At 34.9% G+C, this 57,671-nt stretch carries 51 protein-coding genes and 1 tRNA gene (1 of these 52 only partly in view); 39 read left to right on the top strand and 13 right to left on the bottom strand.

Annotated features, from left to right (window positions below; translation table 11 throughout):
- From JOD96_RS03150 to JOD96_RS03135, 4 genes are all read right to left on the bottom strand, one after another.
- Positions 1–477, bottom strand: the beginning of a protein-coding gene (locus JOD96_RS03150) for a sodium/sugar symporter (protein ID WP_209562815.1). 1,209 nt of this gene lie to the left of the window's left edge; 477 of the gene's 1,686 nt are visible here — the first part of the coding sequence; it begins with the start codon at positions 475–477; its stop codon lies beyond the left edge, outside the window.
- A 245-nt stretch (positions 478–722) separates the two neighbouring features.
- A complete protein-coding gene (locus JOD96_RS03145; RefSeq protein WP_209562814.1) occupies positions 723–1,784 on the bottom strand; it encodes a UDP-glucose--hexose-1-phosphate uridylyltransferase in 1,062 nt (353 codons plus the stop codon).
- Positions 1,785–1,800: 16 nt separating this feature from the next.
- Positions 1,801–2,961: a galactokinase gene (gene galK, locus JOD96_RS03140; RefSeq protein WP_209562813.1), complete on the bottom strand. Its 1,161-nt coding sequence runs from the start codon at positions 2,959–2,961 to the stop codon at positions 1,801–1,803.
- A gap of 35 nt (positions 2,962–2,996) precedes the next feature.
- Positions 2,997–4,052, bottom strand: a complete 1,056-nt coding sequence (locus JOD96_RS03135; RefSeq protein WP_209562812.1) for an aldose epimerase family protein — start codon at positions 4,050–4,052, stop codon at positions 2,997–2,999.
- Positions 4,053–4,153: 101 nt separating this feature from the next.
- Here JOD96_RS03135 and JOD96_RS03130 point away from each other — a divergent pair, with 101 nt between their 5' ends.
- Together JOD96_RS03130 and fsa are read left to right on the top strand one after the other, a co-directional pair.
- Positions 4,154–5,152, top strand: coding sequence for a GntR family transcriptional regulator (locus JOD96_RS03130; protein WP_209562811.1), 999 nt, complete (start codon positions 4,154–4,156; stop codon positions 5,150–5,152).
- A 284-nt stretch (positions 5,153–5,436) separates the two neighbouring features.
- Complete coding sequence (gene fsa, locus JOD96_RS03125; protein ID WP_209562810.1) at positions 5,437–6,093, top strand: fructose-6-phosphate aldolase; 657 nt, start codon at positions 5,437–5,439, stop codon at positions 6,091–6,093.
- Positions 6,094–6,168: 75 nt separating this feature from the next.
- Here the strand turns inward: fsa and JOD96_RS03120 are convergent, their stop codons facing one another.
- On the bottom strand, positions 6,169–6,858 hold the full coding sequence (locus tag JOD96_RS03120; protein ID WP_209562809.1) for an NUDIX hydrolase: 690 nt from the start codon (positions 6,856–6,858) through the stop codon (positions 6,169–6,171).
- A gap of 563 nt (positions 6,859–7,421) precedes the next feature.
- Here JOD96_RS03120 and JOD96_RS03115 point away from each other — a divergent pair.
- The 16 genes from JOD96_RS03115 to JOD96_RS03040 all read left to right on the top strand — a co-directional run bounded on the left by JOD96_RS03115 (position 7,422) and on the right by JOD96_RS03040 (position 29,190).
- Positions 7,422–10,478, top strand: coding sequence for a SusC/RagA family TonB-linked outer membrane protein (locus tag JOD96_RS03115; RefSeq protein ID WP_209562808.1), 3,057 nt, complete (start codon positions 7,422–7,424; stop codon positions 10,476–10,478).
- 29 nt (positions 10,479–10,507) lie between these two features.
- Positions 10,508–12,064 (top strand): RagB/SusD family nutrient uptake outer membrane protein, encoded by a 1,557-nt coding sequence (locus tag JOD96_RS03110; protein ID WP_209562807.1) that lies wholly within the window; start codon positions 10,508–10,510, stop codon positions 12,062–12,064.
- Positions 12,065–12,240: 176 nt separating this feature from the next.
- Positions 12,241–13,251, top strand: a complete 1,011-nt coding sequence (locus tag JOD96_RS03105) for an arabinan endo-1,5-alpha-L-arabinosidase (protein ID WP_209562806.1) — start codon at positions 12,241–12,243, stop codon at positions 13,249–13,251.
- A gap of 62 nt (positions 13,252–13,313) precedes the next feature.
- Positions 13,314–14,861 (top strand): alpha-N-arabinofuranosidase, encoded by a 1,548-nt coding sequence (locus JOD96_RS03100; RefSeq protein ID WP_209562805.1) that lies wholly within the window; start codon positions 13,314–13,316, stop codon positions 14,859–14,861.
- An 11-nt stretch (positions 14,862–14,872) separates the two neighbouring features.
- The gene (locus JOD96_RS03095) at positions 14,873–16,495 is read left to right on the top strand and encodes an arabinan endo-1,5-alpha-L-arabinosidase (protein WP_209562804.1); all 1,623 of its coding nucleotides are present in this window, start codon (positions 14,873–14,875) and stop codon (positions 16,493–16,495) included.
- A gap of 358 nt (positions 16,496–16,853) precedes the next feature.
- Positions 16,854–17,816 (top strand): glycoside hydrolase family 43 protein, encoded by a 963-nt coding sequence (locus JOD96_RS03090; RefSeq protein WP_209562803.1) that lies wholly within the window; start codon positions 16,854–16,856, stop codon positions 17,814–17,816.
- Positions 17,817–17,875: 59 nt separating this feature from the next.
- Positions 17,876–18,856 (top strand): arabinan endo-1,5-alpha-L-arabinosidase, encoded by a 981-nt coding sequence (locus tag JOD96_RS03085; RefSeq protein ID WP_209562802.1) that lies wholly within the window; start codon positions 17,876–17,878, stop codon positions 18,854–18,856.
- A gap of 215 nt (positions 18,857–19,071) precedes the next feature.
- Positions 19,072–21,057, top strand: coding sequence for an alpha-L-arabinofuranosidase C-terminal domain-containing protein (locus tag JOD96_RS03080; RefSeq protein WP_209562801.1), 1,986 nt, complete (start codon positions 19,072–19,074; stop codon positions 21,055–21,057).
- Positions 21,058–21,225: 168 nt separating this feature from the next.
- On the top strand, positions 21,226–22,917 hold the full coding sequence (locus JOD96_RS03075; protein ID WP_209562800.1) for a ribulokinase: 1,692 nt from the start codon (positions 21,226–21,228) through the stop codon (positions 22,915–22,917).
- Positions 22,901–23,602, top strand: a complete 702-nt coding sequence (locus JOD96_RS03070; RefSeq protein WP_209562799.1) for an L-ribulose-5-phosphate 4-epimerase — start codon at positions 22,901–22,903, stop codon at positions 23,600–23,602. Before JOD96_RS03075 ends, JOD96_RS03070 begins: the two co-directional genes overlap by 17 nt.
- Before the next feature lie 164 nt (positions 23,603–23,766).
- Positions 23,767–25,275, top strand: coding sequence for an L-arabinose isomerase (gene araA, locus JOD96_RS03065; protein WP_209562798.1), 1,509 nt, complete (start codon positions 23,767–23,769; stop codon positions 25,273–25,275).
- A 102-nt stretch (positions 25,276–25,377) separates the two neighbouring features.
- Entirely contained in the window at positions 25,378–26,562 is a 1,185-nt protein-coding gene (locus JOD96_RS03060) for an aldose epimerase family protein (protein WP_209562797.1), read from the top strand.
- A 319-nt stretch (positions 26,563–26,881) separates the two neighbouring features.
- Positions 26,882–27,376, top strand: coding sequence for an OsmC family protein (locus JOD96_RS03055; protein ID WP_209562796.1), 495 nt, complete (start codon positions 26,882–26,884; stop codon positions 27,374–27,376).
- A 118-nt stretch (positions 27,377–27,494) separates the two neighbouring features.
- Positions 27,495–27,902, top strand: coding sequence for a hypothetical protein (locus JOD96_RS03050; protein ID WP_209562795.1), 408 nt, complete (start codon positions 27,495–27,497; stop codon positions 27,900–27,902).
- 147 nt (positions 27,903–28,049) lie between these two features.
- The gene (locus tag JOD96_RS03045; protein ID WP_209562794.1) at positions 28,050–28,706 is read left to right on the top strand and encodes a DUF4468 domain-containing protein; all 657 of its coding nucleotides are present in this window, start codon (positions 28,050–28,052) and stop codon (positions 28,704–28,706) included.
- A gap of 97 nt (positions 28,707–28,803) precedes the next feature.
- Complete coding sequence (locus JOD96_RS03040) at positions 28,804–29,190, top strand: hypothetical protein (protein WP_209562793.1); 387 nt, start codon at positions 28,804–28,806, stop codon at positions 29,188–29,190.
- 130 nt (positions 29,191–29,320) lie between these two features.
- Here JOD96_RS03040 and JOD96_RS03035 read toward each other — a convergent pair.
- Positions 29,321–29,400 (bottom strand) — tRNA-Leu (locus tag JOD96_RS03035).
- 229 nt (positions 29,401–29,629) lie between these two features.
- Between JOD96_RS03035 and JOD96_RS03030 the strand changes: the two genes are divergently transcribed.
- The 4 genes from JOD96_RS03030 (at position 29,630) to JOD96_RS03015 (ending at position 32,954) form a co-directional block, all read left to right on the top strand.
- The gene (locus tag JOD96_RS03030) at positions 29,630–30,571 is read left to right on the top strand and encodes a ribose-phosphate pyrophosphokinase (protein WP_209562792.1); all 942 of its coding nucleotides are present in this window, start codon (positions 29,630–29,632) and stop codon (positions 30,569–30,571) included.
- A gap of 71 nt (positions 30,572–30,642) precedes the next feature.
- Positions 30,643–31,254 (top strand): 50S ribosomal protein L25/general stress protein Ctc, encoded by a 612-nt coding sequence (locus JOD96_RS03025; protein ID WP_209562791.1) that lies wholly within the window; start codon positions 30,643–30,645, stop codon positions 31,252–31,254.
- A 327-nt stretch (positions 31,255–31,581) separates the two neighbouring features.
- A complete protein-coding gene (gene pth / locus JOD96_RS03020) occupies positions 31,582–32,208 on the top strand; it encodes an aminoacyl-tRNA hydrolase (RefSeq protein ID WP_209562790.1) in 627 nt (208 codons plus the stop codon).
- A 137-nt stretch (positions 32,209–32,345) separates the two neighbouring features.
- Entirely contained in the window at positions 32,346–32,954 is a 609-nt protein-coding gene (locus tag JOD96_RS03015) for a superoxide dismutase (protein WP_209562789.1), read from the top strand.
- 448 nt (positions 32,955–33,402) lie between these two features.
- Here JOD96_RS03015 and JOD96_RS03010 read toward each other — a convergent pair whose 3' ends face one another.
- From JOD96_RS03010 to JOD96_RS02995, 4 genes are all read right to left on the bottom strand, one after another.
- On the bottom strand, positions 33,403–35,301 hold the full coding sequence (locus JOD96_RS03010) for an amidophosphoribosyltransferase (protein ID WP_209562788.1): 1,899 nt from the start codon (positions 35,299–35,301) through the stop codon (positions 33,403–33,405).
- 80 nt (positions 35,302–35,381) lie between these two features.
- Entirely contained in the window at positions 35,382–36,305 is a 924-nt protein-coding gene (locus tag JOD96_RS03005; RefSeq protein ID WP_209562787.1) for a PfkB family carbohydrate kinase, read from the bottom strand.
- A gap of 239 nt (positions 36,306–36,544) precedes the next feature.
- Positions 36,545–36,940, bottom strand: a complete 396-nt coding sequence (locus JOD96_RS03000) for a hypothetical protein (protein WP_209562786.1) — start codon at positions 36,938–36,940, stop codon at positions 36,545–36,547.
- Positions 36,924–37,511, bottom strand: a complete 588-nt coding sequence (locus tag JOD96_RS02995; RefSeq protein ID WP_209562785.1) for an RNA polymerase sigma factor — start codon at positions 37,509–37,511, stop codon at positions 36,924–36,926. Before JOD96_RS02995 ends, JOD96_RS03000 begins: the two co-directional genes overlap by 17 nt.
- 283 nt (positions 37,512–37,794) lie before the next feature.
- Between JOD96_RS02995 and JOD96_RS02990 the strand changes: the two genes are divergently transcribed.
- On the top strand, positions 37,795–38,142 hold the full coding sequence (locus JOD96_RS02990) for a DUF6249 domain-containing protein (RefSeq protein ID WP_209562784.1): 348 nt from the start codon (positions 37,795–37,797) through the stop codon (positions 38,140–38,142).
- A 62-nt stretch (positions 38,143–38,204) separates the two neighbouring features.
- Here JOD96_RS02990 and rnhA read toward each other — a convergent pair whose 3' ends face one another.
- Both rnhA and purN read right to left on the bottom strand, forming a co-directional pair.
- A complete protein-coding gene (gene rnhA, locus JOD96_RS02985) occupies positions 38,205–38,684 on the bottom strand; it encodes a ribonuclease HI (RefSeq protein WP_209562783.1) in 480 nt (159 codons plus the stop codon).
- Between the two features lie 53 nt (positions 38,685–38,737).
- The gene (gene purN, locus JOD96_RS02980; protein WP_209562782.1) at positions 38,738–39,316 is read right to left on the bottom strand and encodes a phosphoribosylglycinamide formyltransferase; all 579 of its coding nucleotides are present in this window, start codon (positions 39,314–39,316) and stop codon (positions 38,738–38,740) included.
- 175 nt (positions 39,317–39,491) lie between these two features.
- On the opposite strand from purN, the gene JOD96_RS02975 reads away from it, so the two are divergent.
- The 16 genes from JOD96_RS02975 (at position 39,492) to JOD96_RS02900 (ending at position 56,618) form a co-directional block, all read left to right on the top strand.
- Positions 39,492–39,728: an acyl carrier protein gene (locus tag JOD96_RS02975; protein ID WP_007137004.1), complete on the top strand. Its 237-nt coding sequence runs from the start codon at positions 39,492–39,494 to the stop codon at positions 39,726–39,728.
- A gap of 237 nt (positions 39,729–39,965) precedes the next feature.
- The gene (fabF, locus tag JOD96_RS02970) at positions 39,966–41,219 is read left to right on the top strand and encodes a beta-ketoacyl-ACP synthase II (protein ID WP_209562781.1); all 1,254 of its coding nucleotides are present in this window, start codon (positions 39,966–39,968) and stop codon (positions 41,217–41,219) included.
- An 8-nt stretch (positions 41,220–41,227) separates the two neighbouring features.
- Entirely contained in the window at positions 41,228–41,968 is a 741-nt protein-coding gene (gene rnc, locus JOD96_RS02965; protein WP_209562780.1) for a ribonuclease III, read from the top strand.
- Between the two features lie 125 nt (positions 41,969–42,093).
- The gene (locus JOD96_RS02960) at positions 42,094–42,582 is read left to right on the top strand and encodes an IPExxxVDY family protein (RefSeq protein WP_209562779.1); all 489 of its coding nucleotides are present in this window, start codon (positions 42,094–42,096) and stop codon (positions 42,580–42,582) included.
- 5 nt (positions 42,583–42,587) lie between these two features.
- Positions 42,588–44,021, top strand: coding sequence for a pyruvate kinase (gene pyk, locus JOD96_RS02955; RefSeq protein ID WP_209562778.1), 1,434 nt, complete (start codon positions 42,588–42,590; stop codon positions 44,019–44,021).
- A 431-nt stretch (positions 44,022–44,452) separates the two neighbouring features.
- Positions 44,453–46,135, top strand: a complete 1,683-nt coding sequence (locus JOD96_RS02950; protein ID WP_209562777.1) for an arylsulfatase — start codon at positions 44,453–44,455, stop codon at positions 46,133–46,135.
- 69 nt (positions 46,136–46,204) lie between these two features.
- Positions 46,205–47,215 carry an HAD family hydrolase gene (locus JOD96_RS02945; RefSeq protein WP_209562776.1) on the top strand — a complete coding sequence of 337 codons (1,011 nt, stop codon included), beginning with the start codon at positions 46,205–46,207 and terminating at the stop codon, positions 47,213–47,215.
- Between the two features lie 94 nt (positions 47,216–47,309).
- Positions 47,310–48,140 (top strand): hypothetical protein, encoded by an 831-nt coding sequence (locus tag JOD96_RS02940; protein WP_209562775.1) that lies wholly within the window; start codon positions 47,310–47,312, stop codon positions 48,138–48,140.
- A 229-nt stretch (positions 48,141–48,369) separates the two neighbouring features.
- Positions 48,370–48,951, top strand: a complete 582-nt coding sequence (locus JOD96_RS02935; protein ID WP_209562774.1) for a DUF4136 domain-containing protein — start codon at positions 48,370–48,372, stop codon at positions 48,949–48,951.
- Between the two features lie 104 nt (positions 48,952–49,055).
- A complete protein-coding gene (locus tag JOD96_RS02930) occupies positions 49,056–50,237 on the top strand; it encodes a helix-turn-helix domain-containing protein (RefSeq protein ID WP_209562773.1) in 1,182 nt (393 codons plus the stop codon).
- Positions 50,238–50,286: 49 nt separating this feature from the next.
- A complete protein-coding gene (locus JOD96_RS02925) occupies positions 50,287–51,255 on the top strand; it encodes a transporter (RefSeq protein WP_209562772.1) in 969 nt (322 codons plus the stop codon).
- Positions 51,256–51,296: 41 nt separating this feature from the next.
- Positions 51,297–52,457, top strand: a complete 1,161-nt coding sequence (locus tag JOD96_RS02920) for a BamA/TamA family outer membrane protein (RefSeq protein WP_209562771.1) — start codon at positions 51,297–51,299, stop codon at positions 52,455–52,457.
- 218 nt (positions 52,458–52,675) lie between these two features.
- Positions 52,676–53,872 carry an aminopeptidase C gene (locus JOD96_RS02915; RefSeq protein WP_209562770.1) on the top strand — a complete coding sequence of 399 codons (1,197 nt, stop codon included), beginning with the start codon at positions 52,676–52,678 and terminating at the stop codon, positions 53,870–53,872.
- A 290-nt stretch (positions 53,873–54,162) separates the two neighbouring features.
- Positions 54,163–54,354, top strand: coding sequence for a hypothetical protein (locus JOD96_RS02910; RefSeq protein ID WP_209562769.1), 192 nt, complete (start codon positions 54,163–54,165; stop codon positions 54,352–54,354).
- Positions 54,355–54,496: 142 nt separating this feature from the next.
- Positions 54,497–55,789, top strand: a complete 1,293-nt coding sequence (locus JOD96_RS02905) for an AAA family ATPase (protein ID WP_209562768.1) — start codon at positions 54,497–54,499, stop codon at positions 55,787–55,789.
- Positions 55,782–56,618 carry a DUF4435 domain-containing protein gene (locus JOD96_RS02900; RefSeq protein WP_209562767.1) on the top strand — a complete coding sequence of 279 codons (837 nt, stop codon included), beginning with the start codon at positions 55,782–55,784 and terminating at the stop codon, positions 56,616–56,618. Before JOD96_RS02905 ends, JOD96_RS02900 begins: the two co-directional genes overlap by 8 nt.
- 180 nt (positions 56,619–56,798) lie before the next feature.
- Here the strand turns inward: JOD96_RS02900 and JOD96_RS02895 are convergent, their stop codons facing one another.
- Positions 56,799–57,188 carry a helix-turn-helix domain-containing protein gene (locus JOD96_RS02895; protein ID WP_209562766.1) on the bottom strand — a complete coding sequence of 130 codons (390 nt, stop codon included), beginning with the start codon at positions 57,186–57,188 and terminating at the stop codon, positions 56,799–56,801.
- Between the last annotated feature and the right edge of the window lie 483 nt (positions 57,189–57,671).

Genomic DNA, 57,671 nt, shown 5'->3' with positions numbered 1-57,671 from the left:
ATATTCTCCTCCGGCAAGACCGTTAATAGCAACAGCTCCTAAATATAAGATGGAAGTTAAGTTTACAAATACATATAAAAACAACCAGAAAACGGCCATAATCAATGCAGTCGATTCGTTATAACGTGTTTTTAAGAATTGTGGCATGGTGTAAATCTTATTTTTAAGATATACGGGAATAAACCAAACGGCTACGATGATCAAAGCTACAGCAGCAAGCCACTCATAAGCAGCAACGGCGATTCCAAGAAAGAAACCTTCACCGCTCATTCCTATAAATTGTTCAGCTGAAATGTTTGAAGCAATTAATGAAGCTCCAATAGCCCACCACGTTAAGTTTCCTTCTGCCAAAAAGTAAGCTTTCGCATCGTGTTCGTCTTTTTTACGCTTACTGTAAACTGTGTAACCGTAGACGGAAACAACGATGAAATAAATAATAAAAACCGCATAATCTGCGAGAGCAAGGTTCTGGTTCATTGTTAGTCTTTTAAAAATTAGTAAAGGTGATTGTTTGTTTATTTTTAAGGTTTGTAATTTTTGAAAATCTCAAACTATTGTTTTTATTAATTAACTCGGTTTTAAATATGATATGTGTTTTTATTCTGTTATATTTTTGAGAAAAAAAACAACAGAATCCAAAAGTAAAATAAAAATCTAAATTGACACCATTTACAAATGTGTTTTTAACATTTATAAACGGATATTATGTTAAATTTGATTTTTTAGATCGCTTTGGCAGTACTTTTATAATGTACATCTGATAATTTTCTCAATATCTCAGCACTTTTTTCCGGTGTAATATCTCTTTGAGATTCTCCCAGCATTTCATATCCAACCATAAATTTCTTAACCGTTGCAGATCGTAATAAAGGCGGATAAAAATGCATATGGAAATGCCATTCAGGATGCAATAAGCCATCTGTAGGAGCCTGATGAATTCCTGACGAATACGGAAAAGAGGTGTTGAATAAATTATCGTATTTTGAGGTTAACTGTTTTAATATTTTGGCATAAGAGGTAACCTCTTCATGAGTTAAATCAGTAATTCTTCCGAAAGTTCTTTTGCTTATAATCATCGTTTCATAAGGCCAGATTGCCCAAAACGGAACCAGCGCTACAAAATGCTCGTTTTCGATTACTATACGTTCTCCGGATTTTAACTCTGCCTGAAGATAGTCTGCCAGTAATGTATTGTTGTTTTTGTCAAAATAGGCTTTTAGGCTGTTTTGTGTTTTTTCAACCTGCGTAGGCAATGATGATTGTGCCCAGATCTGACCGTGCGGGTGCGGGTTGCTGCATCCCATCACACTTCCTTTATTTTCAAAAATCTGAACGTGGTTGATATATTTGATGTTTCCTAGATCGGTGTATTCTTTTTGCCAGGTTTTGATGATGTTCTCAATTCCGTCAATACTCATTTCGGGTAGAGTAAGGTCATGCCTTGGAGAAAAACATACCACACGAGAAATTCCGCGTTCCGGCTGTGCCTTAAAAAAAGTATGTTTAATATCTTCCTCAAACATAATTTCGTCCTGCTTCATGGCAGCAAAATCATTTTCAAATACAAAACTGCTTTCGTATTTCGGATTGTTCATTCCGTTGGCGCGAACATTACCCGGACATAAATAACAAGTTTCGTCGTATTTTGGCAATTCTTCTGTAGAAATGATTTCGTTTTGTCCCTGCCAGGGACGTTTTGCACGATGAGGTGAAACCAAAACCCATTCGTTAATTAGCGGATTAAATCGTCTGTGAGGATCCTCGTTGATGTCAAAATTTTTCATTGTCGTTGTAGTGGTATTAAAATAGTGTTGTTCCGTTTGAGATTTTTACATCATAAAATTTTAATTCAATCCCAAATGTATCTAAATAAAGATTTGAAAACTTATTTTTTACCTCATTTTCATGACCTTTTTTTATTAAATTTATGGTACATCCACCAAAACCCCCACCCATTAAGCGGGAACCAATTATAGCGTCATCTGCTTTTGCAGTGTCTACTAGCATATCGAGTTCGGCACAGCTTACGGCATATTCCTGAGATAAACCATAATGAGTTTCAAAAAGCAATGCTCCCAAAAGCTCAATGTTTCCGCTGTCTAATGCTTCGCAGGCTTTTATGACACGGTTAATTTCTTTCACTACAAAATGCACTCTTTTAAACACAGTCGGATTCATTTTATCCTCAATGCTTACAAGCTGCTCCTCAGTACAATCCCTGAAACTTTTTATTTCAGGAAAATGATTTTTAATGATGGCCAATCCTTCTTCACATTCAATTCTTCTTGTATTATATTCTGACGTAAAAAGCGAATGTTTGACATTGCTGTCCATCAAAATCAAAGAATAATCTTTAAAATCGGCATTGTGATATTCAAACTCTAAGGTATTACAATCTAATTTTATTACTTTGTTCTCAAGGCCATGAACGCTTGAAAACTGATCCATAATTCCGCAATTGATACCAACCCAGTGTTCTGCTTTTTGGCCTAATAATGAAATGTCTACCTTTTCTATTTTCAGGTTAAAGAGTTCTTTTATTCCGAAAATCATTCCACACTCCAAAGCTGCCGAAGACGACAATCCGGAACCAACCGGAATATTGCTGCTAAAAACACAGTTGAAACCTTCAAAAGAAAAACCATTATCCTGCAATTGTTTGATAACACCAAGAATATAATTGGTCCAGACCACATCGCTTAGTTTTATTTGCTGCGTCAGATCAACTTCAAGCTCTTCGTTTAGATCAATGGCAATGACCTTGGATTTTTTGGTGTTGTTTTTTTCAAAAGCAAAACAAATTACTTTGTCAATTGCCGCCGGTAAAACATATCCGTCATTATAATCAATGTGTTCTCCAATTATGTTGATTCTTCCTGGAGAAAGTACAATTTTTTGAGGTGTGGAACCAAAAGATTTCTCAAAAAATGCCGTTGTGTTTTGTATTAGAATGTCATTCATTATTTTGGAATTGTAGGTGTGTTGTTCTTGTTTTATTAGTTTAAATTTTCAAATCTGTAAACTGTTTTCTGCATGTATTCTTCTCCTTTTTTGAGAACAGAATTCGGAAAACGTTTGTGATTTGGTGCATCAGGGAAATTTTGCGTTTCAAAACAAATTCCGCTTGACGGATGATAAGCTGTGTTTTCTTTTCCTTTTAATGTATCAAAGCAATTTCCTCCAACATAAATATGTACACTTGGCTGATCGGTATAAACACTCATTTGCAGATTGCTTTTTGCACTGATTAATTTTGCGATAACTTCTGTTTTTGAGTTTACAACAAAAGAATTATCAATCGGAAACGGACATTTTTTTGGTGTTCTAAAATCAAAATCGTGATTCAGAAGATCAATTAAATTTCCCGTTGGAATATTATTTTCATCTGTCTCCAGCATTTTTGCAGATTTGATAAACATTTCATGGTCCAAAACATTAGAGTCATGACCGTTGAGGTTAAAATAACTGTGATGCGTCAGATTAATAACCGTATCTTCCGTTGTGGTGGCTTTGTATTCTAATTTTAATTCGTTTTTTTCTGTGAGCGTATAAGTTAAGTACACGTGTAACTCTCCCGGAAAATTCTCATCGTAATCGTCACTTAAAAGTCCAAAAGTAATCGAGGGATTTTCGCCCGAAGTGATATCAGTAACATTCCATGCCTTTCTGCCAAAACCAAAATTACCACCATGCAAAGTATTGCCATTATTATTGGGAGAAAGCTGAAAAGTTTTATCATTTATTTTGAAAGATGCATTGTGTATTCTTCCTGCATAACGGCCAACTGTTGTACCAAAATAAGGGGCACTTGGCAAATTATAAGAGTCCAGGTACGCCTGCAGATTGTCAAAACCTAAAACAACATCGACAATTTTACCATTTGATAGCGGAATTTGTAATGAAGTTACTGTTGCTCCATAATTGATAATCTGAGCTTTCATTCCATTTTTGTTGGTTAATTCAAAAGAATAAATTTCTTCCTTATCTGGCATTATACCAAACAATTTATAACCAGATAGATTCTGAAAATGCGATTTATGTTTTATTTCCATGCTATTTTTATCAAAAATGAAATCCAAAAATAGAAACATTTCAAATATTTGTATACCAGTACCTACCAGTTTTTGTATATTGCAGCAAAATTCTAATTTTTATGAGCGTAATTTCTGTACAAAATAATATCGGCCAGCCAAAATATAAGCAGATAATTCTTTCAATTGAGAAAGCAATTGAAGATGGAAAACTTTTAAAAGGTGGCAGACTTCCATCGGTAAATAAAGTCTGTCTGGAATTTTCCTTGTCGCGCGATACGGTTTTGCAAAGCTATGACGAACTCAAAAAAAGAGGAATTATTTATGCAATTCCAGGCAAAGGCTATTATGTAAAAAGCGTTGAAACTACTATAAAACAAAGGATTTTTTTACTTTTTGATGAATTGAATATTTTCAAGGAAGATATTTATAATTCGTTTTTAAAGAACATCGGAAAGAATGTTCAGGTCGATATTTTCTTTCATCACTTTAATGTCAAAGTTTTTCAAAAACTGATAAATGACAGTAACGGAAATTATACCAAATACATAATTATGCCGACCGACTTAAACGATGTAGTAGATTCTATAAAAACCCTACCAGTAAATGAAGTAATCATACTGGACCAGACCAATCCGCAATTAAAATCATACCCGGCAATTTATCAGAACCACAAAAAAGATATTTTTGAAGGTTTGCTAAAAGGAAAAACCAGATTAAATAAATATAAAAAGCTTATTCTGATATTCCCCGGATTTAGGGAACCGCTCGGGATGAAATTGGGGTTTGAAGATTTCTGTACTGAATATAATTTTGAGCACGAAGTAATAACTGAATTCGCAGCAAGGGAAATTACAACAGGCGATTTGTACATTATACCCAACGATCGTGATCTTGTAAATGTCATTGAAAATGCAAGAAAGCAAAATTTGAAATTAGGTAATGATTTTGGAATTATTTCTTATAATGAAACGCCACTGAAAAAAATTGTTGCCAGCGGAATTACTACGATTTCTACTCATTTTGAAGCTATGGGAAAAATTTTGGCCGAAATGGTTCTTAAAGGGAAAAAAGAACAAATTGAAAATAAGTCATCATTGATCCTGCGAAATTCGTTGTGAATAATTTGTTTGTTTTTAATTAAATGTTTCGTTATATGGCAATCAAAAAACTTTTTGTTTGATATATCCTCGTCTTTTTGATAAATAAAATAGAAAAACAATTTCTTGTTTTTGTGAAATTATTTTACTTACATTTGCAAATGTAAATTCTACACTTATTATTCGTTTGGTGTTTTTTAGTAAACAGAATGAGCCTGTTTTATAATTTAACCTCCGCACAAAATAAAAAACTACTATCAATTAAACCACAACCACTTTAACATTAAACTTAAAAAAGAGAAAACATGAAATTTTTTATAGATACAGCCAATTTAAAAGATATTAAAGAAGCAAACGATTTAGGAATTTTAGACGGAGTAACCACAAATCCGTCATTGATGGCCAAAGAAGGAATTACAGGTGCACAAAATATATTGGACCATTATGTAAAAATTTGCGAATTAGTTGACGGTGATGTGAGTGCCGAAGTTATTTCGACTGATTTTGAAGGCATGATCGCCGAAGGAGAAAAATTAGCAGCGCTGCATCCGCAGATTGTGGTAAAAATCCCGATGATTAAGGATGGCGTAAAAGCCATTAAGTACTTTTCGAATAAAGGCATCAGAACCAATTGTACTTTGGTATTTTCTTCTGGACAAGCCCTATTGGCGGCCAAAGCCGGAGCAACTTATGTATCGCCTTTTATTGGCCGTCTGGATGATATTTCTACAGATGGAATGGCACTGATTGAAGAAATCAGATTAATATATGATAATTATGGTTTTGAAACACAAATCTTAGCAGCTTCGGTCAGAAACGTTATGCATATTATAAATTGTGCCAAAACAGGATCTGATGTTATAACCGGACCGTTGAGTGCAATTGAAGGTTTATTAAAACATCCGCTTACTGATATCGGATTGGCTACTTTCCTGGCAGATTACAAAAAAGGAAACAGCTAAAAAGATTTTTTTTTATTTACCAGTAGTTTTATTGTAGAAAAAAACCTGAAAGTTGGAGCTTTCAGGTTTTTGTTTTTAAAGATTTAATACAAAATCATTCAATAATTTTTCTTCGTATTTCTCTTTATTAAAAGTATAGAGATAAGATCCTTTTCTTGAAGACTGCATATCTTTTTCTTCCAGTTTATTCAGGATTTCAAGAGAATTGATCTTGCTAATAAAATTTCGTTTGTCTAATTCCTTGCTTAAAATTGCTTCATATAATTCTAATAATTGACGCATTGTAAATTTCTCAGGCAGTAACTCAAACCCAATTGGTTTGATAGAAGTTCTGTAACGCAATCTTTTAATGGCGTGCTGCACCATTTCATTATGGTCAAAAATTAAATTAGGCGCTTCGCCCACACTAAACCATTGTGCATGATAATTTTTAATAAGTTCGGCATTATGGTTTTCGATATTTATCAATGCATAATAAGAAACCGAAATAGTCCTTTCGACAGGATCACGGTTAATTTCACTGTAAGCATGCAATTGCTCCATGTAAATATCATTTAATCCCGTATAGGTATTTAAAACTCTGATAGCTGCATCGTCTAATACTTCATCGCGTCTTAAAAACCCCCCCATAAGAGACCATTTTCCTTTCTCTGGTTCAAAGTCCCTTTTTATCAAAAGTATTTTCAGCCCCTCATTATCGAATCCAAAAATGATGCAATCTACTGCTAATAAAGCTTTATCAGCAGAGCTATAACTGTTTAGCATATTCAATTTTTTAGTGTAAATATATAAACTTCCTTATTCGTTTCATAATTTATTAATGTGTATAATACACTTATATAAATAACCTTTCAAAAATAGTCTTAAAAAATGATTCTTATTATAAAAATAAGTTCAAGATTTTCTTTTTTAATTTTTTTTAGTAGAAAACAGGACAGTTAAGGATAGTTTTTTGATTTAAAGTGTTCACAATGTCTAAAAAATCGTGCGATATAATAAGATTTTATGTACAAAAATAACAATATTTATATTTTTAAATACTTATAAAACAGATATTTTACAAAATTTTATCAACACTTGATTTTTGCTTAAAAAGTGGCTTTTTATCAAAAAGTGTAGTTTTTACACAAATAAAGCCATAAAAAGATCATTTTTTTAAAATAATATCAAACTTTAAATGTTTGTTTTACACTTAAATTGCGATATGCATTTTTTTTCACACCTTTTTTTATGATATTAATTTGTTTTTAAGCTTTTTTTTTATTTAAATTTACAAATGTAGAATTAACACTTATACTTTACTTAACTAAACCAACTTAAAAACCACTATGATAACAAACCAACAATTACTTTTTTATTGCAATTTTTTATTGCCAGGAAAAAAATGGATTTTAGCATTATTAATGCTGCTGTTTTCTGTTAATCAAATGTCGGCTCAGGGCAAAACGATTAGCGGAATTGTTACCTCCGGACAGGACAATCTGCCATTGCCGGGCGTAAACATTATGATAAAAGGAACCAAGACAGTCGCAGTGACTGGTTTTGATGGAGAGTATATAATTAAGGCATCGCAAAATGATGTTTTAGTTTTTTCATTTATAGGATTTAATAACAAAGAAATAACGGTAGGAAACCAATCAACAATTAATGCCGTTTTGACTGAAGACACCAATAAACTTAATGAGGTAGTCGTAATAGGTTACGGTACACAAAAGAAAGCCGATCTTACAGGATCAGTAAGTGTAGTAAACATAGAATCGGCAAAAAAGACAGTCACTTATGATGCAGCAAAAATGCTTCAGGGACAGGTTGCAGGCGTAACAGTGCAATCGTCAGGAGAACCGGGAGGATTTGTAAATATCAAAATTAGAGGAATTACTTCGTTTACAAATAATAATCCTCTTTTTGTAATTGACGGAATTATGGTCGATGCTCCTTATGATTTTGCTCCTGGGGAGATAGAATCTATGCAGGTTCTTAAAGATGCATCTTCGGCAGCAATTTATGGTGTTCGAGGTGCCAACGGAGTGGTCATCATTACAACCAAAAAAGGAAAAGCAGGCAAAATGGATGTTAAATTCAAATCAATTGTCGGCCTTCAGAATGTGACCAAAAAATGGGATGTTACCGATCGTTTGGGTTACCAGAAAATTACGAGCGAAGCAGAGCGCAACAGGGACAGAAGAGCAGGTGTTACAGAGAGCATTGCTCCGGGTAATGATCCGACAAATGCGGCTTATATCGCAAATGTCAATACAGACTGGCAGAAGGAAGCTTTGCAGACAGGTGTTGTACAAAATCAGGCATTGACTTTGGCCGGAGGAGCAGAAAATATAGCGTATAGTTTTAATGTAGATTATTTTAAAAACACAAGTTACGTTAGAACGCCTCAGGACTATGAGAGACTATCAACCAACCTGAACCTGAATGGTAAAAAAGGACGTTTTAAATACGGGTTTAAATTAGGATACACACAATCTGACAAAGAAATTTTTAATGAATACAATGCCGGACAAACAGTAATCAGTGATATATTGGGTGCTATTCCTACAATGCCGGTTTATGATTCAAACAGACTTGGGGGGTATGGCGGAACTGATAATCTGACACAAAGAGCTATTTCAATGAATCCGATAGGATTTAATAATCTCATAGAAAACAGTGGAAAAAGAAATCGCTTTCTTGGAGATATCTGGGGAGAAATTGAAATCGTAAAAGGTCTTAAATATAAACTGGATGTAAGCTACGACAGAACGGACTGGGAAAACAGAAAATTTATGCCGCCAAGTGATTTGGGCTGGTATTATATTACCACTAATGATGAAGCTTCACTTGATGTTGCCAATGGCCATGAATTGAGAACTTTTATGAATAACTTGCTAACCTATGAACTTTCTTTCGGCAAACACAAAATAGATGCATTAGCAGGCTGGATACAGGAAAGAAGAGACAATTATAACCATTGGTCAAAAGGCGTAGGTTTTCTTCCTGGAGAAATCAGTAAACTTCAATACGCAGATTCAAGAGATGCGGGAGAAACAGAATTTACAATTACGGGAATATCGTACATCAGCAGGTTAAATTATTCTTATGATGACAAATACTTGTTACAAGCCAATTTTAGACAAGACAAAACCTCTCTTTTCAGCAAGATCAATAATTCTGCAAACTTTTACTCTTTTTCAGGAGGATGGAAAATCAGTAATGAAAAATTCATTCACCTTCCGGAATGGGTAAGCAACATAAAACTTCGCGCAGGTTATGGTACATTAGGTAATAATACTATTCCACAATATTTCTTTGCATCGACTGTAAATAGTTTTGCAGGGTATGATTTTGAAAATGAACTTGCACCGGGAACTACAGTTGTAAGTGCACTCGATCCAAATGTAAAATGGGAGAAAACAACCAGTAAAAATATCGCTTTAGAATTAGGCTTTCTGGATAATGACCTTCAGTTTACGGCTGAATATTTTACAAAAAAAGTGAACGATATTTTGGTTAAGGTGCCTTTGCCATTCTCTAACGGAGCTTTTCCGGCAGAAATTTTTACAAATGCAGGAGACATGAAAAATTACGGGCTGGAGTTTACAGCTTCTTACAGTAATCATCACAATAAATTTAAATATGATATCGCGGCTAATTTTGGTACGCTGAACAATGAAGTAACCAAAATAGGAGTAAACGGAAATCCACTTTACGGTACGTTTGCAAAAACAGAAGTAGGAAGATCTGTTGGTGAACTTTTTGCATGGGAGGCCATCGGAATTTTTCAAAGCGCTGCTGAGGTAGCCGCTTCTCCAACACAAACAGGAGCCGCACCTGGAGACATTAAATTTAAAGATGCAAATGGCGACGGAAAAATTACCGATGCAGACAGAACCTTTCAGGGATCAGCAATCCCCAAATATGGTTTTGGACTGAATTTTAGTGCATCCTATTCCAACTTTGATTTTTCTATGTTTTGGCAGGGAAGCGGAGGGAATAAAATATTTAATGCGATGTACCGAAATTTAATGATTGGTCAATACACCAATCATCATACAGATGAATTGAATTACTGGACACCTACAAATACAAATACAAATGTTCCGGCACCTGTTATTGGTGATCCTAACGGAAATGCAAGAGAATCAAACCGATTCATAGAAAGTGGTGATTATGTAAGATTACAAACGATGGAAATTGGTTATACAATTCCTCTAAAAGATCAATTTATTCAGAAAGCCAAAGTTTATATTAATGGACAGAACTTACTGACTATTACAAAATATAAAGGTTATGACCCTGATTTTATTAGTGATGGATTGCTGTCAAGAGGCTATGATGGAGGATCTCTTCCAAATCCGAGAACAATTTCTTTAGGAGTAGAAGTAAATTTCTAAACAGGTTTAACCCATTAAAACGTATTAAAATGAAATATAAAATATACAACTATATAGCAGTTTTCTTTTCTCTCGCTTTGGTAACCACAAGCTGTGTTGAAGATGAAGATTTAGAACAGCTTGACCCAAATAACAATGCTGTTGACTCTTTTTGGAAAACAGGTGATGACGCATTGTTAGGTGTAAATGCAACTTACGGAAGTTTATTAACAGACGGTACTTATATGAGGAGTACGCCATTATTGCTAGATGCAAGAGCAGACGATGCGCGTACCAACAGCCCTTGGGCGGCAATGTACAATGCAGGGCATTTTAACTCAAATGTAGCCGATGCGGCCATATATGGCTGGGCTTTTGAAACATATTATCAGGGAATTTATCGCGCCAATCAGGTGCTGACAAACGTTCCCGGAATTGAAATGGATGGAGCATTAAAAAACAGAATTTTAGGACAGGCCTATTTCTTAAGAGGATTGTATTTATTTCACGCTGTAAATTTGTTCAAAAATGTACCAATACCAACCGAACTGGCAGTATATTATCCACAAAAATCTAATGAAGAGGGCTGGGCTCAGGTTATCGCTGACTTTAAATCTGCAGCAGAATTACTTCCAGTTTCTTATACAGGTGTTTCGGGCCCTGATGCAGGTCAGAAAGGACGTGCAACAAAAGGAGCCGCTTTAGGATATTTAGGAAAAGCCTATCTGTTTACCAAAGATTTTACTAATGCCAGAACAACTTTTAAGCAAGTTATAGACTTGGGCGTTTACTCTTTAGTATCTAACTATCGTGATAATTTTACCACAGTGAATGAAAACAACTCCGAATCCCTTTTTGAAGTACAATTTAGCAGAGATGCCGGCGGGGTTGAATTAGGCTGGGGTGGTGCGCCAACATCCGGATGGGGAAAAACCTCCGGACGTGCAATTACGTATGCACCAAGAGCTTTTGGATGGACAGATGTACAGCCTTCATGGGTGCTGTTTAACGAATATCATGACGAAAAAACAAAGACAGGAGATCTTGATCCGCGTTTAGATGCGACTATATTTTACAATAAACCGGGAACAAAATTATACGGTAGAGATTTTGCCACCTTCTATGCATCAAGTCCGGCAGACCTGAACGACATATTCTGTAGAAAATATCAAAATTCGGATGGAGAATTTGCAGACGAATACGATTGGCGTTCCGGTATAAACGAACGTTTGTTAAGATATGCTGATATTCTTTTAATGTATGCCGAATGCTTAAATGAAACAGGAGATACCCCCGGAGCTTATACCTACATTCAAATGGTAAGAAACAGAGTTGGATTACCAGATTTAGCTATCACAAAACCCGGAATGACCCAGGATCAGATGAGAGAGCAAATTGGCCACGAAAGATTCTTGGAATTTCCTCTTGAAGGACATCGTTTTGACGACATACGCCGTTGGGGGTGGCTGCAGAATGCTGCAAAACTCGCATGGTTAAAAACAAGAGATGCCGAATTTAATTCTTATACCGCTGGTAGAGAATATTATCCGATACCACAATTAGAAAAGGACAACAATCCTGGAACTGTGCAAAATGATAGTTATTAAAAAATAATTTTTAGCCTCAGTTCACAGTGCGACTGAAGACTGAGACTGACTAAGATTTGAATTAGTTAGTTTAGTTAATATCATATGGCAAATGAAAATCTGTCATGTGATATTATCTTAAAAAAGAGTGAGATTATAGAGTAATTAATTTTTACAGTAACTAAATTTTATCACAAATGAAAACAATTACAAGTTTGGTTTTATTAGCAGTATTATTAGTAGGTTGCCAGAATGAAGATACTATAATCCCTTCGAATGATGAGACAGCTGCGGCAGCAGAAACTCAAAATTCTCAGGTAAAAAATATAACAGCAAAAACGGTTAGCGGAAATGTGCCATCACACGACCCAAGTACTATTATAAGAAGCGGTGTTAATTACTATGTTTTTACAACTGGTGATAATATACCCATGACCTATTCAAGAGATTTGATCAATTGGAGCTGGGGAACATCAGTCTATACTTCTACTCCCAGCTGGATAGCCGGATACGTTCCGGGGTTTACAAAAAATTTCTGGGCACCGGATGTTGCATGGTTTAATAACAGATGGAACATGTATTATTCATGTTCGACTTTTGGATCTGCGACTTCGGTTATTGGGCTAGTAACAGCGCCATCAATTTCTCAAAGTGCAGGAACAACCTGGACAGACAGAGGTGTGGTGGTTTCTTCTAATTCTACTTCAGACGTGAACGCGATTGATGCTTCTATTTTAGTAGACGGAAGTAATGTATATATGGCTTACGGTTCGTGGCATGCCGGTATTGGCGTGGTTCAGATTAATCCTTCGACAGGAAAACCAACCGGAACAAGAACCATTGTGGCGGGCGGAAACCATGCTTCATGGGAAGCTCCCTGTTTGATCAAAGAAGGAAGTTATTACTATATGTTTGTAAACAGAGGTTCCTGCTGCAATGGCGTTAACAGTACCTATTATATTGTGGTTGGCCGTTCAACAAGTCCTTTTGGGCCTTTTACAGATAAAAACGGAGTGAATTTAAGAAATGGCGGCGGAACTACGGTTCTTGCTTCTCAGGGAGATTATATCGGACCCGGTCATTTATCCAGAATTACAGGAACCCAGAAAGGAGCCGTTCATTATTATAACAAAGCAGACAATGGAAATCCAAAACTTGAAATTGTTTATTTTACATGGTCATCAGGATGGCCGACACTTTCTTATTAACTTTAATATAAAGAGGAAGTTTTCATAAAACCTTCCTCTTTATAAACTTTTAAAAATACATTATGAAAAAAGCACTTTTAATCACCTTTCTTATTACACTTTGTAATCAGGTAAGTTTCGCTCAAAATCAAACAACAGTAGTAACCATTAAAAACACTACAGATGCACCAAAGATTGACAAAAACATTTACGGGCATTTTGCAGAACATTTAGGGCGCTGTATTTATGGAGGATTTTTTGTTGGAGATACTTCAAAAATACCAAATACAAAAGGAGTGAGAAATGATATTATCGCTGCTTTAAAAGAGTTGAAAATTCCAAATTTAAGATGGCCTGGCGGCTGTTTTGCAGATACCTATCACTGGAAAGACGGAATTGGACCTCAGGAACAAAGACCGACTATTGTAAACAAATGGTGGGGCGGTGTAACGGAGGATAACAGTTTTGGAACTCATGATTTCCTGAATATGTGTGAGCTTCTTGGAGCAGAACCGTATTTGTCTGGAAACGTTGGAAGCGGAACGGTTCAGGAATTGTCTGATTGGGTTCAGTATACCAATTTCAGCGGTAGAAGTCCGATGAGTGATTTGCGTAAAAAAAACGGAAGAACAAAACCTTGCAAAGTTAAATTCTGGGGAATTGGAAATGAGGCCTGGGGATGCGGTGGAAATATGACGGCAGAATATTATGCCGGAGAATACAGAAAGTTTGCAACCTTCATGTCTGATTGGGAAAATACTGGTGGAATTACAAGAATTGCATCAGGATCAAACAGCTCTGATTATAACTGGACAGAAGTTTTAATGAAAAACATTCCGCTAAATATGTTAGGCGGAGTTGGAGTACACCACTATGCCGTAATCGACTGGGGCAAAAAAGGAGATGACAGAAACTTTACTGAAGAAGGTTATTTTAAAACCATGCAATCCGCTTTAAAAATGGAAGAACTGGTTACAAAACATTCTGCTATCATGGACAAATACGATCCTGAGAAAAAAGTAGCGATGATCGTTGACGAATGGGGAGGATGGTATGAAGTTGAGAAAGGAACAAATCCTGGATTTTTATACCAGCAAAATACCATGAGAGATGCGGTTTTGGCCGGATCGACTTTGAATATCTTCAACAATCACGCTGACAGAGTAAAAATGGCAAATTTAGCACAATGTGTTAACGTTTTACAAGCAGTGATCTTAACAGACAAAGCCAAAATGATTACAACGCCAACATATCACGTTATGAAAATGTACAGCGTTCATCAGGATGCAAAATTATTGCCGATAAGTTTTACTTCTCCAAATTATACTTTTAATGGAGAAACACTTCCTGCAGTTTCAGTATCGGCATCAAAAGATAAAAACGGGGCAGTTCATATCTCATTAGTAAATGTGGATGCAAAAAATAAAAATAAAATAGAAATTGATGTGAAAGATCTTGGAGTAAAAAACTTTACAGGAATGGTTATAACATCTGCCAAATTGCAAGATTATAATTCATTCGAAACACCAAATAAAATTGTACCAACCGTTTTTAAAGGTTTCGAAAACAAAAAAGGAAAACTTGAAATTACTATTCCTCCTTTCTCAGTAGTTGTTTTAGAAGGAAAATAAAAGATATAAAGATGAAAAAATCCAATTCCATTATAAAAGTTGCATACATCGTGCTGTTGTTAATTGCTCTCGCAGTTGTCAGCTGTTCAAAAGATGATCCTGCAGCACCGGATAATCCGAATCCGCCTGTAGTAGTTGATCCGCCAGTGGTAACACCAGCTTTTCCGGGATCCACCTATGCAGATAATTATACTTCCATTTCAAGTTGGGGAAGCAGATCACAATGGAATTTGGCCAACGTTCATGATCCATCAGTAGAAAAATCCGGAGAATACTATTATATGTACCAAACGGATGCTTCTTATGGAAATGCACACGAAGGCAACGGACATTTTTTCTACAGAAGATCAAAAGATTTAATCAATTGGGAATTTATGGGATCTTCAATGACGCAGGCTCCGGCCTGGGTAAAAGATTCTTTGAATAATAAAAGAGCAAGAATGTCGCCTGCCCTTCCTCCTATCGAAAATCCGAATTATGGATATTGGGCGCCCTGTGTTCGTAAAGTGGGAAATAAATTCAGAATGTATTACAGTATTGTTGTGACAAACCCGATTGTGGGAACTGACACCAATACTTCCTGGACAGAGCGTGCTTTTATCGGTCTGGCCGAAACAGATGATTTGGCTTCGAACAATTGGGTTGACAAGGGAATGGTTGTTTGTTCTGAACCTGACGGAGTAAAAAGTTACGTAAGAAATGGAGGAAATGATTGGGATGCTTATTTTAAATTTAATGCCATAGATCCAAGTTTTATAGAAACCTCGGAAGGAGATCAATATTTGATTTACGGTTCATGGCACTCCGGAATAGCCGCTTTAAAACTGAATCCAACAACCGGAAAACCAGACCAGTTAAAAACAATTGATGATTACGGAATACGAATTGCTGGACGCGGAAATGTTAACACAAACCGTTGGCAGGCACTTGAGGGCCCGGAAATTATCTACAATCCAGAGACGCAATACTACTATTTATTCCTGGCTTATGACGAATTAGCAGTGGCGTATAATACACGTGTTGCAAGATCAAAAAGCATTTTAGGGCCTTATGTTACAAACACAGGAATCAGCATTACAAATGGTGCCGAATGCTATCCGATGCTGACACACCCGTATTCATTTAAAAATCATACTGGCTGGGTTGGTTTTGCACATTGTGCTGTTTTTCAAAATCCTGATACCAAAAAATGGTATTATGCATCGCAGGCTCGTTTGCCGGAAGGCGTTCCCGGAATTGCAGTTTCAAATGCTGTTATGATGGGACATGTTCGCGGTATCGAATGGACAGAAGATGGCTGGCCGGTTGTAGAAGCAGAACGTTATGCCGGAGTTCCGACAACGACTATTTCTGACGCAAATTTCATTGGAACCTGGGAACAGATTACCATGAATTACCAGTACAAAACCCTTCAAAAATCAGTGACATTATATTTAACAGCCGATAAAAAAGTGAGCGGTGATGCAAACGGAACCTGGTCGTACGACAGTTCCAAAAAAATCTTAACCGTAAATGGGGTAAAATGCAACGTAACAGATGCCTGGGATTGGGAATCAGCAACCCGAAAAGTAACGATTAGTTATACGGGATTAACCACAACGGGATTACCAGTTTGGGGTAAAAAAGTGAATTAGAAAATCCCAAGTTTTAAATTCCAAATCAAAAAACAAAAAATAACATAGATTCAAGAAAGCAGTTTGGATTATTAAAAGCTCCGTAGGAGCATAATGTTTATAGCCAATCATTATTGTCGTTGATAAAAGCTCCAGCGGAGCGACATCTAAGTTTTTTTAATTGACGAAAATATGTCACCCCGCTGGGGTTCTTGTGAAAAAACAAATAGAATTTCTATAAACATGTCGTCCCGCTGGGACTTACTTTATAATAACTTAAAAAAAGAATTAAAGATCAAAAAATCTGCTCCCGATAGCTATCAGGGACTGCGTGAAAAAAGAATTAACGCATAGAAAATATGTCTTAAAAGAAATTATAATGAAAAACCTAATTACAATCCTGTCACTTCTGGTTTTGATTGCTTTCTGCACAACAGCAGTGGCGCAAATTAACCCTGCAAAATTCAATAATCCGATTATTAAAGATCAATACACAGGTGATCCTGCGGCATTGGTTTATAAAGACAAAGTGTATTTGTATGCCGGTCATGATGAGGCACCAAAAGATTTTTATTTTTATAAAATGAATGAATGGGTGGTCTATTCTTCGTCGGATATGAAAAAGTGGGAATCACATCCGGTGCCTTTAAAAACAACTGATTTTACATGGGCAAAAGGCGATGCATGGGCTTCGCAGGTAATAGAAAGAAACGGAAAGTTCTATTGGTATGTTACAGTCGAACATGGTTCTGTGCAAGGAAAAGCTATCGGAATTGCCGTTTCTGACAGTCCAACCGGGCCTTTTAAAGATGCATTAGGAAAAGCTTTAATCACCAACGATATGACCAAATTTAGCAATATAAGCTGGGACGATATCGACCCCACAGTTTATATAGATACAGATGGACAAGCCTATTTGTTTTGGGGAAACACAGCCTGCCATTATGCCAAATTAAAAGACAATATGATCGAATTAGATGGACCGATTCAGCATATAAAAGAGTTGCCAAATTTTACAGAAGCGCCCTGGATTCACAAACACAAAGACTGGTATTATTTGTCATACGCTTATGAATTTCCCGAAAAAATCGCTTACGCCATGAGCAAGTCAATTACAGGTGCATGGGAATTCAAAGGCATTTTGAATGAGATTGCCGGAAACAGCAACACCAATCATCAGTCGATAATTGATTTTAAAGGGCAGTCGTATTTTATCTATCATAATGGCGCAACACAGCCAGACGGAGGAAGTTTCAGAAGATCAGTTTGTGTTGATAAATTATATTATAATAAAGACGGAACAATGAAACGTGTAGTAATGACGTCTGAAGGAATTCAGTAAAAAGTATTCAGTCGCAGTCACAGTTTTCAGACCAAGCTTAAATTTCTTATATCACTTATATGGTTTATAAAAACATAAAATATACACTTTCTGTTTTGATGATGCTGATAATGTCGGCCTCATTTTCGCAGGAAATTGTCGTTCACGATCCGGTTGTCATCAAACAAAAAGACACTTACTATTTGTATTGTACAGGCAACGGAATCAGTGTTTTCAGTTCCAAAGATTTAAAAAAATGGGATAAACAGCCTCAGGTTTTTGCAGAAAAACCAGTTTGGGCAGATGGGGTTGCAGCCGATTTTAAAAATCATATTTGGGCGCCGGATATTTCATTTCATGACAATAAATATTACCTCTATTATTCTGTTTCGGCTTTCGCCAAAAACACATCGGCAATTGGCGTAGCGACGAATACGACTTTAGATCCAAAAGATAAAAATTACAAATGGGTCGATCAGGGAATCGTTATTCAGTCACAACCCAACCGCGATATGTGGAATGCCATAGATCCGAATTTAATTTTTGACGAAAACAATACGCCATGGTTGTCTTTTGGTTCTTTTTGGGAAGGATTAAAAATGGTAAAACTAAATCCGGATTTAAAATCGATTGCACAGCCTCAGGAATGGCACACGATTTCGAAACGCAAAAGAACTTTTGAATTAGCTGATTCTGATCCCGGTGATGGCGCGCTTGAGGCTCCGTTCATCTTTAAGAAAAATGGTTATTATTACCAGTTTCTTTCTTGGGATTTATGCTGCCGCGGAGAAAAAAGCACCTATAAAGTCGTTGTTGGAAGATCCAAAAATGTGACCGGACCTTATGTAGATAAAGATGGAAAGCCATTAAATGAAGGCGGTGGCAGTTTAGTAGTTCAGGGCGACGAAAATTACTTTGGCGTTGGCCATAACAGTGCTTATACATTTGATGAGAAAGATTATATTTTTTACCATGCTTACGAAAAGAAAACCAACGGAACGCCAAGATTAATAGTTAGAGAAATGCTTTGGGATGCTGATTTATGGCCCGTTTTGAAATAGAATTATAGAGTAAAGAACAGAGAATATAGAACATAGAGTAAAGAAACAAGAATCAAGATTTTGCCACAGATTAAAGGATTAAAAAGATTAGAAAAAATCTGCTGAATCTGCCAGATCTGCGAGAAAAAACAAAATAAAAATCCGTTTTTATCTGCGTTTTCACTTTAGTGAATCAGTGTAATCCGCGTGGCATAAAACACATTAATTATAAAAAAATGAAGTTCAATTTAATTACTAAAATTACCCTTTGTGGTTTATTGCTTAACGGCTTTTATGCCTCGGCACAAAAAAATAATCTTCAGGTGGATGCTGCCAAAACCGTGACCAAAATTCAGCCGACGATGTACGGAGTATTTTTCGAAGATATCAATTTTGCAGCTGATGGAGGTTTGTATGCTGAAATGATAAAAAACAGATCGTTCGAATTTCTGTTTCCAATGATGGGGTGGAATGAACCTAACAGCGATCGTCATAAATTGAATCAGCAATCGGGAATTGCAAATGTGATTCAATATTCTAAACAAGGAACCAATCATAATTACTGCAGAGTTACGCTTAATGATGCCAGCGGTTATCAATTGGTTAATGAAGGCTTCAGAGGAATGGGAATCAAGAAAGATTTGAAATACAATCTGACTTTAAAAGCTTCAAAAATATCTGGAAACATTTCCAAAATTATATTTCAGTTTATTGATAAAGATGGTAAAGTTCTTGGAGAAACTTCGGTAGTTCCAACATCAAAAGACTGGACAGATTACGCCGCTCAGTTAACTTCTACAGCAACAGAAGCCAAAGCGAAACTAAAAATAACTTTTGAAGGAAATGGGGTTATCGATCTGGATAATATTTCACTGTTTCCTGAGGATACCTGGGCAGGAAGAAAAAACGGACTTCGTAAAGATTTAGTACAATTATTATACGATTTAAAACCAGGATTTTTACGTTTCCCCGGCGGATGTATTGTAGAAGGAAGAACTTTGGCAGAACGTTACCAATGGAAAAAATCGGTTGGAAAAGTTGAAGATCGAGAAACTGCAGTAAATCGTTGGAACATGGAATTTGCGCATCGTCCTGCTCCGGACTATTTCCAGAGTTTTGGTTTGGGATTCTTTGAATATTTTCAGCTTTCAGAAGATATCGGGGCATCACCACTGCCAATTCTTAGCTGTGGAATGGCGTGTCAGTTCAACACCGGGCAATTGGTTCCAATGGATCAAATCGATCCTTATGTGCAGGATGCATTAGATTTAATTGAATTTGCAAATGGCGATCAAACGACAGCCTGGGGTAAAGTTAGAGCCGATATGGGACATCCAAAGCCATTCAATTTAAAATTCATTGGCGTTGGAAATGAGCAATGGGGACCCGATTATATCGAGCGTTTCAAAGTGTTTCAAAAAGCCATCAAAGCAAAATATCCAAACATTACAATTGTGTCCGGAACAGGACCGTTTCCTGACGGAGATTTCTTCGATTATGGCATGGCAGCACTTAAAAAACTGAATGCAGAAATTGTCGACGAGCATTATTATAAAGACCCGGCATGGTTCCGTAAAAATGTAACCCGTTATGATAATTACGACCGTAAAGGGCCGAAGATTTTTGCCGGAGAATATGCAGCACAAAGTGTAGCAATCGCAAGTCCGGAGAATAAAAACAACTGGGAATGTGCTTTTTCTGAAGCCGCTTTCATGACCGGAATGGAGCGTAATGCTGAGGTGGTTCATTTGACATCTTACGCGCCTCTTCTGGCTCACGAGGAAGGCTGGCAATGGACACCAGATATGATTTGGTTCAACAATTTACAATCCTACGGAACACCAAATTACTATGTTCAAAAATTATTTTCAAATAATAAAGGGACTGATTTAATCGCGATTACAAAAGACGGAAAAGCAGTTACAGGGCAAAACGATTTGTTTGCATCGGCAGTAAAAGATGTGAATTCGAAAGAAGTAATCCTGAAAATTGTGAACACTGCTGCAACGGCTCAAAATGTTTCAATTGATGTAAAAGGAGCAAAATTAGACACCAAAGGAACGGCACTAATTTTAAAAGGAGACGGAATAAACGATGAAAATTCTTTTGCGTTTCCAACTAAAATTAGCCCGAAAGAAAGTGAATTTAAGCTGAGCGGAAGTAAAATTCAGTATGACTTTCCGGCGTACTCGGTTACGGTTTTGAAAATAAAGATGAAATAATCGCAACAGAATAAATGTAAAACTAACGTTTATTTCTGGTTTTAATCTTAAAGGTTTGTTTTGATGCATTATCTGTAAAAATTAGCAAGCCTTATTTTGTTAAGTGTTTTTTATACACTTATAAAGTATTTATAATTATATTTGTTGTCATTAATAAATGTATTTCGAATGAAAAATTACGTTATAGGATTGGACTATGGAACAGATTCTGTTCGAGCGGTGCTGATAGATACTGAAAATGGGCAGGAGTTGGCATCAAATGTTTCTCATTACAAAAGATGGAAAAACAAACAATATTGTGACGCGTCGATCAATCAGTTTCGTCAGCATCCTTTAGATCATATAGAAGGCTTGGAAATTACAATTCAAACCGTTATAAAAGAAAGCAAAGTAGATCCTTCGCAAGTGCGTGGTATCTGTATTGATACAACAGGATCTTCTCCGGTACCAGTTACTAAGGAAGGAATTCCACTGGCTTTGACAAAAGGTTTTGAGGAGAATCCAAATGCCATGATGGTGTTGTGGAAAGATCATACTTCGATCAACGAAGCAAACGAAATCAACGAACTGGCAGTGAGCTGGGGCGGAGAAAACGTAACTAAATATGTGGGTGGAATTTACTCATCTGAATGGTTTTGGGCAAAAATATTGCACATCGCCAGAGAAGATGATTCGGTTCGAAATGCAGCGTACACCTGGATGGAGCACTGCGATTTAATGACGTATTTGTTAATTGACAATAAAGATTTAAAAACCTTTAAAAGAAGCCGTTGCGCTGCGGGTCACAAAGCCATGTGGCACGAAGACTGGAATGGACTTCCTCCGGTTGAATTCTTAGAAAAATTACACCCTTATTTAGCACAGCTTCGCGGAAATTTATATGATGAAACCTATACTTCAGATTTAGTTGCCGGAAACTTAAGCAAAGAATGGGCAGATCGTTTAGGACTTACGACTGATACAGTTGTAGCTGTTGGAACTTTTGATGCACATTCAGGAGCAGTTGGAGCAAAAATTGGCGAAAACACTTTGGTTCGCGTTATGGGAACTTCAACCTGTGATATTTTGGTTGGTTCTTATGATGAAGTAGGAACAAAAACTGTTCGCGGAATCTGCGGTCAGGTTGACGGATCTGTGATTCCTGGATTTATTGGTCTTGAAGCAGGACAATCTGCTTTTGGAGATTTATTAGCCTGGTACAAAGAATTATTGATGTGGCCAACAGAACAATTATTAGGTTCTTCATCAATTTTAAATGATACTCAAAAAGAACAATTGAGAGAAGAATTCAGTGATAAACTAATTGTTGAATTGACGAAAGAAGCTGAAAAGATTCCGCTGTCAGAAAGTATACCAACCGCTTTAGACTGGATCAACGGACGCAGAACTCCGGATGCCAATCAGGAACTGAAAAGCGTGATTTCAAACTTATCCTTAGGAACAAAAGCACCTCATATTTTTAAAGCTTTGGTAAATGCAATTTGTTTTGGATCTAAAAAAATTGTCGATCGTTTTGAAGAAGAAGGAGTGAAAATAGACAGCGTTATCGGAATTGGCGGCGTTGCCCGTAAATCACCTTTTATCATGCAGACTTTGGCTAACGTTTTAAATAAACCAATCAAAATTGCAGCTTCAGATCAGGCTCCGGCTTTGGGAGCAGCAATTTATGCTGCTGTAGCTTCTGGAGTTTATTCAAATGTAATTGAAGCCAGTCAAAAAATGGGAAGTCCTTTTGAAAGTGAATATACACCACAACTTGACAAAGTTGCTATTTACAACAAATTACTTTTAGCATACGACCAATTAAGCACTTTTGCAGATCCATCTATTAAAATTACAGAAAATGAGTTCTCTTTATAAAGCTTTAAAGCAAGAATGCTACGAAGCGAATATGCAGTTGAATGCATTGAACCTGGTAGTATATACTTTTGGGAATGTTAGTGCGGTGGACAGAAAAAATGGTGTCTTCGCCATCAAGCCAAGCGGGGTTCCTTATGAAGATTTAAAACCGGAAGATATCGTAATTGTAGATTTTGATAATAATGTTATTGAAGGAACAATGCGTCCGTCATCTGACACCAAAACACACGCCTACTTATATAAAAGCTGGCCAAACATTGGTGGTGTTGCACATACACACGCGACCTATTCTGTAGCTTGGGCGCAATCGCAACAAGATATTCCAATTTTTGGAACTACGCATGCCGATCATTTAACAGCCGATATTCCCTGTGCTCCGCCAATGGCAGATTCGCTTATCGAAGGAAACTACGAACACAATACCGGAATCCAGATTTTGGATTGTTTCAAAGAAAAAAATCTTTCTTACGAAGAAGTCGAAATGATTCTGATTGGAAATCATGGTCCATTCGCCTGGGGAAAAAATGCAGCAAAAGCTGTGTACAACAGCAAGGTTTTAGAAGTCGTAGCCGAAATGGCATACCTGACTTTACAAATAAATCCAAATGCGCCAAGATTAAAAGATTCCCTAATAAAGAAACATTACAACCGTAAACACGGAAAAGATTCGTATTACGGACAGTAGAAAAGTTTGTTTCAGGTTTCAGGTTTTTTTTTGTTTCAAGTTGTTGGAACGTGAAACCTGGAATTTGAAATAAATACAACAAAAATAATAACATAACAATAAGTTTTCCGCATTTCAAAACTTGAAACCTGAAACAAAGAAAACTTGAAACAAAATAAAAAAAAATGATTGATATCTCTCAGAAAGAAGTATGGTTTGTAGTAGGAAGCCAGGAATTATACGGTGAAGAAACTTTAAGAAAAGTAGCGGAGCATTCGCAAATAATTGCAAAAGGATTAGATGGGGCGTCTACTATTCCGGTAAAAGTGGTTTATAAAGATGTGGTAAAATCACCTTCTCAAATTTTAGATGTTTGTTTGGCAGCCAATTCGGCTAAAAACTGTATCGGAATTATTGCCTGGATGCATACTTTCTCTCCAGCTAAAATGTGGATTGGCGGATTGAGCATTCTGAAAAAACCATTATGCCATTTACACACACAATACAATGCTGAAATTCCGTGGGGAACAATCGATATGGATTTCATGAACCTGAATCAATCCGCTCACGGAGATCGTGAATTTGGTTTTATCATGTCAAGAATGCGTAAAAAACGCAAAGTCGTTGTTGGACATTGGGAAGACGAAAGAGTTCAGAAAAAATTAGGCATCTGGACAAGAGTAGCTTTAGGATGGGATGAACTTCAAAACTTAAAAGTAGCCCGTATTGGAGACAATATGCGTGAAGTTGCCGTAACAGAAGGAGATAAAGTAGAAGCGCAAATCCGTTTCGGAATGTCGGTTAACGGTTTTGATTCTTCGGATGTTACGAAATATATTGAGAAAGTTACCGATAAAGAATTAAATGATTTATTGGCAGTTTACGAGCAATCCTATACTTTGACAGATGCTTTAAAAGAAGGTGGAACGCAAAGAAGTTCATTAGCGGAAGCGGCAAAAATAGAATTAGGTTTAAGAGCTTTCCTTGAAGAAGGAGGTTTTGGCGCTTTTACAGATACGTTTGAAAATCTTGGTGTTTGGAAACAATTACCAGGAATCGCAACACAAAGATTAATGGCTGATGGTTACGGTTTTGGTGGAGAAGGAGACTGGAAAACGGCTGCAATGGTTCGCGCCTTAAAAGTAATGAACGTTGGTCTTGAAGGAGGAACTTCTTTCATGGAAGATTACACCTACCATTTTACACCTCAAAAATCATACGTTTTAGGATCACATATGTTGGAAATTTGCCCATCTATTGCTGATGGAAAACCTTCTTGTGAAATACATCCTTTGGGAATTGGCGGAAAAGAAGATCCTGCTCGTTTGGTGTTTAATTCACCAGCTGGAGATGCAATCAATGTTTCTTTGGTAGATATGGGAACCCGTTTCCGTTTGATTGTAAACGAAGTTACAGCAATTAAACCAATGGCTGAATTACCAAAATTACCGGTTGCAAGAGTTTTATGGGATTGTAAACCAAACCTTGAAATTGCTGCAACAGCATGGATTTTGGCAGGAGGAGCGCACCATACGGTTTACAGCCAGTCGCTGACAACAGAATACATGGAAGATTTTGCTGATATCGCCGGAATTGAATTATTGGTTATTGATGAAAAAACTACCGTAAGAGACTTTAAAGATAAAATCAATGCAAACGAAGCTTATTATCATTTGTTTCAACATGGGCTGTAATTTTTAGGGACAAAGATTCAAAGTGGCAAAAGTTCAGAGGTTTTATTTTGATTATAATTGCTACTTTTAACATCTAACATCTAACCAATTTAAAATATTATTATGAATGTATTAAAACGTTATATTTTTGGAATTGGCCTATTAAGTTTGGCTTTCATTTCAGTTCAATGCAAAAACGATAAAAAAATGGATGACACTATAGTTTCTTCAGATAAAAAAGCGACAGTTACAATCGAAAAATCTTCTTATGGAAAAACAGCTAAAGGAGAACAAGTAGACAGCTATAAGCTGAAAAACCAAAACGGGATGGAAGTTGATATCATCACTTTTGGCGGAAGAATTACAGATTTGAAAGTGCCAAATAAAGACGGTGTTTCTGAAAATGTAGTAATCGGATTTGATAATTTGGCTCAATACGAAAAAGAAAATCCATTTTTTGGAGCTTTGATCGGAAGATACGGAAACCGTATTGGCAAAGGAAAATTCACTTTAGATGAAAAAGAATATCAATTGGCCATAAACAATGCTCCAAATGCTTTGCACGGTGGACCACAAGGATATTTTAATGTGGTTTGGAAAGCGGATGAGGCAAAATCCGGAGATGCAGCAACTTTAAAATTATCTTACTTAAGTAAAGATATGGAAGAAGGTTATCCTGGAAATTTGAAAGTTTTTGTGACTTATACTTTGACAAATGATAATCAATTAGAAGTTTTATACGAAGCGACTACAGATAAAAAAACAGTTGTGAATTTAACACAGCATTCTTATTTCAATTTATCAGGAGATTTTACTAAAACAATCTTAGATCACGAATTGACTTTAAATGCAGATAAAATTGTTCCGGTTGATGCGACTTTAATTCCGACAGGAAAATTAGATGATGTTGCCAATACACCTTTCGATTTCAGAACACCAAAATTAATTGGAAAAGACATCGAAGCTAAAAATGAGCAATTAGAAAGAGGAAAAGGTTATGATCACTGCTGGGTATTGAACAATCCTGAAAAAGGAAAAACAATCATAGCAAAAGTATATCACGCAGCAAGTGGACGAATCATGGAAATGACAACAGACGAACCTGGAATTCAGTTTTACTCTGGAAATTTCCTTGACGGAACGTTACCAATGCCAAAAGGCGGTACGTTCGCACACAGAACAGGTCTATGTTTAGAAACAGAACATTATCCTGATTCTCCAAACCAGAAAAACTTCCCGACAACGGTTTTAAACCCGGGAGAAAATTATAAAACTAAAACTACTTTTAAATTCTCTGTGAAAAAATAGTTTTGGAATTATGTTAATTAGTTAGTAATTCTCTAAGAAACCTCGAAAGTTATGCTTTCGAGGTTTTTTATGGGGGAATTTTTCGCCACGAATTTCAGTAATTTTCACGAATTGACTACCTCATTTTTGTCATTTCGACGAAGGAGAAATCTCCACGAGAAGCTCTACAAAGATTGGATTTCGTTGCGGAATTACTTGCGAAGATTTCTCCTTCGTCGAAATGACAACATTGGTAAGAACTTTGCGCCTTCGCGACTTTGTGAGATTAATTCACCGGCATCTTTAAAAATTATAACTTAGCGACAGCAAAAAAACGATAATGAAACATCTATTCAAAGCAGAAGTAAACTGGACTTCAAATCAAATTCAGGAAGATTCAACAAAGAGATTTTACAGCAAAAGTCATCAAATTAAAATAGAAGGAAAACCAATTTTATATGTCTCTGCCGCAAAAGCTTTCAAAGGCGATCCGGAATTATACAATCCCGAAGATTTATTATTGAGTAGTTTGGTTTCATGCCACATGATGTCCTACTTATATGTATGCTCTCAAAACGGTATAGAAGTTTTAGAATATTCAGACCATGCCGAAGCCACGCTTGAAGTTTCTGCAGATGGAAGCGGGCGTTTTGTTGAGGTTCGATTATATCCGAAAGTAAAAATTGCCAATTCTGATAAAATTGAGTTGGCGGTCGAACTTCATGATAAGGCGAATCAATTGTGTTTTATTGCAAATTCTTGCAATTTTCCAATCCTACATAATGCGAGTTGTGAGTTACATGATAAAAAGGCAGGTCAAAAAGGAGAGTATTGAATTGTGAACAGTTATAGATAAACACATATAAAAAAAGAAATTTTCTTATTACGGAAAACCATAAACTAGATAAGTTTATAAAGTTTACATTTGGAATGCATAATATGAACCCTCAAAAATGAAAAATATTGTTTTCCTTATTTTATGCTTATCTAATATGGTGACTGGTCAAGTAAGCTCTTATAATAAAGGACTTAAAAAGTACGCGGTTGTGACAGATTCTTGGTTTTTAAATAAAGGTGTAGAAACATTTGCTACCAAACAAAATCCGGTTGGTTATAAAGAAAGTTATGATGAAATGAAAAATGTATTGTTTTATTTTAATTCAGACATTATGGAACCTGAAGTAGATGAATCTCTAATTGATAATACTGTGGAAAGCTTGCATGATTTCCAAAATTTAAGCAACTCGCTAAAAATTGAGTGGTCAAAAATTAATATGATGTGGCGGGCTAAAGATTATCAAATCAATTGGATCTGTGGTAACGAACTTAATGTAATATTGATTAAAAAAATTCAAAAATAAATAGCCTTTTTCTATTTTATTGGTCGGTTTTTTATCTATAAAAGATCATTGTTTATGATGACTTATAATTTAAGTTATTTTATAATAATGTTTTTTCATATTCATACGAATTACATTAGCACTTAAAATCTTTAAATACTGAAAGTAATGATTAAAAAATATTTATTTTTATTTTTTATTTTGGCTAGTTTTCCTGTTTTTTCCCAATCCTATGATAAAGAAATCAATGGAAAAATTTTAGTTATTAATGTTGATAGTTTAAAAACTCAAGAAATTCAGTCAAAAGTTTTAGCGTGGGTGGCATTAAATTATAAATCTGCAAATGATGTGATACAGCTTAATTCCCCAGATAAAATTATTGTAAAAGGGAACTTTGCAATCGATTCTAACAAACCATTTCCAGATTTATTTAGTAAAAAAGTATATTATGTGCCAGCTCACATTGTTTTTGACCATACTTTAATCGTGTCAATTAAGGATAATAAATGTAAAGTGGATATTTCGTTTCCTGGAAAAGTAAAAATGCTGAATCATTTAAATACCGATTGGTTTTTTATAATAAACGAATATACATTATTGAACGAATTTACTATTGAAAATCAATACGAAACCGCTAGAAAAAATTTTAATGTCCAAAATAATAACAATAAAAAAAAGGTAGATAAGAAACTTAGTAATTTGAAAGGGCTTATTGAAGCTAGTTTTGTTTGTGAAAAACAAATAGCAACAGGTATGAATAATGAAATAAGTGTATTATTTATTAGTTTGCAAGATTATTTGAATAAAAAAGATAACGAGTGGTAATATTTGAAAAATGTATCTAATGGATGAATAAGTCTTGCGAATGAGTTTACAGCAGATACAATTCAAGATTATTAATACCTAAATAATTTAAAGCAGTATGAAAAAAATAATTTTTTTATTTTTAATATGTATTAACGCTTTTGTGAATGCACAAGAATTAAAATCACATTCCTATTTGAATAATAAAATGGAAGTGTTGAGTGAAACTAAGGAAACCAAAATTTCAATAACTGAATCGGAAATAATTCTAAAGAATTACAATGATAATAGTACTAAAGACTTAATAAGAAAAATTGAAAAAACTGAAACAAAGCCTTACAATGGAATAAATTGCACTTGGTATTATTGTATTTCGACTGAAAAGGATGTTTTTAGAAATGATTACAGAAAAAGTATATTTATTTATGATAAACAAAGTCAGAGTTTATTATTTGCTGATTTTGTATCTGAGGTCGATGTGTTTTGGAAAAAGTTTTTTTTATAAAGATTAATATTAAACAAAGGGTGAGCCAAGTTGGGGGATCTTTTTTACTATGTATGACAAATAAGATATCCTTTCGACGACCCTAAAAAGCAAAAACCTCTGAAAATCAATAGATTTCAGAGGCTTTAAGTACCCGGAGCCGGAGTCGAACCGGCACGGTTTCCCACAGGTGTTTGAGACCAGCGCGTCTACCAATTCCGCCATCCGGGCTTAGCAGACGAAAAAACAACTAATAAATCAGTTATTTTAACGCAATAGAATAAGTAATTATGATGTCATAACTGTGCTTATTCCTTTAACACGGTGCAAATGTAAAAAATTAAATTAAATGTTCTACTAAAAATACTTAAATTTTTCCTTTCAGTGTCCAATAAATTTTCTAAATTTGCACCTCGTTAAAACGACGCACACACAACTAACTACAAAACAACAAATTATAATGTCGCACCTAGAACCAGAAGCTAAAATTTTTGCTTGTTCACAAAGTGTTTATCTTGCAGAAAAAATTGCAGAACAATACGGAATTCCGTTGGGAAAAGTAACGATGTCAACGTATAGTGATGGAGAATTTCAGCCATCTTACGAAGAATCAATCAGAGGATTACGCGTTTTTATTGTGTGCTCAACATTTCCAACTGCCGATAATTTGATGGAATTGTTATTAATGATTGATGCAGCAAAACGTGCATCGGCAAGACATATTACAGCTGTTATGCCTTATTTTGGTTGGGCAAGACAGGATAGAAAAGACAAACCAAGAGTTCCGATTGGGGCAAAATTAGTAGCTAATTTATTAGATGCTGCCGGAGCAACAAGAGTGATGACAATGGATTTGCACGCAGATCAGATTCAGGGGTTTTTCGAAAAACCAGTAGATCATTTATTTGCATCTACCATCTTTTTACCATACGTAGAAAGTTTAGGATTAGAAAATTTAACTATTGCATCTCCGGATATGGGAGGTTCAAAAAGAGCATATGCTTACTCTAAGTTTTTAGAATCAGATGTAGTAATCTGTTACAAACAAAGAAAAGCAGCCAACGTTATCGATACTATGGAACTAATTGGTGAAGTAAAAGGCCGTAACGTAATATTAGTAGACGACATGATCGATACAGGAGGAACATTAGCGAAAGCGGCAGACCTAATGATCGAAAAAGGAGCACTAAGCGTAAGAGCAATTTGTACACATGCTATATTATCTGGTAGTGCGTATGAGAAAATTGAAAATTCGAAATTGACAGAATTAATCGTTACAGATTCAATTCCGTTAAAGAAAGAATCAAAAAAAATCAGAGTAGTGAGTTGTGCACCTCTTTTTGCCGAAGTTATGCACATGGTGCACCACAACAATTCCATTAGTGGAAAATTTATAATGTAGTCATTGCGGCAAACGAAGCAATTACACTACAATAAAATTAGAATATTATTTAATAACTATATTTTTTTACAATGAAATCGATTACAATTAAAGGATCAGAAAGAGAAAGCGTGGGCAAAGTAGCAACTAAAGCCTTACGTAATGCTGGAGCGGTTCCTTGCGTGTTATACGGAGGAAATCAGGCAGTACATTTCTCAGCGGACGCTGCGGCATTCAAAAACTTGGTTTACACTCCAAACGCTCACACAGTTGTGATCGAACTTGGAAAAGGAAAATCATTCAATGCAATTTTGCAAGACATTCAGGTTCACCCGGTATCTGATAAAATTTTACACATTGACTTCTTTCAATTATTTGATGATAAAGAAATCACTATGGAAGTTCCTGTGAAAATTGTTGGTACATCTAAAGGTGTTCTTGCAGGTGGTGTTTTACGTTTGAACACTCGTAAATTAAAAGTAAAAGCTTTACCTAAAAATCTTCCTGATTTTGTTGAAGCTGATATCACTCCACTTGAAATGGGTAACAAATTATACGTTACTAAAGTTGGTACTCCAGAATACAAAATTATGCACCCGGACAACACAGTTGTTGCTCAGGTAAGAATTTCTCGTGCTGCTATGAAAGCTGCTCAGGAAGCTGCAAAAGCTGCAAAAGCTCCTGCAAAAGGAAAGAAAAAATAATTTTTTTCAAATCAATACAAAAAAGCATCAATCGAAAGATTGGTGCTTTTTTTTTTGGAGGTTCTGAGTTGCTAAGATTTCCAGAATGAAAATCTACATGTTGTCAGGCTGAGCGAAGTCGAAGCCCTCGCAAAGTATTGGATTTAGATTGTCGAGCTTGTTGTGAGACTTCGACTTCGCTCAGTCTGACAAAAAAGAGAACAAAAACCTGTGTAAACCCGTTTAATCCGTGTCACTTGTGTGCTATTCTTAACAATCTTCGTGGTTAAAAAATAATTATATAATTAACCAATTGGCACATTCCCTAATTAAGTTTATTTTTGCAACATGATAAAATGGATGACAAAACTGTTTTCATCAACACAAAAAGAAGAGAACACAGATTATATGAAAAAATATTTAATTGTAGGATTAGGCAACATTGGTGCTGAATACGTAAACACAAGACATAATATAGGTTTTAAGGTTTTAGACTTTTTGGCCAAAAAAGAAAGTCTTTCTTTTGAAACTGTAAAATTGGGTACTTTGGCAGAATACAAATTTAAAGGAAGAACTTTTTTTCTTTTAAAACCAAACACCTACATGAACCTAAGCGGAAAAGCAGTAAAATACTGGATGGACAAGGAAAATATTCCATTAGAAAATATTTTAGTCATTACAGACGATTTAAACCTGTCATTTGGAACCATTCGTATTAAGCCAAAAGGAAGTGATGGAGGTCATAATGGACTAAAAAACATTAATCTTGTTTTAAATACACAGAACTATACCCGCTTCAGATTTGGAATCAGTGACCAGTTTAAAAAAGGACAACAGGTAGATTATGTTTTGGGAGAATGGAACGATGAAGAAAATGCCAAACTAACGGAAAGATTAGAAATCTCCTCAGAAATCATTAAGTCTTTTGGAACTGCCGGATTAGAAAATACGATGACTTCTTTTAATGGAAAATAAAGATTTACAAGTATTTAGATCTTAAAAAATCAATTTATATATTAATTAAATTGAATTATAACGAAATAGTATTTCCTATTCCAAAGTTAAATGTTTAAATTTGAAATAAATTATTATAAACCATAAAATTATATATCATGGCTTTCGAATTACCACAATTACCATATGCATATGATGCATTAGAACCACATATTGATGCACGTACAATGGAAATTCACCATTCTAAACATCATAATGCTTATACAACAAATCTAAATGCAGCGATTGCAGGAACAGATTTAGAAGGAAAAACAATCGAAAACATCTTAATAAACTTAGATAAATCAAACGCAGCAGTTCGTAACAATGGTGGAGGTTATTACAACCACAATTTATTCTGGACTGTAATGGCTCCAAACGGTGGCGGATTACCAACAGGTGATTTATTAGCTGCTATTGAATCTTCTTTTGGAAGCTTTGAAGAGTTTAAAGCAAAATTTGCTAAAGCCGGAGCAACTCAATTTGGTTCAGGATGGGCTTGGTTATGCGTACATAAAGGTGGAAAACTAGATGTTTGCGGAACTCCAAACCAGGACAATCCATTGATGCCGGAAGTTGGGTGTGGCGGAACTCCAATTTTAGGAATGGATGTTTGGGAGCATGCTTACTACTTAAACTACCAAAACAGAAGACCAGATTATATTGAGGCTTTCTTCAATGTAATTAACTGGACTGAGGTTACGAGAAGATTTGCATTAGAAAAATAGTCTTCATCGACATAAAATAAAAACCCGATTAGTTCGTATAGAATTAATCGGGTTTTTTTATATCTGGCTTTATTTCACTTTGTTCCAATAAAAAAGGCGGAATTTCTTCCACCTTTTTTGCCCCAAATCTACCATATACTTAACCTACTAATGTTATGGTATAGTAAATATAGAATAGCAATATTGTAATAGCAAATATTTTAGATTAAGTGCAAATATATTCGACGAAATACGTAATTTCTTACTTTGGGCTAGTTTTAGGTCACTTTATTCCAATAAAAAAGGTGGAATTTCTTCCACCCTTTTTGCCCCAAATCTACCATAAACTTAACCTACTAATGTTATGGTTTCCCAAAAGTATTGTAGCATTTCGTTTTTCCCAAACATTTAAGATAAACGGCAAAAAAAACCGATGAAATGCACAATTTAACCTTTTGTTAATATTTTTCTAATACGCTCTCGCATCTTTACCTTCATAAAAATTCATAAATGCTCTGTTTACCACACGATTTCCGCCAGGAGTAGGATAATCTCCGGTAAAATACCAGTCTCCCAAATTTTTAGGGCAGGCAATGTGTAAATCTTCTACTCTTTGGAAGATGATTTTAACTTCAGCATTAATTTCCGGTGAACTCAGCATTTCAGCAATTTTATCTGAAATTTCTTCAGGAGTAAACTGGTCATAAATAGCCGTCACGTAGTTTACAACATCGGTATCTGCAAAATTTTCCTGAGCTTTACATTTAGCATAAACGTCGTCTACTATATGGTATAAGTTTCTTTCTTTTAATAAAGCCAAAGCTGCTCTAAAAGCTACAAGGCCTTCCAGCTTAGCCATATCAATTCCATAACAATCCGGGTAACGAATTTGTGGAGCAGAAGAAACAATTACAATACGTTTTGGTTTTAAACGATCCATCATTTTGATGATGCTCATTTTTAACGTCGTACCACGAACAATACTGTCATCAATAATTACCAGATTATCCGTTGGTTTAATCACTCCGTAGGTAACGTCGTAAACGTGAGCGACCAAATCGTCACGGCTGCTGTCTTCTGTAATAAAGGTTCTTAACTTAGCATCTTTAATAGCAACTTTCTCTGTACGAATTTTTACAGCTAATAATTCCTGTAATGTTTCTGTAGTAAGTGTATTTCTGTTTTCTAAGATATAATTGTTTTTTCTCTGATTTAAGAAGTCCTGAGCAGCTTCAACCAAACCGTAGAAAGAAGTTTCTGCTGTGTTTGGGATATACGAGAATACAGTATTATCTGTGTCGCTGTCAATAGATTTTAGAACTGCAGGCAAAATTAATTTTCCTAAATTCTTACGCTCCTGATAAATTTCGGCGTCACTTCCTCTCGAGAAATAAATTCTTTCAAAAGAACATGCTTTTTTCACTGTTGGCTCCAAAATCTGTTCCATCGAAACTTTTCCGTTTTTCTTAATGATCAACGCATTTCCCGGTTCGATTTCCTGAACTTTTTCAAAAGCAACATTAAATACAGTCTGAATAACAGGACGCTCAGAAGCGACAACCACAACTTCATCATCCTGATAAAAGTATGCCGGACGAATTCCTGCAGGATCTCTAAAAACGAAAGCATCTCCATGGCCTAATAAACCAGCCATAGCATAACCCCCATCAAGATTTTTTGCCGAACGGGTCAATATTTTTGCAATATCCAGACGTTCTGCAATTACTGGAGAAGCTTCTCTTTTAGAATATCCTTCTGCTTTACAGTCCTGGTACAATTGCATTACTTCTTTATCTAAGAAATGACCAATTTTTTCCATTACGGTAACAGTGTCGGCCATTTCTTTTGGATGTTGACCAAGTTCAACCAAATTTTCAAAAAGCTCTTTAACATTTGTCATATTAAAGTTACCAGCCAAAATAAGGTTACGGTGCATCCAGTTACTCTGACGTAAAAATGGATGAACGCTTTCGATACTGTTTTTCCCGAAAGTTCCGTAGCGAACGTGTCCTAAAAATAATTCTCCTATATAAGGAATGTTTGCTTTTTGAGACGCAACATCATCTCCGTATTCCGGATGAGCACTCAATTCCTCGTTAATACGATCATTGATTTGGGCAAAAACATCCTGGATAGGTTGCGAATGGTTCGAACGAACCCGGCTAATATAGCGTTGCCCTGGTTCTACATCTAGTTTGATACTGGCAAAACCTGCACCATCCTGCCCACGGTTATGCTGTTTTTCCATCATAAGATACATTTTTTGTATCCCATAAAAAGCAGTCCCGTACTTTTCTTTGTAATATTCAAGCGGTTTAAGAAGTCTAACTAAGGCTATACCACATTCGTGTTTTAACGCGTCGCTCATTGTATTTTTGTATTTGTGTTGTTGTAAGTTGTGTGTATTAACGTAATAAAAAAGCCCCGTGTTATCGAGGCTTTCGGGCATTATATTTCTATGTCAAACTGAGTTAACGACTTAAATTGCTGTAATCGAATCGCTACTTCTGCTTTGCTTAATGTTTCCATCCTTTCGGTTCCAAATTTCTCAACACAAAATGAAGCTAAATTTGAACCGTAAATTATTGCATTTTTCATGTTGCCAAACGAGATGTTTTCGCTTTGCGCAATGAATCCTGAAAAACCACCTGCAAAAGTGTCTCCGGCTCCTGTTGGATCAAAAACATCTTCTAATGGTAAAGCCGGTGCAAAAAATACTTCTCTGTTGTGGAATAAAAGTGCGCCATGTTCTCCTTTTTTGATCACCACATATTTTGGTCCCAATTCCTGGATTTTAGCCGCAGCTTTTACTAATGAATATTCTCCTGAAAGTTGTCTTGCTTCCTCATCATTGATTGTAATAACATCTACACGTTTAATAACATCTAATAATTCCGGAAGAGCGCAATCCATCCAAAAATTCATAGTATCTAAAACTACTAACTTTGGCTTTTTCTCCATTTGATCCAAAACGCTGCTTTGTACTAACGGATGCAAGTTTCCTAACATTACAACATCTGCATCTTTATAGTTTTGAGGAACTTTTGGCTGAAAATCTGCCAAAACGTTTAGTTCAGTAACTAAGGTATCTCTTGAGTTTAAATCATTGTGGTATAAACCGCTCCAGAAAAAGGTTTTTCCGCCTTTTACAATTTCGATACCAGAGATATCAATGTTTTTTGAAGTCAAAAGATCTAAATGTTCTTGTGGAAAATCGTCGCCAACTATAGAAACGATGGCCGATTGCAAGTTAAAAAATGATGCTGATAAACCAATGTACGTCGCAGCACCACCTAATATTTTATCTGTTTTTCCGAAAGGAGTTTCAATTGCGTCGAAAGCAACCGTTCCAACAATCAATAATTTATTCATTTTATGAATTTCGAATTAGGGTGCAAAGATACTTCATAAGTTACAATCCTGCAATGGTTTAGGTTCTCAAAATTTTCATAAAAAAACAATATCGTTTTCGGGGTTAAAACTATTGTAAATGAGAGAATTATATTTGAATCTTTTTAAGGATTAAAATATGTTTTTTGGAATTAAAATGCAAGATTTATTTTTGGAAAAAGCTTTAAAAAATTTGAAGTAATAATTGAATAAATAAAAAACTACAACTCATACTTCTTATCAAAATAATTCTTTAATAATCCAATCTGAATTAAAATCATAAAAGGAACAATCAAAACAGCATACATAATGTTTTTTGACAAATGAATTCCCGAAAATAAAGCAGAAAATCTTTCTGTATATGATTTATCTATTTCTAAATTATATTCAGTTCCAGAGAAAAGAGAGGCATAAACGGCCAAAGCAAGTAAACTAAAACCAATAATTACCCAGATTGTTTTAGAAATTAAAGGTTTATAGATTTTAACTTTGTTTTTTTCGGCCACCAAAACCTGAGCCATTATTTTTGAAGTAAAATCAACAGATGGCGATTCTAAGGTGCTTTCGCTCATCATTTTGTCAATCAGATTTTCTATATTTTTATCGCTCTCTTTCATAATACGCTACTATTTCTGGTTCTAATTGCTTTTTCAAAATTACGGCTAATTTTTGTCGGCTCCTAAATAATTTTACTTTCACATTATTAGCATTAATACTCATGATTTTTCCAATCTCTTCTAAACTTTGCTCTTCAAAATAAAATAAAGTCAGCAGGAAATTTTCGTCATTCGGCAACAAATTCAAACAATTCTGAATGGTCTGTTTTCGTTCCTTATCTTCTAAAGCACTCAAAGCATTATCCATCGTTTTAATTAAATGTGCCGAAAATTCGTCTATTGATATATTAAGGTCTTCTTTTTTGTTCTTTTTTAAACGATCTAAACATGTATTATAAGCAATCTTATAAATCCAGGTCGAGAATTTAGAATCACCTTTGAACTTGCTTAGAGAATTAAAAATTTTAATAAATGTGTCTTGTGCAACTTCTTCTGCTTCTTCTCTGTTTCTGACCATTTTTAGTGACAACGAAAAAATCATATCCTTATAACGATCCACAAGAACAGCAAACGCATTGGTCTCGCCCTGTAGAATTTTATCGATATAATGTTGATCACTTATTGCACTCATATTTATATAGGACGACGGTTTCTTTATTTAGGTTACAACTTTTGGAAAAAAAATCTAGTTTTCAATTTTATTATATAGAAAGTAATTTCTACAATCTTTTTCATAGTGTAAAACTTTGACAAAGGTTGTTGCTTCCAATAACGAATTTTAAATCTCAAAATTAATTGATAATCAGTGGTTTTTGGAAATTAAAATTTTAAAAATTGAAATTTCCCCCAAAAGTTGTAACCTAAATAAAATTCATCTCGTCTTATTAAGTATCAATCAATTAAAACAAAATATTATGTTAGCAGGAATTTTAGTACCACTTAGTTTTTTTTTAATGATCTTCGGGATTGTTTATCTTATTTATTCAACCAGAAACACAGAGCGTTTAGCACTTATAGAAAAAGGAGTTGATGCCAGTATTTTTTTTCAGGGTAAAGAAAAAGGTGTGCCGATTTGGAAGATCTTAGTTGTCAATCTGGCTTTCTTATTAATAGGAAGCGGAGTTGGTATTTTTATAGCTTTATTAATAACAACTTACACTGCATTGAATGATGGAGCTGTTTATCCTTCAATTATCTTCATAATGGCAGGTATTGGACTTTTGACCGGATTTAAAACGGCAAAAGATTTAGATAAGGAATAAGTAAAAATTTTAAGTTAGTGTTTAATAACGTATCGAAAACTCTTTTTTCGATACGTTATTTTTTATATCAATTTAGAATCGGCTGTCTCATAAAAAGAGTCAACAGAAAGTTTCGGCTGGATAGATGCCATAACCGCCAGTTGGTCACAGCGTTCGTTTTGCGGATGATTATTATGGCCTTTTATCCATTTAAAATCGACTTGATGTTTGCGATAAACAATTAAAAAACGTTTCCACAAATCTGCATTTTTTCTTCCTGCAAAACCTTTTTTCTCCCATCCCAAAACCCATTTTTTTTCAACAGAATCTACAACGTATTTAGAATCTGAAATTACAAGGACCCTCATATTTGGTTTTTTGAGCTTTTCTAAGCCGACAATAACAGCCAAAAGTTCCATTCTGTTATTAGTAGTCAGCCGAAAGCCTTCATAAAATTCTTTTTTATGTGGTGTACCAACCAGCTCCATCACGACGCCATAGCCGCCATTTCCCGGATTCCCTTTTGCAGCACCGTCTGTATATATATGTACTTCGTGAGTCATTTATTTTGATTGCAGATTTTAGATTTGTAGGATTTTAGACTGGAATTTGAAATTTATATTTTTGAATTTGAATCTTCCAGTATTTTATGAATAATCTCAGGAAAATGTTTTTGCTCAAGTTCATGAATTTTTTCGGCTACTGTTTCTGGAGTATCTTCATCTGTTAGCGCCACATTGGCCTGAAAAATAATACCGCCTTCATCATAATGTTCATTTACATAATGGATAGAAATCCCGGTTTCTTTTTCTTTATTATTTATTATTGCTCTGTGAACGTGCATTCCATACATCCCTTTTCCTCCATAATTAGGTAAAAGTGCAGGATGGATATTGATAATTTTATTGGGATATTTTTCAATTATGTTGTCTGGGAATTTCAATAAAAACCCTGCCAGAACTATCAAATCCGGGTCGATTTTTTCTATTTTTTGTAGTACGTTTCTTTCTAAAAGTTCGTTTTTTGCAAAGATTTCGACTGGAATTTGATGATTTTTTGCTCTTTCGATCACTTTTGCCGAAGCATTATTGGTAAAAACCGAAACCACACTGGCGATTTTAGTCTGCGCAAAATATTTTATAATGTTTTCTGCATTAGTTCCTGATCCTGAGGCAAAAACAACAATTTTTTTCATAATAGAGTGTGTTTTGAGAATGCAAAAAACGGAATAAAAATCGAAAATAAATAGTATTAAAAGGGCTTTCTTGAAATTAATTTTATAAATTAGTGTCACATTTATAAACTAAATAGTTGTTTTAAAATAAAGTTTTTTATTTTTGCCAACAAATTAAATTCTAAAATTAAAGATTATGTCAGACATTGCATCAAGAGTAAAAGCGATTATCGTAGACAAATTAGGTGTTGACGAAAACGAGGTTGTAACAGAAGCAAGCTTCACTAATGATTTGGGAGCTGACTCATTAGACACTGTTGAGCTTATTATGGAATTCGAAAAAGAATTTGATATCCAAATTCCAGACGATCAAGCAGAAAACATTGCTACTGTTGGTCAAGCTATTTCTTATATCGAGGAAGCTAAAAAATAATAATACCGCACCCGGTTTCTAAAAATACCAATTTTTGAAATTCCAAATTCCAATTGGAATTTGACTTTTAATCTTTGTAATTTTTAAGGATCGGGTGTTATTATTTTTTTAAAATTTAAATTTCGATTGATTTTCAATCAAAAAGATATATTTATATTGTAATGCCCATGGCTCTTAAGTAACATTACTGTTAAGAAAGCGTGGGTTTTATTTGTTTAAAGTACAAAATACATATTTATGACGTTAAAGCGAGTTGTTGTAACAGGATTAGGTGCACTTACTCCTATCGGGAATAATATCCAGGATTATTGGGAGGCACTTGTGAATGGGGTAAGCGGAGCCGCTCCAATCACGTACTATGATACAGAGAAGCATAAAACGAAATTTGCCTGCGAAGTAAAAAACTTCAACATTGAAGATTACATGGATCGTAAGGAGTCCCGAAGATTAGATAAATTCGCTCAATATGCAGTTGCTGCCAGTGATGAAGCTATAAAAGATGCCGGACTTACTGATGATAATATCGACAAAACTAGAGTGGGTGTTATCTGGGGAGCAGGAATTGGAGGTTTGGAAACTTTTCAGGAAGAGGTAATTTACTATGCAAAAGGAGACGGAACACCAAAATTCAATCCTTTCTTTATACCAAAAATGATTGCAGATATTGCTCCGGCACATATCTCTATGCGTAATGGTTATATGGGACCAAACTATACAACAGTTTCTGCATGTGCATCTTCTGCAAATGCATTAATTGATGCTTTCAACTACATTCGTTTAGGAATGTGTGATGTAATCATTTCAGGAGGATCTGAAGCTGCAGTTACAATTGCAGGTATGGGAGGTTTTAGTTCTATGCATGCTTTATCGACAAGAAATGAAAGCCCGGAAACGGCTTCAAGACCATTTGATGCAACCAGAGATGGTTTTGTATTAGGAGAAGGAGCAGGAGCTTTGGTTCTTGAAGACTACGAACATGCAAAAGCACGTGGAGCAAAAATTTATTGCGAAATTGGCGGAGGCGGAATGTCATCTGACGCTTATCACTTAACTGCACCACATCCGGAAGGAATTGGAGTTATTGCAGTAATGAAAAATACTTTGAGAGATGCCGGAATGAACCCTGAAGATGTTGACCATATCAACACTCACGGAACTTCTACTCCACTAGGAGATGTAGCCGAATTAAAAGCAATTAGTGCTGTTTTTGGTGAACATGCAAAAAACATCAATATCAACTCTACAAAATCAATGACAGGACATTTACTTGGAGCTGCCGGAGCTATTGAAGCTATTGCTTCTATCCTGGCAATGCAACACAGTCTTGTTCCTCCAACAATTAATCATACAGTTGTTGACGAAAACATTGATCCGGCATTAAACCTTACATTAAACAAGCCTCAAAAAAGAGAAGTAAATGTAGCCATGAGCAACACTTTTGGTTTTGGCGGACATAATGCTTGTGTATTGTTTAAAAAATTAGTTGACTAATTTTGTCTATGAATATTATCAAAAAAATATTTACGAAATCCCGTTCTCAAGAAGACGGGATTTTTTTTGACACTATTCAGAAAATACTTGGTTTTCAGCCTGCTTCAATTGACTTTTATAAGAAAGCATTTACACACAGGTCTTCCAATAAACTGGATGAATCAGGAAATCCTATTAATTATGAACGGTTAGAGTTTTTGGGTGATGCAATGCTAAGTGCAGTTATTGCAGCGCATTTGTTTAACAAAGCACCAAACGGAGATGAAGGGTATCTGACTAAGATGCGTTCCAAAATTGTAAGCCGCGAGCATTTAAATGAATTAGGGAAAGACCTAAATTTAGTACGTTTTGTAGAAAGCAAAGTACCAATTCAGCATTTTGGGGAGAATATACATGGCAATATTTTTGAATCACTTATTGGAGCAATTTATCTGGATAAAGGATATGCTTTTTGTGAGAAGTTTATTCAAAAAAGAGTAATTATTCCTTATGTAGATATCGCCCGGCTTGAGGGAAAAGTAATTAGTTATAAAAGCCTTGTTATCGAATGGTGTCAGAAAGAAAAGAGAATCTTTCATTATGACATTTTTGAAGATAACGGAATTGACGGGCAACGTTTGTTTGGAGTAAAATTAAGTATTGACGATAAAGTAATTGCAAGAGCGAGAGCAACTTCAAAAAAGAAGGCAGAAGAAAAAGCATCACAAAGAGCTTATTTTGCATTTCAGGAAAAAATAGATAAGAAATAACTACATAAATAGCATAGCTTTGTTAAAGCTACAACGTTTTCGTTTATAAATTAACAAAAACATGCTAATCTTAACTATTGATGCTCCGCTAGAAATAGTATATTTACAACTTGATTTTTCATGATATGGCTATTCATAGATTGGATTTAGATGAATTTGACGAAATTGATTATTATTTAATGGCAATCCATACTTCATTAGAAGATTATCGGCTGGCCTATTTTATCAATAAAAAACTTCCAGTAAACCTCAGTAAGAGTAAGAACGAGATCCACGCTCAGACTAAGGAAGGTGAAGCAAATTTTTCGAGATTTTATTATTATGATTCTGAAAAAGCCGTTTCGTGGAATCTGATTCAGAATAAAAATGAAATCATTTCAGTGAGTAAAAATGATTTTCAGAATTTGTTTTCTAATGAAACAAGTGAGGTTTCTACAACAATTCATTTACTTCCTGAATTCAAAAAAGTAGATTATTTCCTGAAAATCGATAATAGCGATGAGGCTATTGATTTTTCAGAAATCCAACAACAACTAAATGCAATAGAAAGTATAGCAGCTATATATGTTGTTGATACAAACAAAATAAAATCAAAAAACAATCTAATTTTTTAAAAAAAATGCTTACAAACAAAAAAACTAAAATTGTAGCCACACTTGGACCTGCATGTGGTACGAGAGAGATTATCAAGGATATGATCGATGCAGGTGTGAATGTGTTTAGAATCAATTTTTCGCATGCTGATTACGAAGGAGTAAAAGAAAAAATCAATATCATCAGAGGATTAAATGATGAATTTGGTTACACTACAGCAATCCTTGGAGATTTGCAGGGACCAAAACTGAGAGTTGGTGTAATGGAAGAAGGAACAGTAGTAAACGATGGTGATGTTATCACTTTTACAACTGCTGAAGATGTTATCGGAACAGCTCAGAAAGTGTTCATGAAATATCAAAATTTTCCAAATGATGTGAATCCGGGTGAGCGTATTTTGCTTGATGACGGTAAATTGATTTTTGAAATCCTTACAACGGATAAAAAAACAGAAGTTACGGCAGTAGTAATTCAGGGAGGAGAATTAAAATCTAAAAAAGGGGTTAATTTACCAAACACTAAAATTTCTTTACCAGCTTTAACTGAAAAAGATATTGCCGATGCTATTTTTGCAATCGAGCAAAAAGTAGACTGGATCGCACTTTCTTTTGTAAAAACACCTCGCGATTTACAAGACTTGCAAGAATTAATTGCTAAGCATTCAGAATATAAAATTCCAATCATTGCTAAAATTGAAATGCCGGAAGCTCTTGTGAACATGGATAAAATTGTAGCATATTGCGATGGTTTAATGGTAGCTCGTGGAGATTTGGGAGTTGAACTTCCTGCACACGAAGTTCCATTGGTTCAAAAAGACTTGATCCGCAGAGCAAAAACGGCAAGAATTCCCGTTATCGTTGCAACACAAATGATGGAAACAATGATTACAAGTTTAACTCCAACAAGAGCAGAAGTAAATGACGTTGCAAATTCGGTAATGGATGGTGCAGATGCTGTAATGTTATCTGGAGAAACAGCTACAGGAAATTATCCGGTACAGGTAATCCAGAAAATGACGCAAATTTGTGAAGCTGTTGAAGATTCTCCGCTAATCCAGGTTCCACAAAATACACCACAGATTAAAACAAAACGTTTTATTACAAAAACAATTTGTCATCAGGCCGCTTTATTGGCAAATGAAATTAAAGCAAAAGCAATCTGTACACTAACAAATAGTGGTTATACAGCTTTTCAAATTTCGGCTTGGAGACCATCTTCGGGACATATTTTAGTATTTACTTCAAACAGAAGAATCTTAACGCAGCTGAATTTGTTATGGGGAGTAAAATCATTTTACTATGATAATGAAAGCAGTACAGATGATACAGTAACAGATGTAAATAAAATTGCTGTAGAAAAAGGATATGCGCAAAAAGGAGATTACTTAATCAACCTTGCAGCAATGCCAATTAAAGACAAAGGAATGGTAAACACCATGAGAGTTTCTGAAATAGAATAGTTTCTGTAAAAAGATCCGCAATCAATCTAAAAGCCATCCGATATATCGGATGGCTTTTTTGCTTTTATAATACTCAAAAGGTTTTGTTTAAGCTTTTTCATTTTTCGCTTTACAAAATTCAAAAGACTTTTTTTGAAATTATAAAATACAGCATCTTGTAGCAAATAAACCTTTTTATGTTGCAAGTTATAATTTGCAACAATGTACAGCCTTAAAAATAAGATACTTCGCACTTTTATTATTTAATTTTGAGACACTTAATAAAAAGTTAAAAAATAGTTGTTTACTAAAATCCTTAGTTACTGACATCTAAATTCTATCATATTGTTTTAATACAGATTATTTTCTGCCTGATTTCAGAGAGAAAAGCATAATTCGATTTTACATGAAAACCATTACATAAATGAATTTATTAAATAAATCTTACTGCCATGAAACAAAGTAACATTCGAAATGCCATAATGCTTTTTGCATTAGTATGCTTCACAATTATTCAGGTGAAAGCTCAAAACAATAAAAAACCTAACATTCTTATTATATGGGGGGATGATATTGGTACAACCAATGTTAGCGCCTATAGTGATGGATTAATGGGATATATGACGCCCAATATTGATCGTATTGGAAATGAAGGATTGCGATTTTTACAATACTATGGTGAACAAAGCTGTACTGCAGGACGTGCAGCATTTTTAACCGGTCAGCACGGTATTCGAAGCGGATTAACAAAAGTTGGTTTTCCTGGCGCTCCTATGGGCATGAGTCAATTAGACCCTACTATTGGGGGTGTTATGAAAAGTCTCGGATATGTTACTGGCCAATTTGGTAAAAATCACGTTGGAGACCGTAATGAAAGTTTGCCAACAGTAAATGGATTTGATGAATTTTTTGGAAATCTGTACCACTTAAATGCAGAAGAAGAACCAGAATTACCGGATTACCCAAAAGACCCGTCGTACATAAAAAAATTCGGACCAAGAGGAGTTTTAAAATGTACGGCAACAAATGCTGATGATGGCAGTGTACCGGACGCCCGTTTTGGAAAAATTGGAAAACAAAGAATCGAAGATACCGGGCCTCTTACTAAAAAAAGAATGGAGACTATAGATGACGAAACATCTGCAGCCGCTATAGATTTTATTAAAAGACAGCATGCCGCAGGAAAACCATTTTTCTGTTGGTGGAATGGTACCCGTATGCACTTGCGTACCCACGTAAGACCAGAACACAGAGGTAAATACACACATGGAGACAGCGAATATATTGATGGTATGATCGAGCATGATTTGACTGTTGGAGATTTATTAAAAACCTTAGATGATCTGGGTATTGCAGACAATACTATTGTAGTTTATTCTACAGATAATGGACCACACATGAATACATGGCCAGACGGAGCAATGACTCCTTTCAGATCTGAGAAAAACACGAACTGGGAAGGTGCTTTCCGTGTTCCATGTATGGTGCGCTGGCCGGGTGTAATCAAGCCAAATCAAATTACAAACGAATTAATGAGCCATAATGACTGGATGCCAACATTGGCTTCAATTGCAGGAGAGCCAGATCTAACAAAAAAATTATTATCAGGTTATTCTGCTAATGGAAAAAGTTATAATGTTCATTTAGATGGATTTGATCAATCGGCTTTGCTTCGAGGAACAGGAAAAAGTGTAAGAGATAAATTCTTCTATTCTGATGATGATGGATTACTAGTAGCATTACGACAAGGTGATTATAAATATGTTTTTGCTGAACAGCGTGCACCAGGAACAATGCAAGTTTGGGCAGAACCTTTTGTTAAACTTCGTCTTCAAAAAATATTTAATATCATGCAGGATCCTTTTGAAAGAGCCGATATTACATCAAATACGTATTGGGACTGGAACCTTAATCATGTTCCTGCAATGTATGGTGTTATGGAGCAGGTTTTTGTGTTTGCTGAAACATTTGATAAATACCCACCACGCTCAATACCGCCAAGTTTTAACCCAACAACTATTCTTGACCAGAAATTGATGCAAATTAAAGCGAAAGCATTTATTGAGAAAAACATAATGCCTCAGGATAAACAAAGTGTTGATGATGCAAATGCAAAAGCAAACAAGAAAAAATAAAATAGTACTTAGAATAAAGCTTGAGTTACCCCATAACTCAAGCTTTTCTAAAGCTTAAAAATCAATGCTATGTATAAGAAAATATATATATTGCCTCTATTTTTATTCTTACTTATTTCTTGCAAAAGAGCTGAAAATACTACAGAGGTAAGCCAAAAAGACAGTACAACGGTTGCTATAAATGGTGATCCGCTGCCAAGCTGGAATGACGGAACAATCAAAAGCGATATCATCGCTTATGTTGAAAAAGTTACTAAAGAAGGAAGTCCGGATTTTATTCCAAAAGAAAACAGAATTGCCACTTTTGACAATGATGGAACGCTATGGGCAGAAAAACCGTATGTTCAGGAATTATTTGCTTTTTATCGTGTAAAAAAAATGGTAGAAGCCAACCCGGCTTTGGCACAAAAACAGCCTTTTAAAGCTGTTATTGAAAAAGACAAAACTTTTTTTGCAAAAGGAGGCGATAAAGCATTAATCGAATTGGTAGCTGCAACACATACGGGCATGACCGAAGATGAATTTGAAAAATCGACCGAAGAGTTTTTTGCAGCTGCGCAATATCCCGGTAAAAATGTTCCCTTAAAACAAATTAGGTATCAGCCACAATTGGAACTTTTAGATTATTTGCGGGCAAATGGTTTCAAAACTTTCATTGTAACCGGAGGAACAATCGAATTGGTTAGGGCAATTTCTGCTGATTTTTATGGTATTCCAAAAGAACAAGTTGTTGGAACGTCTTTTAAATACAAATTTGATGATGCCACCAATACCATTAAAAGAGAACCTGCTTTAGATCTTTTGGATGATAAAGCAGGAAAACCAATTGGCATACAGCTGCATATTGGGCAGCGTCCTGTTTTTGCCTGCGGAAACGAAGGCGGAGCCGGTGACCTTGCCATGCTAAGATATTCTTCTGGCAGCAAATATCCTTCTTTTCAAATGATTGTAAACCACAACGATTCGATCAGAGAATACAGTTATCAGGAAAAAGACAATTTGTCCTTAAGCACCGCTGCCAAATACAAATATCATGTAGTCAGTATAAAAGATGATTGGAAAACAATATTTCCAAAATAATTTGAATTAGTTAGGGTTGAGATGAAACAATTTTTGATTGTAAAAATTGTTTCATTTTGATTTTCGAAAAAGAATAATTTTTAATTCAAACCTTATGAAACAGAACAGTCCTTATAAAACCGTCAAATTCTTATTCAGTTTGGTTTATTTTCTTATTGGTTTTTCAGTTTGTGCGCAGGAAGAGCCTGCAAAAGCCGGAGCCAGTGCACAGGAATTAGCAGACAAATTGGCCAATCCTGTAGCAAGCCTTATAAGTGTGCCTTTACAAAACAACCTCAATTATGGTATAGGTGCTTTTAACGGATCAAAATATACTGTAAACATACAGCCTGTTATTCCTTTTAAATTAACTGAAAACCTAAACTTAATAACACGTTACATTCTTCCGGTAGTAGATCAAAGAGATATTACAGGCGAAAACACACACGAATTTGGACTGAGCGATGCCACTGTAACCGCTTTTTTTGCTCCTAAAACAAAGGGAATTATTTTAGGATTCGGACCCGCTTTTTTGGTGCCTACCGCTACAGAAAAAGTTTTAGGAACAGAAAAATTTGGAGTAGGGCCAAGTGTATTGGTCATGCATCAGGGAAAAGGACTTTCGGTGGGTTTTATAGCCAATCAGATTTGGTCTGTAGCAGGAAATGAAGATCGTGCTGATTTTAATAGTTTTTATACTCAAATATTTCTTTCACATAGTTATAAAAGCGGAGCAAGCTTAGGAGTAAACGCAGAGATTACTCAAAACTGGGAAGGAAATACCACTATGATAACAATAAACCCATCCATTGGGGCAGTTACCAAATTAGGAGATCAGGTAGTGCAGTTTGCCATAATGCCGTTAATTCCGGTAGTGGGTCCGCATGAAATGAAACCCGATTGGGGACTAAGAGCTGTCCTCGCTTTTGTCTTCCCTTCAAAATGATGTGATATAGAAGAAAATATATATTAAAAAAATAATGTAAGAAAAATTACTTATTTGATATCTGTTTTACAGAAAATATTATATCTTTGAGTTATTGTAATTACTTGTTTTGCAATATTTTATATGCATACTTGTAGCCATTCTTCCCTATTCGCCATTTCATTCAGAATTTAGTTAAGATTTAAAATTCACCTTAGACTACTTTAATCATTAATTTAAATATCACACAATGAATACTAAAAGAACAAACTTTCGTTTTATACCAACATTTTTATTGGTTTTATTATATAGTTGCTCACCAACTGTAAAAGTGACAACTGATTATGATCATTCTGCCAATTTTAGCGAATACAAAACCTTTGCTGTTTATGATTTAAAGGCTCAGGAAGGCCAGGTAAACCAATTAAATGTTGATCGGGTTACAAATGCTATTCGTTCAGAAATGATCGCAAAAGGTTTTACAGAGTCGGCATCAAATCCTGATCTGAAAGTAAATGCAGTATCAATCTTAAAAAACAAACAATCAGTCACTGCCGACACCAATTTTTATGGATATGGCGGGATGTACCGCCCATACGGATATTGGGGCGGCGGTGCAATGATGGGCGGCGGATCTACAACATTTAATACTTATGATTATGTTGATGGTTCTCTGGTGATTGATATTGTTTCTGCTAAAACTCAAAAATTGGTATGGCAGGGAATAGGAAATTCTCAGATTGACAGCAAACCAGATAACCCTGAAGAATTTATTGCCGGTGCAATTAAGAAAATCATGGAAGGTTTTCCGCCGGGTGCAGTAAAAAAATAGCTCTGACTTTAAGTAGCTGTGCTTATCTAATCAGGATAAATACAGCCCTAGATTGTACTTCTTCTACGAATTTCCTCAAACAATTATAATTTAAGTTTAAAATTATGATCGATATAGTACTTTCGCTTTTCTTTTTTATAGCGACACTTATTGGTTTTGCGACTTCTTTCATGATCCTTTTTTCAAGGAAAAATTTTTCAAAAAGTTTTTTTTTGGGACTTTTTCTGTTTAGTCTGGCTGTGGTAAGTATTTACAATTTTTATCTGACTGCCAATGCCTTTAAAAACTTTCCGGATTTATTCATCATTACCAAAGCCTTTATTTTTTTAGTGGCCCCATGTTCTTTCTTATACGTTAGAAATGTTTTGTTTGTCGGCGAAAGGTTTAGAAAATACGATTGGCTGCATTTTTTGCCTTTTATGATCTATCTATGTTTAACGATTGTAGTATGGATGGCAAATGTAACAGACATAAAATTTGTTGATTATATTTCATCAAAAGTAAAAAACCCTTTTACGATGCTAAATCTTACTATTTGGCTTGTTTATGCTTTTTGTCAGACCATGATGCTCCTGAATTATAATCTAAAAAAAGAAGGGCACATAAAAGCTCAAAAAACAAAAATTATCGGCTGGCTCAGGATTTATAATCTGGTAATATTATTTTTATTTTCGGCTCTCTTTGTACATTATTTTTTGGTAAATAATGTTAGAAATATGGACTTTTCGAGTTACATTCTGATTTCTTCCGTATTGATTTTCACCGTTGGATGGCTTTATTTTAAACCTCAGATTTTTATTGATAACCACGAAAATTCAGATGTAAAAACAGACCAGCCTTTACTGGCACAAATAGATGAAATCAAAGATTTATCGCTAATAAAAGAAGTTACTACAGAAAAAAGACAGGAATACCTCTTAAAACTGGATACTATCTTTTGTACAAAAAAGCTTTTCCTTAAAAAAGATTTTGTCATACGGGACTTGTCCGAAGAGACCGGTATATCAATACATCAGCTTTCAAATTTAATTAATTCAGAATTTAATCTGCATTTTCAGGATTATGTAAACCTAAAAAGAATCGAATACTTCAAACACAAAATAAATGATCCTGAATGGAAGGATTTATCGCTCGAAGGCATGGCCTGGGGATCTGGATTTAAATCACGTACTACCTGCTTTAGAGCCTTTATTAAGCATACCGGAAAATCGCCGTCAGAATACTTTAAGACCATTAGGCTGGATTCTGACAAAGCGCCTGTTTTTTATTTAAAATCATCCGGCTAAACACAAGGCAAGAAACAATTTTTTTTACATTAATTTAAATATATAAATTATGAAAACTAAATGTAAGCAGCATAGACACGTAATAAATTCGATAAGTTCCTTATTGCTTTTGTTCGTTTCTTTTTTGGCCAATGCACAGCTTAAGGGTGGTCACATTCTTGGCGGAATGGGTTTGCAGGCCGGAACACAAAGTCCCGAAAATACCCTTGTGGTGTATGTTCCGGGATATTTTTACGGCGCTTCTACCCTGCGGGACAGTAACGGAGATATAGCTGTCAGAAACCCCGATATTAATATGTTTGTTACAGGAGCGGGAGTTTCCTGGGTAAGTGATTTCAAAATATTGGGCGCCAACTACGGGGCAACAGCTTTGTTTGCAGTAGCTTCTAATAAGATTGAAGGCAATAATGTAAACATTGACGGTTCACTTGCTTTTACAGACACTTACTTAGTTCCGGTACAATTGGGCTGGCATAAAAAGCGGGCAGATTTTGTCTTTAGTTACCAAATCTATCTTCCAACAGGAAAATACAAAGCAGGCGCCACGGACAACAGCGGTTTAGGCATGTTTATGAATGAGTTTTCGGTGGGAACAACATTATTTTTTAATGACAAAAAGACTTTTCATTTTGCAACTATGGCCTCTTATGAAATCAACGGAAAAAAGAAAGATACCGATATAAAAACAGGAGACATCCTAAGTTTTGAAGGCGGATTGGGAAAAACATTTTACTTTTTGAATGCCGAAAAAACGGCTCCCGTATCTATTCTAAATGCAGGGTTAATTTATTACCTGCAATACAAAGTGACCAATGACAAAATTCCTATTGGGCCCATTGTCTGGCAAGGCGAGAAAGACCATGTCGCCGCATTGGGAGCTGAGGTAAATTTTCTGCACTTAAAATCTAAATCTACTATTGGTTTACGCTGGTTAGGGGAGATTGATGCCGTAAACCGGTTTCAGGGAAATACTTTCTTCGTTACCCTGGCCCATATTTTTAGTACAAAAAAAGAATAAGCAGTACTGCTTTCTTTTAAGTAACCTTTAGATTCTTTGCTATGACAAACACAGGAAACAAATATAATCGTCTTTTTTTTAGCCTTGTATTTTTATTCGTTTCGAGTAGTGGTTTTGCACAGAAACCACATATTAGCGTAAAAGATTCTCTAGACGGTGCATTCGATTTGAGCGATTATATTATTTATGCACACGGTTTTATTGTAGTTCCAACCGTTATAACAGAACCGGCCTTAGGCGGAATTGGAGGTGCAATTGTACCCGTTTTTCTAAAAAAACACGCACCTGTTGTCGATGAAAACGGCAAAAAACGTTTTATAAATCCCGATATAACCGGAGCAATAGGAATGTATACCGGCAATAAAAGCTGGATGACAGGAGCATTTCGTTCCAGTAGCTTAATAAAATCAAGAATACTTTATCGTGTCATGGCGGGCTATGGCGATATGAATTTGTCTTTTTATACCAATAATCTGCCAACGGGAAACGATCAGGAATTTAAACTCAATTTTAAATCGACTATTTTCTACACGCAATGGCTTAAGCAATTTAGAAATGCAAAGTGGAGCGCCGGACCACAATATCTTTTTTTAAACTCAAAGATAAATTTGCCCAGTTTAGATCTTCCGCCTCCTTTTGTGCAGCCCAAAGACATCAAAAGTACTATTAGCCAGTTTGGTGGCGCTATTCAGTTTGACGGGCGCGATAATATTTTTACACCCGATAAAGGAATCAGGCTGCAGTCGGATTTCTTTTGGTCAGACGATGCAATTGGCAGTGATTATGATGCATGGCGTGTAAACCTCTCTGCGATTGGCTATTATCCTTTGACTAAAAAATTAATCGGCGGACTCAGAATAGAAGGAGAACAATCTTTTGGCAAACCGCCATTTTATTTATTACCCGGAATTAATTTAAGAGGAATCCCTGCTGCAAGATATCAGGGAAAAACCAGCATTGTGACAGAAGCAGAATTGCGATGGGATTTTTACAGAAGATGGAGCATTATGGGCTACGGAGGTCTGGCAAGAGCTTTTGACGATTGGGATAAAGCCTTTTCTAAACCGGTAGTATATAGTTATGGTACAGGCTTCAGGTATTTATTAGCGCGAAAATTTAAACTCCGTATGGGAGTAGATGTTGCAAAAGGCCCCGAAGACTGGGCATATTATATTGTTTTTGGCAGCAATTGGATGAGATAATGCAAGTTAGTTTTTATGAAAATCCCGGCAGATTATTTTGTCGGGATTTTTGATTCTTAGGAAATTTGAGTTTTGCATAATTTGTAATCTTTTACAGCTTAATAAAAAGATTATGAAAAAATTAACCGCAGAATAGCAACAAATTACACAAAATTTAATTGTTTTGTAACAAATTAGAAATGTAAGAGACTAATTTATCAAAACCTTAAACATCTATTATGAATACATTTTCATTCAAATCGGTACTTGCAGCTTCGGTATTTTTCGTAGGGGCAACAAGCTGTTTTGCACAAGACGTTTTAGTAAACTCACTAAAACTAAATGCAAGTGATAAAAGTAAAGAAAACTTTAAATTCACAGAACAGATCAATTTAGGAACAACTTCGGTAAAAGCACAAGGTTCTTCGGGTACTTGCTGGAGTTATTCTACAAACTCATTCTTAGAATCAGAAATGATTCGTTTAGGAAAACAGCCTGTAGAATTGTCTCAAATATATTCGGCTAGAAATGTTTATGTAGAAAAAGGCATTAACTATGTTCGCATGCATGGCGCGGTTACTTTGGGTGACGGAGGTGCATTGCATGACGTAATCAATATGTACAAGAAATACGGAACCGTGCCAAGAGAAGTTTACACAGGATTAAACTACGGAACTGATAAAAATAAATTTGGCGAAATGGCAGCGCTTATCGAAGGCGTTTTGGCTGCAGTAGTAAAAAATCCAAACGGAGAACTAACACCAAACTGGCAAAAAGCCTATGCTGCCGTTATTGATTCTTATTTAGGAACTGTGCCTGAAAATTTCAACTACAAAGGAAAAAACTATACACCACAATCTTTTGCCAAAGAAATAGTGGGAATCAATCCTGACGATTATATCGAAATGTCATCTTTTACAACGGCTCCATATTATCAAAAAACCACAATGATGGTACCGGACAACTGGTCGTTTGATCAGGTGTATAACGTAAAGGTAAACGATATGACCGATGTTATTGACAATGCTCTTAAAAAAGGATACACTGTAGCGTGGGCAACAGATGTAAGCGAAAAAAGCTTTAGCTGGAAAAATGGTGTGGCTTATGTACCAACAAAAAAATTCGACGACATGACAGCCGAAGAAAAAGCAGACATGTTTAACGGACCAAAACCGGAACCTGAAATTACTGCCGAAATGCGCCAGGCTGCGTTTGACAACTACACGACAACAGACGACCACGGAATGCACATTATTGGTCTTGCAAAAGATCAAACCGGAAGAGAATATTATATCGTAAAAAATTCTTGGGGAGAAACAAACGACTACAAAGGTTTCTTGTTTGTAACCAAAAATTTTGTGAAATATAAAACTACTGCTTTAATGGTGAACAAAGGGGGAATTCCTACTGAGATTGCCAAGAAGTTGGGGGTTTAGTTTTGTCTGATTAAAAAAAAATACAATTTTTCTCACAGGTAATAATTGAAAGTACGTTTCATTTGTATAAATGTTGGAGCAAAAAAAAGACTATCATTTTCATGATAGTCTTTTTTTTGCTCCTCATCTTGGGGTCGAACCAAGGACGGTTATGATAGTAATAATACTTCTAGAACCTCATGGCGATATTGATAACCAAAAAAAAAGGAAGAAATGATAACAGAAACAACTAATACCATCTTAGACTTTATTAAACTTCATGAACAATAACAATATAAAAAATTAAAGAATTGTCCAAAGACATAAAATTTGCAACATATAATTCAGATAAGGAAGATATTATTCTTAGTGAATATTTAATAGTCTTTTCTATTCGCAATGGAGCATCTTTTAATCAACTTTTGGAATGTGTTAATGAAATTGAAAACTTGAAAGAAAGAGAAGTTAAAAGTAATCATCATCAAAATTTTGGATTTTATTAATCTTAAACCAAATTACGTCTCTTTATTAAATGAGAATAATTGTGCGAGTGATTTTTTAAACTCTCTTCTTAGTTATAGTTAATTGAAATATGATTTGCAACTCATTTTCTATATATTTGATAAAAAATCTAAACTTAATTAAATGTATACATTAACAAATGTCACAATTGAAGGTTTTTGGGGAAAGTACACTATAAATACAGATTTAAAAGATAACGTAAATATTTTCATTGGTAAAAATGGAACCGGAAAGACAACATTCATAAATTTACTTGAATCTGTTATATCTGTAAATGTAGAAAAACTTTATAACCATCAATTCGAATCAATAACACTTCAGCTCATTAACAAGAAAAGTACAAAAAAGATAACTGTTACTAAAAAAGCATTAGACGTCCAATATAAAGAAATCACTTATCAAATTGGCACAAATAAATACAGGATTCCAATTTTATCAAACAGAGATTTAAAAAGTTTTAGCGTGTCTTCTGGAAGAGCAATTGCAAGGCCTTTTAGAGAAAGCTTCCAAATCAAAAATGAAATAAAAAAAATCGTCAACTTATCTTTTTTATCTGTTAGTAGAGAAAAATTATTTGACGATTTAATTACAGAGAGAAATCAAAATGATCTTTACAATCCAATTGATAATCGTCTTCAACAATTAATGACAGACTTAACCTCTTATCAATTACAATTAGAAACTGAGGTAAATAAATTATCTAAAAAATTTCAAGAAGATGTTTTAAGAAACATGCTGTTTAATGATAATTTTGACATAATCGATCTTACAAAACCATTTACAATGAATATTGACGAGATTTCGAAAGGACTTTCTCGTGCTTATGATGTTTTGGGAATTTTAGATGTTGCTACGATGGTAATAATCGAAAATCATATTTCTGCCTTAAAAAAATCTGCTGATAAAATTAATAATTCATTAAAACAAAGTGCAGAAAAAATAACAGTTTATGCCAATGATGTAACGCCGTTAGCTCTTTTTAGAAGAACTGAGAAGATTATAGATTTATCAACAGAATTAGATGAAAGCAAAAAAAGAATTTTTGAAAAACTAGACAATTATATCAATCTTTTAAATGATTTTCACGAAACGAAGTATTTTACTCTTGGAGAAAGTAACAAAGGAACCATCAATATAACTAAAGACAATAGTCCAATACTTCCTTCGGAACTATCATCAGGTGAAAAACAGTTACTAATTCTATTAACTGAAACGCTACTACAAAGAGGACAACAAACTATCTTCATAGCTGATGAACCAGAACTTTCGTTACATATTGAGTGGCAAAGAAAAATAATTTCTTCAATTCAAGAATTAAATCCTAATTCTCAAATAATATTAGCCACGCATTCACCTGAAATTGTTGGTAAATACAAAGATAGATTAATTAATATGTCAAGAATTATAAATGAATAATTTTGAATTTTCAACCGATGCTCTAGGAGTAAAAGGTGCGTTTTATGATAAAGATATTACAATTTACGTAGAAGGAGAAGACGATCCGATTTTTTGGACTGAAATACTAAAATTAGTAGACAAAAGTGCATATATAGAAGATGTGGGAGGGTGTAATGAATTAGATAAATACATTACAAAAATTATTGAAGAGAATGCAGAATTCTATGTCGCAACTGATAGAGATCATCGAGATTTCGAATCTACAGACCACCTTGATTGCGAGAAGATACTCTTCACATATGGCCATTCAATAGAAAACACGATGTACAAATGCAATTCCATAAATAATATAATCATAAAATATTCAAAAAAAGTAGAAATTGATTTAGTTGACGAAATACAAGAGATCTTAAATGTTTTTGAAGCTAACGTTCATGACTTATTAGTCTATGATATTACCAGTAAGAGATTTGGAAAAGGAATAAAAGTTTTTGGAGATAGCTGTCACAGATTTTTAAAAAATCGAAACTCAACTGAATTATGCTTAACTAAAATCAATGTGTTCATTGAATCAATAAAGGAAAAATTTACAGAAGAAGAAATTGCTGAAACTCGCAAATTAATAGATGAAAATCCAAAACAGAGATGGTTTTTAATAAAAGGACATTTTATAACTCTTTTAGTAATAAATATTATCAAAAAATACGTAAGACAACATCGTCAAAAAGAAATAACATTAGGATTAGATGATGTTTATAGTCATACAATCGATAGCATGAAAAATAATTATAGAGATGTAGACGTAATTCATTTGATCAAAGAGACCGATAAAATTTATTATGCCTGATAAAAAAAATACTAAAAACTATTAAACAATGCTGAAAAGTCTCTTACATTGTAAATAAAAAAAATAATTTTATGTAAAATCGAAATATGAAAAGATATTGCAAATTTTAGGCTAAACGAAAAAAAGAGGTTTGAATAAAACCTCTTTTTTTATTATAACATATGTATGTTTTTAAAAAATCTACTTCCCTTTCAACAACTTCTCCAAATATTCCACTTTCTCTTTTTCAGCCAAAACCAAACGCTCGAAAAGTTCAACCATTTTATCAAGCGGGTTGAAATTACAACTATATGCATTTCCATTAACGACATTGCTGTCGTGATAAGTATTCCCAATAATATTTAAAACCGCTTCTTCAGAGAAATTCTTAATTCCTTCAACAGACACGCCTAAAACTTCAGCAATTGCTTTGAGTTTTTCTTCATCGATGGTTTCACTGTTTTCAATAGCAGAAATAGCCTGTTGGTTGGTTCCTAAAGCTTGCGCTAATGCTTCTTGTTTCATATCTCGAAGTTCACGAATACGGCTAATTTTTCGCCCTATATGATTTGGTTTTGTTAGTGTGCTCATAATTCAAAGATATTTAAAATTCCTGAGAAAATTATTTGTGTTGTAAAATACGGGGTTGTATTTGTACAATACATTTTTGGTGTTTTTTCTGTTTTTGCTTGATTAAACAAAAATACAATTTTTCTCACAGGTAACGATTGCTTGTGATTGCCTTTTTTGTCATTTCGACGAAAGGAGAAATCACACAAGAGGCTCCTCAATCATAATCGCCAATTTATGTAGAGTTACGCGTGCGATTCTTCGTTCCTCAGAATGACAAAACCCATGATCGCCTTTTTGTCATTTCGACGAAAGGAGAAATTACACAAGAAGCTCCGCAATCATAATTGCCAATCTATGTAGAGTTACGCGTGCGATTCTTCGTTCCTCAGAATGACAAAACCCGTGATTGCCTTTTTGTCATTTCGACATAAGGAGAAATCACACAAGAGGCTCCGCAGTTATAATTGCCAGTCTTTGTAGAGTTACGCGTGTGATTCTTCG

Source organism: Flavobacterium sp. 1355, assembly GCF_017833415.1.
GTDB lineage: Bacteria > Bacteroidota > Bacteroidia > Flavobacteriales > Flavobacteriaceae > Flavobacterium.
This window is presented reverse-complemented; position numbering and strand designations above follow the sequence as displayed.

Coding starts and splice junctions, on each gene's coding strand:
- JOD96_RS03145 (WP_209562814.1), bottom strand. CDS start 1,784: ATGAAAAATTTTGACATCAACGAGGATCCTCACAGACGATTTAATCCG.
- galK (WP_209562813.1), bottom strand. CDS start 2,961: ATGAATGACATTCTAATACAAAACACAACGGCATTTTTTGAGAAATCT.
- JOD96_RS03135 (WP_209562812.1), bottom strand. CDS start 4,052: ATGGAAATAAAACATAAATCGCATTTTCAGAATCTATCTGGTTATAAA.
- JOD96_RS03130 (WP_209562811.1), top strand. CDS start 4,154: ATGAGCGTAATTTCTGTACAAAATAATATCGGCCAGCCAAAATATAAG.
- fsa (WP_209562810.1), top strand. CDS start 5,437: ATGAAATTTTTTATAGATACAGCCAATTTAAAAGATATTAAAGAAGCA.
- JOD96_RS03120 (WP_209562809.1), bottom strand. CDS start 6,858: ATGCTAAACAGTTATAGCTCTGCTGATAAAGCTTTATTAGCAGTAGAT.
- JOD96_RS03115 (WP_209562808.1), top strand. CDS start 7,422: ATGATAACAAACCAACAATTACTTTTTTATTGCAATTTTTTATTGCCA.
- JOD96_RS03110 (WP_209562807.1), top strand. CDS start 10,508: ATGAAATATAAAATATACAACTATATAGCAGTTTTCTTTTCTCTCGCT.
- JOD96_RS03105 (WP_209562806.1), top strand. CDS start 12,241: ATGAAAACAATTACAAGTTTGGTTTTATTAGCAGTATTATTAGTAGGT.
- JOD96_RS03100 (WP_209562805.1), top strand. CDS start 13,314: ATGAAAAAAGCACTTTTAATCACCTTTCTTATTACACTTTGTAATCAG.
- JOD96_RS03095 (WP_209562804.1), top strand. CDS start 14,873: ATGAAAAAATCCAATTCCATTATAAAAGTTGCATACATCGTGCTGTTG.
- JOD96_RS03090 (WP_209562803.1), top strand. CDS start 16,854: ATGAAAAACCTAATTACAATCCTGTCACTTCTGGTTTTGATTGCTTTC.
- JOD96_RS03085 (WP_209562802.1), top strand. CDS start 17,876: ATGGTTTATAAAAACATAAAATATACACTTTCTGTTTTGATGATGCTG.
- JOD96_RS03080 (WP_209562801.1), top strand. CDS start 19,072: ATGAAGTTCAATTTAATTACTAAAATTACCCTTTGTGGTTTATTGCTT.
- JOD96_RS03075 (WP_209562800.1), top strand. CDS start 21,226: ATGAAAAATTACGTTATAGGATTGGACTATGGAACAGATTCTGTTCGA.
- JOD96_RS03070 (WP_209562799.1), top strand. CDS start 22,901: ATGAGTTCTCTTTATAAAGCTTTAAAGCAAGAATGCTACGAAGCGAAT.
- araA (WP_209562798.1), top strand. CDS start 23,767: ATGATTGATATCTCTCAGAAAGAAGTATGGTTTGTAGTAGGAAGCCAG.
- JOD96_RS03060 (WP_209562797.1), top strand. CDS start 25,378: ATGAATGTATTAAAACGTTATATTTTTGGAATTGGCCTATTAAGTTTG.
- JOD96_RS03055 (WP_209562796.1), top strand. CDS start 26,882: ATGAAACATCTATTCAAAGCAGAAGTAAACTGGACTTCAAATCAAATT.
- JOD96_RS03050 (WP_209562795.1), top strand. CDS start 27,495: ATGAAAAATATTGTTTTCCTTATTTTATGCTTATCTAATATGGTGACT.
- JOD96_RS03045 (WP_209562794.1), top strand. CDS start 28,050: ATGATTAAAAAATATTTATTTTTATTTTTTATTTTGGCTAGTTTTCCT.
- JOD96_RS03040 (WP_209562793.1), top strand. CDS start 28,804: ATGAAAAAAATAATTTTTTTATTTTTAATATGTATTAACGCTTTTGTG.
- JOD96_RS03030 (WP_209562792.1), top strand. CDS start 29,630: ATGTCGCACCTAGAACCAGAAGCTAAAATTTTTGCTTGTTCACAAAGT.
- JOD96_RS03025 (WP_209562791.1), top strand. CDS start 30,643: ATGAAATCGATTACAATTAAAGGATCAGAAAGAGAAAGCGTGGGCAAA.
- pth (WP_209562790.1), top strand. CDS start 31,582: ATGATAAAATGGATGACAAAACTGTTTTCATCAACACAAAAAGAAGAG.
- JOD96_RS03015 (WP_209562789.1), top strand. CDS start 32,346: ATGGCTTTCGAATTACCACAATTACCATATGCATATGATGCATTAGAA.
- JOD96_RS03010 (WP_209562788.1), bottom strand. CDS start 35,301: ATGAGCGACGCGTTAAAACACGAATGTGGTATAGCCTTAGTTAGACTT.
- JOD96_RS03005 (WP_209562787.1), bottom strand. CDS start 36,305: ATGAATAAATTATTGATTGTTGGAACGGTTGCTTTCGACGCAATTGAA.
- JOD96_RS03000 (WP_209562786.1), bottom strand. CDS start 36,940: ATGAAAGAGAGCGATAAAAATATAGAAAATCTGATTGACAAAATGATG.
- JOD96_RS02995 (WP_209562785.1), bottom strand. CDS start 37,511: ATGAGTGCAATAAGTGATCAACATTATATCGATAAAATTCTACAGGGC.
- JOD96_RS02990 (WP_209562784.1), top strand. CDS start 37,795: ATGTTAGCAGGAATTTTAGTACCACTTAGTTTTTTTTTAATGATCTTC.
- rnhA (WP_209562783.1), bottom strand. CDS start 38,684: ATGACTCACGAAGTACATATATATACAGACGGTGCTGCAAAAGGGAAT.
- purN (WP_209562782.1), bottom strand. CDS start 39,316: ATGAAAAAAATTGTTGTTTTTGCCTCAGGATCAGGAACTAATGCAGAA.
- JOD96_RS02975 (WP_007137004.1), top strand. CDS start 39,492: ATGTCAGACATTGCATCAAGAGTAAAAGCGATTATCGTAGACAAATTA.
- fabF (WP_209562781.1), top strand. CDS start 39,966: ATGACGTTAAAGCGAGTTGTTGTAACAGGATTAGGTGCACTTACTCCT.
- rnc (WP_209562780.1), top strand. CDS start 41,228: ATGAATATTATCAAAAAAATATTTACGAAATCCCGTTCTCAAGAAGAC.
- JOD96_RS02960 (WP_209562779.1), top strand. CDS start 42,094: ATGGCTATTCATAGATTGGATTTAGATGAATTTGACGAAATTGATTAT.
- pyk (WP_209562778.1), top strand. CDS start 42,588: ATGCTTACAAACAAAAAAACTAAAATTGTAGCCACACTTGGACCTGCA.
- JOD96_RS02950 (WP_209562777.1), top strand. CDS start 44,453: ATGAAACAAAGTAACATTCGAAATGCCATAATGCTTTTTGCATTAGTA.
- JOD96_RS02945 (WP_209562776.1), top strand. CDS start 46,205: ATGTATAAGAAAATATATATATTGCCTCTATTTTTATTCTTACTTATT.
- JOD96_RS02940 (WP_209562775.1), top strand. CDS start 47,310: ATGAAACAGAACAGTCCTTATAAAACCGTCAAATTCTTATTCAGTTTG.
- JOD96_RS02935 (WP_209562774.1), top strand. CDS start 48,370: ATGAATACTAAAAGAACAAACTTTCGTTTTATACCAACATTTTTATTG.
- JOD96_RS02930 (WP_209562773.1), top strand. CDS start 49,056: ATGATCGATATAGTACTTTCGCTTTTCTTTTTTATAGCGACACTTATT.
- JOD96_RS02925 (WP_209562772.1), top strand. CDS start 50,287: ATGAAAACTAAATGTAAGCAGCATAGACACGTAATAAATTCGATAAGT.
- JOD96_RS02920 (WP_209562771.1), top strand. CDS start 51,297: ATGACAAACACAGGAAACAAATATAATCGTCTTTTTTTTAGCCTTGTA.
- JOD96_RS02915 (WP_209562770.1), top strand. CDS start 52,676: ATGAATACATTTTCATTCAAATCGGTACTTGCAGCTTCGGTATTTTTC.
- JOD96_RS02905 (WP_209562768.1), top strand. CDS start 54,497: ATGTATACATTAACAAATGTCACAATTGAAGGTTTTTGGGGAAAGTAC.
- JOD96_RS02900 (WP_209562767.1), top strand. CDS start 55,782: ATGAATAATTTTGAATTTTCAACCGATGCTCTAGGAGTAAAAGGTGCG.
- JOD96_RS02895 (WP_209562766.1), bottom strand. CDS start 57,188: ATGAGCACACTAACAAAACCAAATCATATAGGGCGAAAAATTAGCCGT.